The sequence below is a fragment of the Paenibacillus montaniterrae genome (assembly GCF_018403185.1).
Taxonomy (GTDB): Bacteria; Bacillota; Bacilli; order Paenibacillales; family Paenibacillaceae; genus Pristimantibacillus; species Pristimantibacillus montaniterrae.
In genome coordinates, this window is sequence record NZ_BOSE01000008.1 from 57,672 (window position 1) to 115,342 (window position 57,671).

47 protein-coding genes and 1 pseudogene (1 of these 48 only partly in view) are annotated in these 57,671 nt (G+C 48.3%); 15 read left to right on the forward strand and 33 right to left on the reverse strand.

Translation table 11 applies throughout. From position 1 onward, the window contains the following. Window positions 1–601: the 5' portion of an SDR family oxidoreductase gene (locus KJS52_RS19160; protein ID WP_213518409.1), read on the reverse strand. It extends 302 nt beyond the left edge of the window; 601 of the gene's 903 nt are visible here — the first part of the coding sequence; it begins with the start codon at window positions 599–601; the stop codon falls past the left edge of the window. A gap of 164 nt (window positions 602–765) precedes the next feature. Here KJS52_RS19160 and mug point away from each other — a divergent pair, with 164 nt between their 5' ends. Beyond that, window positions 766–1,263 (forward strand): G/U mismatch-specific DNA glycosylase, encoded by a 498-nt coding sequence (gene mug, locus KJS52_RS19165; protein WP_213518879.1) that lies wholly within the window; start codon window positions 766–768, stop codon window positions 1,261–1,263. Window positions 1,264–1,293: 30 nt separating this feature from the next. Here mug and KJS52_RS19170 read toward each other — a convergent pair whose 3' ends face one another. After that, on the reverse strand, window positions 1,294–2,040 hold the full coding sequence (locus tag KJS52_RS19170; RefSeq protein ID WP_213518410.1) for an RNA polymerase sigma factor: 747 nt from the start codon (window positions 2,038–2,040) through the stop codon (window positions 1,294–1,296). Between the two features lie 142 nt (window positions 2,041–2,182). Between KJS52_RS19170 and clpP the strand changes: the two genes are divergently transcribed. Together clpP and KJS52_RS19180 are read left to right on the forward strand one after the other, a co-directional pair. Continuing rightward, window positions 2,183–2,767: an ATP-dependent Clp endopeptidase proteolytic subunit ClpP gene (clpP, locus tag KJS52_RS19175; RefSeq protein WP_213518413.1), complete on the forward strand. Its 585-nt coding sequence runs from the start codon at window positions 2,183–2,185 to the stop codon at window positions 2,765–2,767. 127 nt (window positions 2,768–2,894) lie between these two features. Next, a complete protein-coding gene (locus tag KJS52_RS19180) occupies window positions 2,895–3,968 on the forward strand; it encodes an NAD(P)H-dependent flavin oxidoreductase (protein WP_213518414.1) in 1,074 nt (357 codons plus the stop codon). 118 nt (window positions 3,969–4,086) lie between these two features. On the opposite strand, the gene KJS52_RS19185 is transcribed toward KJS52_RS19180, so the two are convergent. The 7 genes from KJS52_RS19185 to KJS52_RS19215 all read right to left on the reverse strand — a co-directional run bounded on the left by KJS52_RS19185 (window position 4,087) and on the right by KJS52_RS19215 (window position 11,870). After that, complete coding sequence (locus tag KJS52_RS19185; protein WP_213518416.1) at window positions 4,087–6,948, reverse strand: glycosyl hydrolase 115 family protein; 2,862 nt, start codon at window positions 6,946–6,948, stop codon at window positions 4,087–4,089. Between the two features lie 187 nt (window positions 6,949–7,135). Continuing rightward, window positions 7,136–7,975 (reverse strand): MetQ/NlpA family ABC transporter substrate-binding protein, encoded by an 840-nt coding sequence (locus KJS52_RS19190; RefSeq protein ID WP_213518423.1) that lies wholly within the window; start codon window positions 7,973–7,975, stop codon window positions 7,136–7,138. A 19-nt stretch (window positions 7,976–7,994) separates the two neighbouring features. Further along, window positions 7,995–8,657, reverse strand: a complete 663-nt coding sequence (locus KJS52_RS19195) for a methionine ABC transporter permease (protein ID WP_213518881.1) — start codon at window positions 8,655–8,657, stop codon at window positions 7,995–7,997. After that, window positions 8,657–9,397, reverse strand: a complete 741-nt coding sequence (locus KJS52_RS19200; RefSeq protein ID WP_213518425.1) for a methionine ABC transporter ATP-binding protein — start codon at window positions 9,395–9,397, stop codon at window positions 8,657–8,659. The genes KJS52_RS19195 and KJS52_RS19200 overlap by 1 nt, the downstream gene beginning before the upstream one ends. Continuing rightward, window positions 9,394–9,942, reverse strand: coding sequence for a DUF1697 domain-containing protein (locus KJS52_RS19205; protein WP_213518426.1), 549 nt, complete (start codon window positions 9,940–9,942; stop codon window positions 9,394–9,396). Before KJS52_RS19205 ends, KJS52_RS19200 begins: the two co-directional genes overlap by 4 nt. Before the next feature lie 133 nt (window positions 9,943–10,075). Then, the gene (gene fabF / locus KJS52_RS19210) at window positions 10,076–11,302 is read right to left on the reverse strand and encodes a beta-ketoacyl-ACP synthase II (protein WP_213518428.1); all 1,227 of its coding nucleotides are present in this window, start codon (window positions 11,300–11,302) and stop codon (window positions 10,076–10,078) included. 1 nt (window position 11,303) lies between these two features. Further along, window positions 11,304–11,870: a TetR/AcrR family transcriptional regulator gene (locus tag KJS52_RS19215; RefSeq protein ID WP_213518430.1), complete on the reverse strand. Its 567-nt coding sequence runs from the start codon at window positions 11,868–11,870 to the stop codon at window positions 11,304–11,306. 212 nt (window positions 11,871–12,082) lie between these two features. Between KJS52_RS19215 and KJS52_RS19220 the strand changes: the two genes are divergently transcribed. From KJS52_RS19220 to KJS52_RS19235, 4 genes are read left to right on the forward strand one after another with little or no spacing between them, the layout of a single operon-like run. Continuing rightward, window positions 12,083–12,685 (forward strand): glycosyltransferase family 2 protein, encoded by a 603-nt coding sequence (locus tag KJS52_RS19220; RefSeq protein ID WP_213518432.1) that lies wholly within the window; start codon window positions 12,083–12,085, stop codon window positions 12,683–12,685. Window positions 12,686–12,713: 28 nt separating this feature from the next. Then, window positions 12,714–13,313, forward strand: coding sequence for a glycosyltransferase family 2 protein (locus KJS52_RS19225; RefSeq protein ID WP_213518434.1), 600 nt, complete (start codon window positions 12,714–12,716; stop codon window positions 13,311–13,313). Between the two features lie 52 nt (window positions 13,314–13,365). After that, window positions 13,366–14,394 carry a polysaccharide biosynthesis protein gene (locus tag KJS52_RS19230; protein WP_213518436.1) on the forward strand — a complete coding sequence of 343 codons (1,029 nt, stop codon included), beginning with the start codon at window positions 13,366–13,368 and terminating at the stop codon, window positions 14,392–14,394. Then, a complete protein-coding gene (locus tag KJS52_RS19235; RefSeq protein WP_213518437.1) occupies window positions 14,391–15,251 on the forward strand; it encodes an SDR family oxidoreductase in 861 nt (286 codons plus the stop codon). Before KJS52_RS19230 ends, KJS52_RS19235 begins: the two co-directional genes overlap by 4 nt. Window positions 15,252–15,314: 63 nt before the next feature. On the opposite strand, the gene KJS52_RS19240 is transcribed toward KJS52_RS19235, so the two are convergent. Beyond that, window positions 15,315–15,596: a hypothetical protein gene (locus KJS52_RS19240; RefSeq protein WP_213518439.1), complete on the reverse strand. Its 282-nt coding sequence runs from the start codon at window positions 15,594–15,596 to the stop codon at window positions 15,315–15,317. 151 nt (window positions 15,597–15,747) lie between these two features. Between KJS52_RS19240 and KJS52_RS19245 the strand changes: the two genes are divergently transcribed. Then, a complete protein-coding gene (locus KJS52_RS19245) occupies window positions 15,748–16,116 on the forward strand; it encodes a hypothetical protein (protein WP_213518441.1) in 369 nt (122 codons plus the stop codon). 13 nt (window positions 16,117–16,129) lie between these two features. Here KJS52_RS19245 and KJS52_RS19250 read toward each other — a convergent pair whose 3' ends face one another. Continuing rightward, on the reverse strand, window positions 16,130–18,877 hold the full coding sequence (locus KJS52_RS19250) for a glycoside hydrolase family 2 protein (protein WP_213518449.1): 2,748 nt from the start codon (window positions 18,875–18,877) through the stop codon (window positions 16,130–16,132). A gap of 146 nt (window positions 18,878–19,023) precedes the next feature. Here KJS52_RS19250 and KJS52_RS19255 point away from each other — a divergent pair, with 146 nt between their 5' ends. Continuing rightward, window positions 19,024–19,965 carry an ArsR/SmtB family transcription factor gene (locus tag KJS52_RS19255; RefSeq protein WP_213518451.1) on the forward strand — a complete coding sequence of 314 codons (942 nt, stop codon included), beginning with the start codon at window positions 19,024–19,026 and terminating at the stop codon, window positions 19,963–19,965. A gap of 93 nt (window positions 19,966–20,058) precedes the next feature. Here KJS52_RS19255 and KJS52_RS19260 read toward each other — a convergent pair whose 3' ends face one another. The 8 genes from KJS52_RS19260 to KJS52_RS19295 all read right to left on the reverse strand — a co-directional run bounded on the left by KJS52_RS19260 (window position 20,059) and on the right by KJS52_RS19295 (window position 31,851). Continuing rightward, complete coding sequence (locus KJS52_RS19260) at window positions 20,059–21,675, reverse strand: response regulator (RefSeq protein ID WP_213518453.1); 1,617 nt, start codon at window positions 21,673–21,675, stop codon at window positions 20,059–20,061. Window positions 21,676–21,699: 24 nt separating this feature from the next. After that, entirely contained in the window at window positions 21,700–23,496 is a 1,797-nt protein-coding gene (locus KJS52_RS19265; protein WP_213518455.1) for a cache domain-containing sensor histidine kinase, read from the reverse strand. 4 nt (window positions 23,497–23,500) lie between these two features. Continuing rightward, the gene (locus KJS52_RS19270; RefSeq protein ID WP_213518457.1) at window positions 23,501–24,802 is read right to left on the reverse strand and encodes an ABC transporter substrate-binding protein; all 1,302 of its coding nucleotides are present in this window, start codon (window positions 24,800–24,802) and stop codon (window positions 23,501–23,503) included. 68 nt (window positions 24,803–24,870) lie between these two features. After that, window positions 24,871–26,607, reverse strand: coding sequence for a family 43 glycosylhydrolase (locus tag KJS52_RS19275; protein ID WP_246563757.1), 1,737 nt, complete (start codon window positions 26,605–26,607; stop codon window positions 24,871–24,873). A gap of 33 nt (window positions 26,608–26,640) precedes the next feature. Then, on the reverse strand, window positions 26,641–27,474 hold the full coding sequence (locus KJS52_RS19280) for a carbohydrate ABC transporter permease (protein ID WP_213518459.1): 834 nt from the start codon (window positions 27,472–27,474) through the stop codon (window positions 26,641–26,643). 1 nt (window position 27,475) lies between these two features. Then, window positions 27,476–28,372 (reverse strand): carbohydrate ABC transporter permease, encoded by an 897-nt coding sequence (locus tag KJS52_RS19285; protein WP_246563759.1) that lies wholly within the window; start codon window positions 28,370–28,372, stop codon window positions 27,476–27,478. 83 nt (window positions 28,373–28,455) lie between these two features. Next, window positions 28,456–29,754: an ABC transporter substrate-binding protein gene (locus KJS52_RS19290; RefSeq protein WP_213518461.1), complete on the reverse strand. Its 1,299-nt coding sequence runs from the start codon at window positions 29,752–29,754 to the stop codon at window positions 28,456–28,458. A 117-nt stretch (window positions 29,755–29,871) separates the two neighbouring features. Next, a complete protein-coding gene (locus tag KJS52_RS19295) occupies window positions 29,872–31,851 on the reverse strand; it encodes a glycoside hydrolase family 43 protein (RefSeq protein WP_213518463.1) in 1,980 nt (659 codons plus the stop codon). Between the two features lie 275 nt (window positions 31,852–32,126). On the opposite strand from KJS52_RS19295, the pseudogene KJS52_RS19300 reads away from it, so the two are divergent. Both KJS52_RS19300 and KJS52_RS27525 read left to right on the forward strand, forming a co-directional pair. Continuing rightward, window positions 32,127–33,533: pseudogene (locus tag KJS52_RS19300) on the forward strand (family 43 glycosylhydrolase); the annotation flags it as partial. Further along, window positions 33,525–33,977 carry an RICIN domain-containing protein gene (locus tag KJS52_RS27525; protein ID WP_246563803.1) on the forward strand — a complete coding sequence of 151 codons (453 nt, stop codon included), beginning with the start codon at window positions 33,525–33,527 and terminating at the stop codon, window positions 33,975–33,977. The pseudogene KJS52_RS19300 and the gene KJS52_RS27525, both read left to right, overlap by 9 nt. A 96-nt stretch (window positions 33,978–34,073) precedes the next feature. Here KJS52_RS27525 and KJS52_RS19305 read toward each other — a convergent pair whose 3' ends face one another. The 3 genes from KJS52_RS19305 to KJS52_RS19315 all read right to left on the reverse strand — a co-directional run bounded on the left by KJS52_RS19305 (window position 34,074) and on the right by KJS52_RS19315 (window position 37,818). Further along, a complete protein-coding gene (locus KJS52_RS19305) occupies window positions 34,074–35,834 on the reverse strand; it encodes an extracellular solute-binding protein (protein WP_246563761.1) in 1,761 nt (586 codons plus the stop codon). A 110-nt stretch (window positions 35,835–35,944) separates the two neighbouring features. Further along, on the reverse strand, window positions 35,945–36,835 hold the full coding sequence (locus tag KJS52_RS19310; protein WP_213518467.1) for a carbohydrate ABC transporter permease: 891 nt from the start codon (window positions 36,833–36,835) through the stop codon (window positions 35,945–35,947). A 26-nt stretch (window positions 36,836–36,861) separates the two neighbouring features. Further along, complete coding sequence (locus tag KJS52_RS19315) at window positions 36,862–37,818, reverse strand: ABC transporter permease (RefSeq protein ID WP_246563763.1); 957 nt, start codon at window positions 37,816–37,818, stop codon at window positions 36,862–36,864. Window positions 37,819–37,976: 158 nt separating this feature from the next. Between KJS52_RS19315 and KJS52_RS19320 the strand changes: the two genes are divergently transcribed. Both KJS52_RS19320 and KJS52_RS19325 read left to right on the forward strand, forming a co-directional pair. Continuing rightward, window positions 37,977–38,882, forward strand: coding sequence for a helix-turn-helix domain-containing protein (locus KJS52_RS19320; protein ID WP_213518469.1), 906 nt, complete (start codon window positions 37,977–37,979; stop codon window positions 38,880–38,882). A gap of 87 nt (window positions 38,883–38,969) precedes the next feature. Continuing rightward, the gene (locus KJS52_RS19325) at window positions 38,970–40,634 is read left to right on the forward strand and encodes a rhamnogalacturonan lyase B N-terminal domain-containing protein (protein WP_246563765.1); all 1,665 of its coding nucleotides are present in this window, start codon (window positions 38,970–38,972) and stop codon (window positions 40,632–40,634) included. A gap of 82 nt (window positions 40,635–40,716) precedes the next feature. Here the strand turns inward: KJS52_RS19325 and KJS52_RS19330 are convergent, their stop codons facing one another. The 10 genes from KJS52_RS19330 to KJS52_RS19375 all read right to left on the reverse strand — a co-directional run bounded on the left by KJS52_RS19330 (window position 40,717) and on the right by KJS52_RS19375 (window position 53,596). Next, the gene (locus tag KJS52_RS19330) at window positions 40,717–41,571 is read right to left on the reverse strand and encodes a manganese catalase family protein (protein WP_213518471.1); all 855 of its coding nucleotides are present in this window, start codon (window positions 41,569–41,571) and stop codon (window positions 40,717–40,719) included. 203 nt (window positions 41,572–41,774) lie between these two features. After that, a complete protein-coding gene (trpB, locus tag KJS52_RS19335) occupies window positions 41,775–42,938 on the reverse strand; it encodes a tryptophan synthase subunit beta (protein WP_213518473.1) in 1,164 nt (387 codons plus the stop codon). Between the two features lie 160 nt (window positions 42,939–43,098). After that, window positions 43,099–44,595 (reverse strand): malate:quinone oxidoreductase, encoded by a 1,497-nt coding sequence (locus KJS52_RS19340; RefSeq protein ID WP_213518481.1) that lies wholly within the window; start codon window positions 44,593–44,595, stop codon window positions 43,099–43,101. Between the two features lie 971 nt (window positions 44,596–45,566). Beyond that, window positions 45,567–46,100 carry a GNAT family N-acetyltransferase gene (locus KJS52_RS19345; RefSeq protein WP_213518483.1) on the reverse strand — a complete coding sequence of 178 codons (534 nt, stop codon included), beginning with the start codon at window positions 46,098–46,100 and terminating at the stop codon, window positions 45,567–45,569. A gap of 197 nt (window positions 46,101–46,297) precedes the next feature. Continuing rightward, on the reverse strand, window positions 46,298–47,401 hold the full coding sequence (locus KJS52_RS19350; RefSeq protein ID WP_213518485.1) for a glycoside hydrolase family 88/105 protein: 1,104 nt from the start codon (window positions 47,399–47,401) through the stop codon (window positions 46,298–46,300). 727 nt (window positions 47,402–48,128) lie between these two features. Further along, window positions 48,129–49,004, reverse strand: a complete 876-nt coding sequence (locus tag KJS52_RS19355) for a carbohydrate ABC transporter permease (protein ID WP_213518487.1) — start codon at window positions 49,002–49,004, stop codon at window positions 48,129–48,131. A gap of 21 nt (window positions 49,005–49,025) precedes the next feature. Continuing rightward, on the reverse strand, window positions 49,026–49,973 hold the full coding sequence (locus tag KJS52_RS19360) for an ABC transporter permease (protein ID WP_213518489.1): 948 nt from the start codon (window positions 49,971–49,973) through the stop codon (window positions 49,026–49,028). A gap of 195 nt (window positions 49,974–50,168) precedes the next feature. Continuing rightward, complete coding sequence (locus KJS52_RS19365) at window positions 50,169–51,722, reverse strand: extracellular solute-binding protein (RefSeq protein WP_213518491.1); 1,554 nt, start codon at window positions 51,720–51,722, stop codon at window positions 50,169–50,171. 179 nt (window positions 51,723–51,901) lie between these two features. Further along, a complete protein-coding gene (locus KJS52_RS19370) occupies window positions 51,902–52,075 on the reverse strand; it encodes a hypothetical protein (protein ID WP_213518493.1) in 174 nt (57 codons plus the stop codon). A gap of 12 nt (window positions 52,076–52,087) precedes the next feature. Then, window positions 52,088–53,596 carry an extracellular solute-binding protein gene (locus KJS52_RS19375; RefSeq protein WP_246563767.1) on the reverse strand — a complete coding sequence of 503 codons (1,509 nt, stop codon included), beginning with the start codon at window positions 53,594–53,596 and terminating at the stop codon, window positions 52,088–52,090. Window positions 53,597–53,747: 151 nt separating this feature from the next. Here KJS52_RS19375 and KJS52_RS19380 point away from each other — a divergent pair, with 151 nt between their 5' ends. Further along, the gene (locus KJS52_RS19380; protein ID WP_213518495.1) at window positions 53,748–56,066 is read left to right on the forward strand and encodes a helix-turn-helix domain-containing protein; all 2,319 of its coding nucleotides are present in this window, start codon (window positions 53,748–53,750) and stop codon (window positions 56,064–56,066) included. Window positions 56,067–56,174: 108 nt separating this feature from the next. Here the strand turns inward: KJS52_RS19380 and KJS52_RS19385 are convergent, their stop codons facing one another. Continuing rightward, complete coding sequence (locus KJS52_RS19385) at window positions 56,175–56,777, reverse strand: TetR/AcrR family transcriptional regulator (protein WP_213518498.1); 603 nt, start codon at window positions 56,775–56,777, stop codon at window positions 56,175–56,177. 175 nt (window positions 56,778–56,952) lie between these two features. On the opposite strand from KJS52_RS19385, the gene KJS52_RS19390 reads away from it, so the two are divergent. After that, window positions 56,953–57,507 (forward strand): hypothetical protein, encoded by a 555-nt coding sequence (locus KJS52_RS19390; RefSeq protein ID WP_213518500.1) that lies wholly within the window; start codon window positions 56,953–56,955, stop codon window positions 57,505–57,507. Window positions 57,508–57,671 lie beyond the last annotated feature (164 nt).

The window sequence follows — 57,671 nt, forward strand, 5'->3', positions numbered from 1 at the left end:
GCGGTTCGCCAGCGTAAGCGGTAACTGAGGCCGTGCTAATAATTGTGCTTCCCTTCTTCATATGTGGCAGAGCAGCCTGCGTCATATAGAAAAAGGACAGGATATTCGTTCGGTAGGTTTGCTCCAGCTGCTCATCGGATATATCCATAATGCTTGTTTGCGGGTATTGCACCCCGTGGTTCAAAATAAGCACATCGAGCTTGCCAAAGCTCTCTAATGTTTTTTGCACGACCTGATGGGAAAAGCTGCGCTGCCTTAAATCGCCTGCGATCAGCAGGCAGTGGCTGCCATATGCCTCCACCATTTGCTTAGTATTTTCCGCATCGATTTGTTCGTGCGGCATATACGTAATGACCATATTGGCGCCTTCCTTGGCAAAGCCTATCGCAACCGCTCTGCCTATGCCGCTGTCGCCACCTGTAATGATCGCCACCTTGCCCTTCAGCTTGCCGCTTCCAACATATTCGGGATTGTCTGAAATCGGCACTGGCACCATCAAATATTCCAGGCCAGGCTGAACCTCCTGATGCTGAGGAGGAAATGTAATTGGCCTTTGCTTGCATTCTGTTTCGAATCCGTAATAGGGATATTCAGGAATCATCACATGCTGTCTCCTTTACGTTGGTTCTCTATGCAGGATATTCGCCCAACTTGAATTGGTGACAAAATACAAGCTTCTGTTCTGTAATGCCGCGATGTCCGGTGGCCTGCTGTTGTATAATAAACTTGCATTTAATCATCCAAGAGGAGTTGTCATGCTCTATGCTGACCAGCATTCCCGATCATTTAGCTGAGAATATGAATATTTTATTTGTTGGCTTTAACCCTAGTCTGCGCTCAGGTGAGACGGGGCATCACTATGCCAATCCGCACAACCGCTTCTGGAAAATCCTTCACGAAGCCGGCTTGACCGAGCGTCGATATAATGCTGCTGAGGGTAGCAAGCTGCTCGCAGACTATGGGTATGGCTTTACGAATATTGTGGCCCGCCCTACGCGTACGGCCGCCGAAATTACAAAGGAGGAGTACCGTGAAGGTGCGGCTCTTCTTAAGGAGAAGCTGAAACGCTATCGGCCGAAGGTCGTCTGCTATGTTGGCAAAGGCGTCTATGAGCAGCTGTCGGATCAACGCGATATTCCGTGGGGCAAGCAGGAGCAGTCGATCGTGCCGGGTGTGATCGACTTTGTTGCTCCATCCTCAAGCGGTCTCGTACGCATGCCGCTGCAAGAAATAATCGAGATCTATCGGCAAATCCCGATCTAGGACATGCTTGAAAGCTCCGAATGCCGGTTGCTAAGAAACCAGACGCATTTCCATCCCCTGATATGCTCCATAAGGGACATTGCTTCCAGTAAAGCTCCCAATGCGCTGAGGAGAAACTGCCATCACAATCATGTAAGCTTCTTCCTCGGTTCTGCCTGCCAATTGCAGCAGCCGTTCAATATCGCCCAGTACATAGGCCTCCACCATTTCGTCTATGTCAGCGGCCTGGCTGTCGGCAGGATGCTCGATATCCCACTGCCAATCGTCTACTCCAGCCGATCTGGCTGGCTCAAGCGCCCGCCGCGCCCGGTGCAGCAGCGACTTGACCGCACCCTCTGTCGTATCCAAATAAGCTGCGCACTCCGCTGCAGAGTAGTCAAATACGTCCCGCATTAGCAATACGATGCGCTGCAGCGGTGATAAATCGCGCATTAGCACATGAAATGCAGCAGCCATCCGTTCCTTGCTTTTATCTTCCTCGTCCTGAAGCTGCCGCTCGCAGTGCTTAGATTGCTGCTGCATAATTTCCCGATACAGCGTGGACCGTCGCAGGCTGTCTATCCAACTGTTTTTGGCTATCCGCAGCAGCAGCGCCTCCGGATTGGCATGATCGCCGCGCCGCTGCCTTCTGGCCTCTGCCTTCAGCATTGTCTCCTGCAATAGATCCTCCGCATCCTGCTCTGAGCGCGTAAGCGACAAACAATAGCGGTACAAACGAGCTCGCAGCTCAGGCTCAAATATGCTGTCAGACGTTTTTGCCGTTTGCTTTACTTTCATGATCTTCCACTCCTTTCACAGACAGAGATAGGTATATGAGGTAAACGAATGAACCTTGCCAAAAGATACGCAAATTGGGCGTATCTTTTACAATTTTTAATTCGATTACATATTGAAAACTTCACTATGGAGGCGATTTTCTATGAATGTTGTACCTTATGTTGTGGAACAAACCGGGCGCGGAGAGCGCATGTATGACATCTATTCCCGACTTCTGAAAGACCGCATCATTTTCGTCGGTGCGGCAATCGACGACACGCTAGCCAACAGCATCGTTGCCCAGCTGCTGTTCTTGCAAGCCGAGGACCCTGAAAAGGATATCCACATGTACATCAACAGCCCAGGAGGCTCGACCTCTGCTGGCTTTGCCATCTTCGATACGATGCAGCACATCAAGCCGCAAGTCGTTACCATTTGCACAGGCTTTGCCGCTTCCTTCGCTTCTCTGCTGCTGCTTGCTGGCGCCAAAGGCAAACGGTTTGCGCTGCCAAATAGCGAAATTATGATCCATCAGCCGCATGGCGGCGCTCAAGGCCAAGCCAGCGATATTGCGATCAGCGCCAGACGCATTCTGCAAATTAGAGAGAAGATCGTGCAAATTTCGGCCGAGCGAACCGGACAGCCAGCTGACAAAATCGAAAAGGATATGGACCGCGACTACTTTATGTCAGCCGAAGAAGCGCTCGCTTATGGCATCATCGACAAGGTAATCACAATGGTGCCTTAATTTTAATTAACTTGCTTTTTTAACAGGGAGACTTTATGTTCATTTTACATGACATCGATCAGGAGATAAAATGGTTTTAGCGACATTCTAGCGCGTATTTAACCATGCTGACAGGAGGTATTCGACGATGTTTGAAACGGAGTTAACGCGCATGCTGAAAATTCGTTACCCGCTATTTCAAGCACCGATGGCAGGAGGTCCGACAACACCGGCCTTAGTAGCAGCCGTTTCAAATGCCGGAGGCTTGGGCAATCTGGGGGCAGGCTACTTGGCGCCGGAACAACTTCGCGACGAGATCCGCAAGATTAGGGAGCTAACAGACCAGCCTTTCGGAGTAAACTTGTTTGTGCCTGAGCGTGAGGAAGAGTTAGAGGAAACAGCCGTTCAGATGACGGATTATCTTAATCAATACCGCATCCAACTTGGCATACCTCAAAGCCCATCCATATTGAAGTCTTCAGAATCGTTTGAGGAGCAAGTGCAAGTATTGCTTGAAGAGAAAATCCCGGTATTTAGCTTTACCTTTGGGGTAGCGCCACATGACGTCATTCAAGCGATGAAACAGCGTGGTACAGTCGTAATCGGCACTGCAACAACCGTTGCAGAAGCTGAGCATTTGCAAGTAGCCGGTGTCGATGCAATCGTAGCACAGGGATATGAAGCAGGAGGTCATCGAGGTACATTTTTGAATAAGGTTGCACAGTCTTTGATTGGTACCATGGCTCTTGTTCCGCAAATTGTAGATTATGTGTCGATTCCGGTCATTGCATCGGGCGGGATCATGGATGGGAGAGGACTTGTAGCCAGCCTCGCATTAGGCGCAGCTGCTGTGCAGATGGGCACGGCGTTTCTGGCATGTTCGGAGAGCGGCGCCCATGAAGTGTACAAACAGAAGATTGTTACAGCCAATGAGGACTCTACCGACATTACTTGCGCATATTCAGGCAAAGCGGCAAGAGGTATTCGAACAACATTTATGAATGACATGCAGCAGTATTCAGGAGCAATCCCTCCTTACCCTATCCAAAACGCTATGACGCGAGACATTCGACAAGCAGCTGCAAAAGCGAATAACCCTGAATTTATGTCGCTTTGGGCGGGTCAGGGTTTAAGATTAGCCAAAAACAGAACCGCAGCTGAAATCGTCCAGCAAACGATGGAGCAAGCAAATAGCCTTGTTAGAAAAAGCTTCCTTAATTAAAGCGGAGTTGCCTGAAAAGGGAAAGACGTAAAGCTGAATATACAACGTCTTAATGGGCGGAATGCACTGTAATTGAAGCAGTGTTCCGCCCATTCACGTTACCCGGATTCTCTAGCCCTTACTGACGGTAGCTTTCCAACGGTCCAAAGAAAGAGTAGGCAAGCGGCTTACGCGACAGCACCAGCCTTTGCAGCGCCAAGCCCGCTTCAAGCTGGTAAATGCGCAGCGTATGCGCTCCCTTGCCCAAATGATGCACGGTTGTTGTCTGATGCGCATTGTTTAATACGCCCTGCTCCCAATCCTTTGATTCTCCAGCAGTAAAGCGGTCGCTCAATGCAGCCGTTATTACAGGCTCGGATTGATCAAAGGCAACTGCATAGCGCAAGCGGCTGCTTCTCGTCAGCGGGTTTGAAGGAGCAATGTACAAAGTCAGCTCATAATCTGCTTCCTCCGTTGTATACAACAAATATTCAATATAAGGCGCCTGCCCAGGCTCTGCAAAATTTGCGGTAGATGGGAACAGCTTGAGCGTAGACAAGGCCTTGCCATAATGTTCAAGCACTTCCCAGCTTGTACCGTCTGTGCTGACTCGCTTATGCGTATGCTCCGCTTCAATTGCAATAATGCCGTCAGCTTCAATGAATGCTCCATCCGGCAACGCAGAGGTATCAATATACTCAGCGGCAAGCTGGATATCGATCCGCTGCCCGGCACCGATTAGCGTCACTACGCCGCTGTCACTGTGCGAAAGCCGCTTCCAATCCACTGTTACCGTAATTTCTGCTCCCTGTTCAATCAGTCCAGAGGAAGGCTGGCAGACCAGCCAGTTTGCATCCGTTACGATTTCAAATTGGAACGGAACGTCCCCTCCGTTGCTAACCGTCAGCTTGCGCGTTTGAGGCTGCAGCTGATTAATGTGCGGTAGCGTGGCTGCTCCGGAAATTATGCCTTCCGCGCTTCCCTCTGCGTGCACAATCATAAGCGACTTGCCTGCTAGTAGCGCTGCCGACTTAACTTGCGGATACTGCCAGCCGTCGGCATTCCAGTTTACGTAGCCAATATGAGGCGAAGACATCATGCCGCGCCACTTGCCTCCAGCAATTTCATGATTATAAAAATGCTCGAGTGCCTGATCGCGCTCAATCGTTGCTTCCACCAGCTTGGCATAGTGATTGGCCAGCTGGCTATGATAAGGCGCTTGACTTAACCAATGGTTGTAGCCCGCATAAATGTTCATCTTCTTCACATTAGCTGATGCAGCAGCCGGGAAATAGACAAGCTGGTCATACGCGTCCTTATGCTGATCAGCGATTCGCAATCTGCATTCCTCGGCCCGCTGCTCCAGCTCTATAGCTTGCTGCAGCACGCGCTCCGCTTCTTTAAATTGCGTAATGCTGTACGTATCCGGGTAGGTGACCTCCGGCTTGCGCGCGCCATTCATCCGTGTATAATCAGCGAGAATTTGCGCAATGTCTGCTACCGTTTGCGAATCGGTTGTATGAGCAAACTGCTGCGCCGTCCATTTTTGCAAAAATTGCTGCGTGCGATTCAGCTTGCCTGTTCCCCAGCCTTCAAAATCATAAGCCAGCTCCATGAAATAAGACAACGGCAGCTCATTCGGCTTTAAGTCGCCAACATTGACTATCCATATGTCGCGAATACCGTAATCATAAGCCATCGTCATCTGCTCCCACACCTTTTCAAGCGGAGTCGTATTTACCCACTCGTAGGAGCGTGGACCGCCGTGATAATCAAAATGATAGTAAATGCCCCAGCCAGCACAGCGAGCCCGATCCTCCTCCAGCGGCAGCGTGCGCATATTACCAAAATTATCATCCGACAGCATAATCGTCACATCGTTCAGCACATCCCAATGCTTCAGGCCTGCCACCTGCTCATTGCCATGCCAAAACTTTTCTACCTCTTTATATACGACCAGCATTTGCGGCGCATCCGCCAAGCCATGCTTCTGCAAAATTTGCTTCTGTGTCAGGATAACATCCTTAAGGCGATCAATGTTCTTTTCCAGCGTTCCGCCCAGCTCGGAATCACGCTCGCCTCGCATGCCAAGCGTAATAATGCTTTCCAGCGACTTGTTGCGAATAACGCCGTCCTCCCAAAACCGTGTAATCGCTTCACGATTGACATCAAAATCCCATTCGTTGCTATCCGAGTAGCGCTTATAAGTCTTTTGCCACTCCTCGCCGGCACGAAACAGCGGCTCATGATGCGAGGTGCCCATCACGATGCCGTATGCATCAGCCAGCTCGGCATTAGCAAGCGGATAGCTTTGTCCATCCTCGCTAAACACAGCACTCCACATCGCAGGCCATAAATAGTTGCCATTCAACCGCAAAATCAATTCAAAAATCGGCTTATACATATGCTCATTGAAGCCGCCGCAATGATTCATCGCCCACGATCCAAGCGAAGGCCACTCATCATTGAGGAAAAAGCCTCTATATTTAATAGACGGCTGCTTCGACACATAGCTTAGCTCGCTCAGCGGAATTTGCAGCTGCTCAGTCTGAGCAGGCTTGACATCGCCCCAGTATACCCATGGGCTGACGCCTATTAACCCCGACAGATGGTAAATGCCGTAAAAGGTGCCGCGCTTATCTGCGCCAGCAATAACAATCGCCCGTCCTATATTGGCAAAGGGCTGTTCAATTACTTCGATCAGAAATGTTTCCCGCTTGCGCTCCCATGCCGCCAGCTTGCCCTGCGCGGCAAGCTGATCAATAAGACGGCTGCTGCCTGCCGTCCCTACAATAATCGCATATTCGCTGGCAAGCGAATGATCCGTCACAATGACTGGCTTGCTGCCGCTTACCAATTCAACATCGCCTGCAAAGGATTGCGCAACCAGCTTCAGCCCTTTCGCATCTGCTCCGCTATCATCCATATAAACAGGAGTAGCCTTGCCATTGCTGACAAGCGTAAAATGTGTATGCTGCTGTTCATTTCGTCCAGTATTCATCCTGTATGTCCTCCATACCAAGTAATTTTGCTTACGCTCTGGAGACTTGATTGCAATAAAGCTGGCCCTTCAAGCTGCCATACTTCAGCATTATAGCGGCTTTCTGCAAAATGTAACCATAGAGGATTAAAGGATTATTTGTAATAATTAAAGATGTTTTGCGAAAATGCTGATTACAGCTTTATACCTAGAATGCTGGAATCGCTGTTTCATCATAATTGTCTTGCAAAAACTGTCGTACTGGCTCACTCGTCATCGCTTTAGCCAGCTTCTGAATCGGCTCGGAATCTACATTATCCTTGCGGGCAACAAGCGTAATTGCGAAATCATTTTCCACGCCTTCAGTTAAAAGCGCGTCATGCTTAGGCGTTAAGCCAAGCGGAGCAGCATAGGCAGGCGTCATCACGACAGCATCCGCATCATCATACATCCGCGCCAGCATGAGCAGATCGATTTCCTCAAATTTATAGTTTTTAGGATTTTCTATTATATCGCCCTGAGTATAGAAGCTTCCTGTTTTCTCCTTCAGCGTTATAACGCCGTGCTGCGCCAACAGTGATAAAGAGCGATCAACGTTGGAAACATCGTTAGCAATCGCAATAACAGCTCCTTCAGGCAGCTCGTCCATCGAGGAATAGTTTTTCGCATAGACCCCATAATTGGCAAAGTAGATCGGCACAACCGACACTAGCTCAGCATCATTGTTGCGGTTGAATTCCTCCATATACGGAACATGCTGAAAGAAGTTGGCATCGACCTCATTGGCCGCAAGCGCAGTATTCGGCTGCACATTATCGCTCAGCACTACGAGCTCCAGCTCGATTCCTTCCTTAGCCAACTCAGGCTTGACCAGCTCCAAAATTTCCGTCATTGGCGGTATTAAAGATGCTACCTTCAACGTAACCGGTTGATTGTTAGCCGAACCCGCTCCATTTTGATTTTGAGATTGATTACTTTCCTTGTCAGCTTGTCCACAAGCTGTTAAAACAACTACACATAGCAGTATGGTATACAGTATTTTTTTCATGCTGTCCTCTCTCCGATCTCTATCTTTTATCTATCTTTCTGGCAACGGTTGTGCCAACAAATTGAAGCAGCTGCACAATAATCACCATAATGATCATAACATAAAGCATCAAATCAGTCTTAAATTGCTGGTAGCCATAGCGAATCGCAAAATCTCCGATACCGCCGCCTCCGACAATGCCCATCACTGTTGAATACGAAATAAAGCTAACCGTCGAGGTCGTAAGCCCAAACACAAGGCCCGAACGCGCCTCTACATAAAGGAATTTGAAAATAACATCCTTTACGGAAGCCCCCATCGCAACGGCTGCCTCCAATACGCCCCTGGGCACATCCAGCATCGACTGCTCAGCCAGCCGAGAATAATGCGCGATCGCGATAATCGCAAGCGGAACGGTAGCAGCTGCAGTGCCAATTGCTGTGCCGATAAGCAATCTGGTGAACGGGATTAAAAAGACAACAAGCAATAAAAAGGGAATTGAGCGAACGATATTGACTAGCGTGTCGAGTATGGAATAGACCCACTTGTTTTCCAGCAAGCTTCCTTTTCTGCACAGAAAAAGAAAGGTTCCAATCGGCAAACCGATCAATACGGCTGCCACGACCGAGACCCCCACCATAACGAACGTTTCTCCCAAGGCTTCTACGATTTCGGACTGATATTGCCGCAATACATCAGGTATCATCCGCCCCCCTCCCCCTTCAGCTGCTCCACAAAGCTTTGAGGGCTTTTTTCCAAATGCTGAACGCCTTGCGGCTCAATCGCCAGCGTATCGTAAATCTCGCCTTCTGCCATAACGGAAACGCGATTGCAGATGCTTTTGATCACTTCCATCTCATGACTGACGATGACAATGGTTACACCCAGCTCTTTATTGATCTTATCTAGCACACTTAATATTTCCGCCGTCGTGCTCGCATCAAGCGAGGAGGTCGGCTCGTCGCATAATAAAACCTGCGGACTGCTTGCTAACGCCCTGGCAATTGCGATCCGCTGCTTTTGCCCGCCGCTTAGCTGCGCCGGATATTTATCTGCTGCATGTCCAAGTCCAACAAAATCAAGGCACTCCATAACACGCGCTTTTCGCTCATGACGAGGAAAATCAACTAGCTGCAATGGAATAAGCACATTTTGATATGCGGTTTTATTGGCTAGCAAATTAAACTGCTGAAAAATCATCCCGATTGCTTTTCGCGCCTGACGAAGCTCAGCCTGGCTTAAGCTCGTTAGCAGCTGGCCATTTACTTCAACCTCGCCCGAATCGGGTGTGTCCAATATGTTCATAAGCCGCAGCAAAGTCGATTTTCCCGCTCCACTGGCGCCAATAATGCCGTAAATTTCGCTGCTATTGATCGTTAACGATACCGACTTGATTGCCTGAAATTGTGCAAAGCTTTTGCTAACATTGGTAAGTTTAATCATTTGCTAGCCGCTTGCTGCATCAGCTCGTAAATTTTACGAGTAGTGTTAATGTTGCGGATCGTCATTTTCTTGTAGAGCTCCGTTCCGATAATTTTGCTTAGCCCGCTTTTCGTAACGTTTTCTTTCGCGATAGACCATACAATCGCACCCTTTACATAGCGCACGGTATCAATTTCAGGCTTAATGGTCAGCTGCTCCAAGGTTGCTTCATGATCGACCTCTTCCCAAAGAAACATCACATCGCATTTCATGAATGCATCATTGGTCCAGTGATCAGGAATATCCTTCATCATCGCCGCGTATTGCTCGATACTGCGAATGACCACTTTAATTTGCAGTCGAAAATCGTTGGCAATCGATTGCTCCAATAAATGGACCAGTTCATGCTGTGACAGCCCGTCCTGTTCAAATATAACATTGCCGGTATTAATATAGGTGACGACGTTGTTCATTCCGGCTTGTTCAAAGCTTTCCTTCAGCTGCTTCATATCGACTTTATTATTTCCGCCTACATTAATTCCTCGCAGTAATGCCACATAAATCATTAAAGCGTCCCCCCTTTATTACAGTATAAGCGATAACCAACCCAACCAAAACAGTTCTGCTCTGTTCGTTAAGCTAGCATGCGAAAAACGGCCAACTCGTTATACTGTACATATGCGCGTTTTGAGTGGAGCGCTAGACCCGTTTAAACAAAATTGAGGCGTTATGTCCGCCAAAGCCAAACCCATTAGATATGGCATAGCTTACATCGCTGTCAATCGCTTGATTCGGCACATAGTCCAGATCACATTCCTCATCCTCCGCCGTTAAATTAATGGTCGGAGGTATTTTTCCTGTTTGCATAGCTTTCAACGTAATAATAGCTTCTATGCCGCCGGCTGCACCAAACAAATGGCCTGTCATCGACTTGGTCGCACTGACTTTTACACGATAAGCATCTGTATGGAACACAGCTTTAATTGCTTTTGTTTCAGACTTATCGCCTTCTGCCGTGCCCGTTGCGTGCGCATTAATATAGTCGATCTGAGCAGGCAATATCCCCGCCATATCAAGCGCAAGCTTCATTGCTTTCGCTGCTCCGTTATAATCAGGACTTGTAATATGAAACGCATCTGTAGTTGCACCGTATCCTACGATCTCACCAAGTATGTGCGCCCCGCGTTGCTGGGCATGCTCCATTTCCTCCAGCAGCAAAATTCCCGCGCCTTCCGACATTACAAAGCCATCTCTCCTCTTATCGAATGGTCGGCTCGCTTGCTGCGGATGCTCATTGTGAGTGGACATAGCCTTCATATTGCTAAAACCAGAAAATGCAAATTCATTTATCGAGGCTTCAGCCCCGCCAGCTATCACTGCATCAGTATATCCGTGCTTTATGCTTAAAAATCCTTCGCCAATTGCTTGGTTCGACGTTGCGCAAGCGGCTACGGGAGAAAAGCTGGGTCCTTTGAAGCCTGTTTTAATCGCGATAATCCCCGCCGCCATGTTGCTGATCATCATCGGCACCATGAACGGAGAAACTCTTTTGCTTCCTTTACTTATAAATTGTTCATGATTTTTCAGTATTGTACCTATACCGCCAATTCCTGAACCTACATAAATACCAACTCTATCCTTTGCAAAGCTGGTTTCTTCTATATTTGCCATATCCAGAGCTTGCTTGGCTGCAGCGTAAGCATACTGCACGAACAAGTCATATTTGTTAAGCTCTTTTACATCAAAGTAATCTGAAGCATTAAAATGCTCTACTGTGCCTGCAATTTGCGAAGGGAGCGCTGCGAAAGCCGGGTCACTGAGCCTTTTAATTCCGCTCTTTCCGTTCAACACATTATTCCACAAGCTTTCAGCATCATTGCCTGACGGAGATATAACACCATATCCTGTAACTACAACTCTTCTCATATTAGTTTTCCACCTTGTCTTCCAAAAAAGTATAGAACTGCTTTTTTACCGCAGCCACCGTCTCCGCAAATAGCGCTTCCCCAACAATTCTGCGATACTGTAATGCTCCTTTTATGCTCATCAGAGTTGACACGACTAGTTCATCGTGTTTACTGGCTGGTGCATATTCTTTTACTAAATCGCCCAGCAGTTCAATTTCATACAAGCTAAGATGCTTAATTTTCGCTTTAAGCTGCTCTGACAAATTTTCGTAATCTGACTGCAAGCTTAATATCGGACATATTTCATCCGTCGCTATTGTATTTACTCTACTTTCTATAAAAGACCACGGATGTCCCTTACCTTCTTTAATAGCATGCAGGCATTGCTCAAAGCTCATAAAAAGCTTCTTTTCTATTAACTCGCAAACTGCAATTCCGAGATCATCCTTCTTCTCAAAATGATAGTGTACAGCAGCCTTGGTCATCTGCATCTCTCTGGCAATATCCGCATAACTAAAAGATGAAAAGCTGCGGCATCTAATTAAACGTAGAGCATAATTTATAATTTCCTCTCTCTTGGCAGCCACGTACTCACCTTCCACATCTAATTACTTACTAGTAGGTAAGTTAGTGCTTATTAAACCATATGGCAAATAAAAAATCAACCATTCCATGCCTCTCTAAAAAACTTTATAGACAGACTTCAATCTTTTCGAACACCTGCCTGACTCTCCGCATATAGTATTCATGAATGTATTTCGGTTTTCGGATATACAACGAAAAGAAATGAGGGATCGATTTGAAATTCAGCTTTTTAAGCCCTGCCTACAACAGCGCTGAGTGGATCATTACTATGCTGGACAGCATCCCGAAGGAATACGCCTATGAAATTATTGTTTGCGAAGACGGATCAACGGACCAAACGTTGGAGTTGTTGCGCAACTATCAAAAAAGCTGTCCGCAGTTGAACATATTAGAAAACGAAACGAATAGAGGGGCAAGTTATTCCTATAATCGCTGTATTGCTGAAGCAAGCGGCGATTACATTGGCATAATTGACAGCGATGATATGTATTTGCCGACAATCCGCGATGTTTTGCGGCAAATTGACGGCACTTATGATATTTATTACTACAACATGCTTACTAAGGATGGCCAGCAATTTGTTATTAATGAGCAAAACCGCTATGGCTGGTGCGGTCAATTCAAAATTATAAGAAGAAGCAAGATTGGCCCGGCCGTCTTTACGTTAAGAAGCGATATGGCTGGCGATTGCGATTTTAACCGCATGCTTTTAAGTCAAAATCCTTCACGCATATATACTGGCATTTTCGCGTACTGGTACAACTATCCACGCGAAAATTCCGAGTACGATTTATTTCGCCGCGGTCTGAAGTCGTAAGCTGACCAGGCAGAAAGGTGTTGAATTTATGAAAATCAGCTTCTTGTCACCAGCCTACAACAGCGCAGACTGGATCAAAACGATGCTCGATAGTATACCAAGAGAATATGCTTATGAAATTATCGTCTGCAACGACGCGTCGACGGATGAGACTGAAAGCATTTTACTCGATTATCAACAGCACTGTCCGCAATTAAAAATTATTAAAAATGAAACCAATATTGGTGCCAGCAAATCCTATAATCGACTGATTGAAGAAGCGACAGGAGATTATATCGCAATTATAGACAGCGATGATTGTTATTTGCCGTCAATAAGAGATGTGCTGGCTCAAGTCAATGGCGACTTTGACATCTACTACTACAACATGATGACAAGGGAAGGAGCAGTACTGAGAAAGCAGCCATCGGATGGATATCTTTGGCCCGGCCAATTCAAAATTATCCGCAGAAGCTTTATTGGCGATGCCCGGTTTGTCACCAGAAAAGAATACGCCGGGGACTGGGATTTTAATAGCGCATTAATTAACAAACGACCTGTTTGCAAATTTACCGATATTATCGCCTACTGGTACAACTACCCTAGAGTGAATTCGGAATCGGATTTGCATCAGCGTGGACTAAAGTAGCGCTCTGTAAAATAGTGCTCAACTATTAGAATGACGGAAAGGTGCCCAATCTATGTTTGAACATAAAACATTGCTCATTACAGGAGGAACGGGGTCGTTTGGCAACGCGGTGCTGAAGCGATTTCTGCAATCCAATTTGCAAGAAATCCGCATCTTTTCCCGCGATGAGAAGAAGCAGGATGATATGCGAAAGCTGTACAAAAATGAAAAGCTAAAATTTTATATAGGCGATGTGCGAGACATGAGCAGCCTGCAGCATGCCGTGACCGGGGTTGACTATATTTTTCATGCGGCGGCGCTCAAGCAGGTGCCTTCCTGCGAGTTCTATCCTTTAGAAGCGGTAAAAACGAATGTGCTGGGCACAGACAATGTACTGACTGCTGCGATTAATGCCGGCGTGCGCAAAGTTATTTGCCTGTCCACGGACAAAGCGGCCTACCCGGTTAATGCAATGGGGATTTCCAAAGCGATGATGGAAAAAACGTTTATCGCCAAATCGCGTATGGTCAGCGCTGATCAGACTCTCATTTGCGGTACGAGATACGGCAATGTGATGGCTTCACGCGGCTCGGTCATTCCGCTCTTCGTCGAGCAGATCAAAAGCGGCAGGCCGCTTACGATTACCGATACGAATATGACTCGCTTTATTATGAGCCTCGATGAAGCGGTGGAATTGGTGCTATATGCGTTCCAGCATGCCGAAAACGGCGACATTATGGTGCAAAAGTCTCCCGCCTCCTATATTGGAGACTTGGCGCAGGCTCTAAAGGAGCTGTTCGATGTCGATAATGAAATTCAAATGATCGGCACACGGCACGGTGAAAAAATATATGAGGTGCTGCTAACTAAGGAAGAAGCGGCAAAAGCGATTGATATGGGCAATTTTTATCGCGTTCCCGCTGACAACCGCGATTTGAACTATGACAAATATTTGGATCAAGGCTCGCCAAAAATTTCGTTAACCGAGGAGTACAATTCCAACAACACTCGAATTCTTAATGTCGAGGAAATTAAAGCGAAGCTTATCAAGCTTCCATTTATTCAAGAAGAGCTGCGGCTGTGGAAAGGAGGAGCTATATGAAGCTACTTGTCCTCGGCGCAAGCGGTATGGCTGGTCATACGATTGCTTTGTACTTTTTGGAAAAGGGCCATAGCGTGACGTCCTTTACGCGCGGGCGATTTCCGATTGGCAGCAATGTACGCGGTGATATAGCGGATCAAGCTCAGCTTAAGAAGCTGTTAACTGAGGAGCAATTCGATGCTGTCATTAATTGTGTCGGCATGCTGAACAGCGCTTGTGACCGTGAGCCTGCAAAGGCAGTTTATGCAAACAGCTATTTTCCGCATATGCTGGCCGAGCTGCTGCAGTCATCCAAGGCTCAGCTCATTCATATGAGCACCGATTGCGTATTTTCGGGTCAGTCCAGTCCTTATCATGAAAGCAGCTTTCCAGACGGAACGACCTTATACGACCGCAGCAAAGCGCTTGGAGAGCTTAACAACGAGCATAGCTTAACGTTTCGCAACTCGATCATTGGACCGGATATGAAGCCTGACGGCATCGGCTTGTTTAACTGGTTTATGAAGCAAAGCGGTACGATTTACGGCTATACCGGGGCAATCTGGACAGGAGTAACGACGCTGACACTGGCCAAGGCGATGGAGCAAGCGATCACAGAGCGTCTAACTGGTCTATACCATCTCGTTTATCCGCAAAGCATTAGCAAGTTCGAGCTGCTAAAGCTGTTCAACAAGCATTTTAAACGCAACAGTCTGATGATCCTGCCATCCAACGCTGTGCAGGCCGATAAAACGTTAATTAATCAACGAAATGATTTTGGCTTCATAGTGCCAGACTATGAGAAGATGATTGTGGAAATGAAAAGCTGGATTATGCAGCATCCTGCTTTGTATCCGCATTATGCTGTTTTAAACTGAAGGGTGTAAAAAACATACGGCAAGTCTATTCCTGAAACAGAAAAGACTTGCCGCTCGTACATACTATTGCTGATCCTCGATAAATGTTTGCGTTTGCTGCAGCTGCTGCTTCATAAGCTCAAGCTGCTCTTGATTTTGCTGCACCATATCCATATGCTCCTCGAACTGAATCGCATTTTCCAGTGCTTGCTCTGCGTGGGTAAGAGATTGCTGCGCCTGCTCCACTAATTGCTCGTCTGGATGCGACATCGCTTGTTTCACTGCACGATTTGCTCTTTGCACCGCATTTCCTAACAGGCTGACTGGATGATCCTGCTTCCAGCTTGTATCCGAATGCTTAGACATACGCATTTCCTCCTTATCATTTCCATTACAGGTTCCGCCATTAGTGTGAGAACATAATTGCAAAAGTATGCAAACAATCAATACAGCACAAAGCCGGAGGAATGTGTTTGTTCGTGTTGAATATATTGTAAGTGAAAAGGAGGCGAACGTAATGAATGCCTGGATTTGGATTGCGATTGCTGTAGTGTTTATTCTAGTCTTGCTCGTTGGAATAATAGCTTCTAAAATGAGTTCGTTTGATAAAAGCAACTATATGGAGGATGAGCACGGCAATATTGTGCTGCTCGATACTTCAGCTATGCGGGCAGGCTCTTCCTCTGCGTATGACAGCACCATTCAAATGGAGCTGCGCGGCCACAAGCTGTCTAATGGCGAAAGCTGGAACGATGCATGGCTGCGTACCATTTCCTCGATCCGCCAAAACACCCAGAATCCCGAGTGGTACATTCAATACATTATTGAGCAGCGTCGTAAAGCCGGGCTGCCCGAGCTTGAAGGACTTGAGCTCGACAAGAAGTAATAATCTGCGTTTTTTATTGATAGTGCAGCAGCAGGTCCAACGGATAGCGGCCAGCATTGCGGCCGTACAGTGCAAGACCTCCTTGCTTCGCTCTCAGCTCGACGCGGCAAACTCTTGCTGCATCCAGCTTGGCGACTACTCGCCCAGGCAAAACGACTCGGCATAGATAGCCGTAGGAGCCCGCATCCTCCAAACGATTTGCAGCCTGCTGATAATGCCAGGATAAGGCACCGCGGCTGTCTGCCGGATCATCTGGCAGCACGATGCTGTCTATCATTTCACCGTCAACCCATACCTCAACTCGCGACTCATGCTTCTCTTCATCCGTCATATAATACGTATTTGGATTCAGCTCAACCTGTGCGTCGGCACCGTGCATCATGCTAATGTCATGATGCAGCAGCTTTGCGCCTTGCGCATCGCGGGCAAGCACGCGCTTGGCGCTCGCTTCAAACAACAGCTCGGCACGGCTAATAAACGGCTGCTCCTTGCGGTCCGGCAGCTGCAGCTCGTATGCAAAGCCCCCTGTTCCAGCGCCATTTTGCTTCGCCTCGCTGAGCGAAGACCAGGCCAGCTCGAATGAACAGGAGCTAAAGTCGGCTATCGGCTTGCTTATAAATTGCCCTGCTGCCTCATAAGCGCCATGCTGCTTGCCGCTTCGCACATCGAAAACAATAAAGTTGCGCGTCACGACTTCATGCTGCTCAGCCACGAGCTTTACAGTGAGTACAGCTGCTGCATCGACTGCAGGCATCGTCAATGCTAATGCTGGAAGCGAGAACGTGCCGTAGCCGCTCCAACGCACAGGCTGCTCGCCTGACTGGGCAATGACGCGCGTGCCCAACTGGTCATGCCACAGCTCCCAGCATAGGGTCAGCGTTTGACCATGATAGCGATCCGAGAAGCTGGAGCCGATTAGCGAAATCGTTTTTTGGCTGCCGGCAGCTACTGTTTCACTTGGCGGCGCATCGATTACGACAAAATCCGCAGCGTGCAAATCGGCCAGTGTCATTCCCGGCACATACGCATCATAGCCAAAATCTTTGTCTGTTCCGTCAAGCCGATAATAGCCGTTAAATTCATTGGTTACATCGCGGAATTCAGTAAAGACGAAGCCGCACAGCTTCTCGTGCTTGCGGAACTCGTTCATCATGTAGCGATAATGCCAGGCCAAGTCGCTGTCTCCAGCACCGCCTTCAATTCCCCATACATTGCCGCATTCGCTGTTCATCAGCGGCGCATCGCTCTGCACATGCTCGCCTATATAGTTAAAGGACGAGCCCGTATACGTTTTGTCTACAACCTCCTGCACATGGTTGCGAACCTGCTCATAGCCATTTATATAAAAATGCCAAGTATTCAAATCTGTTTCAACATGGTCCCAATTGCAAGGCGAGTTGTCCTCCACCAGTCTGGTAGGATCAACGGACTTGGCCCAGCGGTACATAGCACGCACCCATTGCTGCGTTTCAGGCAAATAGCTTTGCTTCGCCTCTCCTCCGCTAGTCAGGCTGTTAGCCATGCCGTTAGTGAATAAGCCCCATGTTTCATTGAACATGACCCATGAAAAAATAGAAGGATGATTCCAGTCGCGCTGAATAACCTCCCAGGCTTCGCGCTCATAGCTGGAGCGTGCACGTTCATCGGGCTCCCCCCAAAAGCACGGCATATCCTCCATTACTAGAATGCCAAGCTTATCGGCCCAATACAGCTTGCGCGGTTCCTCTGGCTTAATATGAATTCTGACAAAGTTCAAGCCGAGTCGCTTCAAAAGAAAAATTTCCTGGCGCATTTCCTCATCGCTCGGATACGTAAAATATCCCGTAGGATGATACGACTGATCAAGCGCGCCATTCAAATAAACCGGCTTGCCATTCAACGTAATCCAGCGGTAGCCGCGATCGCCAAAAGCGGCCGAGCCAATTTCTCGAATGCCGAAATAGGTTTGCACGACATCCTGCCCGAAGCTGCCTGACAAGACAAGCTCGCCTTCATAAAGCTCCGGCTGCTCGGGACTCCACAGCCTTGGTTGATTAACGGTAAAGCTTTCTGTCCATTGATTGAGACCAGCTGTTAATTGCACCTCGCGCTCAACAAGCACATTTCCTTCGTCGAATTTGAAGCTCAGTCTTGCCGGGCCTGCCTGCTTCGCTTCTACCTCCAGCGCAACCGTTACCTCTCCGCTTAAAGCGGTTTCGAATTTGGCATTGCGAATAAATGCGGCAGGTCTTGCTTCCAGCCAAACCGGCTGCCAAATGCCGCGTATCTCGCCGTAGCCCTGCTTGCCTCGCGCCTGCCAGGCATGGTCCTCATCAACAGCTTTCACAACAATGGTGTTGCTGCCTGCTGTATTCCAATGCTCGGTTGCTTCCAGCTCAAAGCTGCCATAGCCGCCACTATGTGAGCCAAGCAGCTGCTCATTCAGCCAAACGCTGCATTCATAATCGACAGCTCCAAAGCGTAAAAAGATGCGCGCATCGGAGGTTTGCGGCTGCCAGTCTGTTGTTCGTTTATACCAGCCAGTGCCTGCGACGTTCTCGCCAATGCCCGATAATGGGCTGGCCCAAGAAAAAGGTACTGTAATTTCTCGATCATAGTGAGCTGGCTCCTGTGAGCTAATCTGATGTTCCGCTTCACCGGACAGCAGCGCAAATTGCCATTGTCCGTTCAAATTTTGCCAGTCTGTACGCTGCCAATCAGGACGCGGGTATTCGGGTCTTGGAATGCTGATTGTCTGCTCTGTCGCAGTTTTAATCTGCATCGGATCACTACCTTTCTACTGAATTTGAAATCATCATATCATCTATATTATATAATTACAATATACATTATGAATTTACAATATAACTCCTCAACATGTACAATGTAGGTAATAAACTGCTATTTCAAAGAGAATGAGGGTCAGCTATGAATGAAATTCCAAAGCAAGAGGTTATTCGGTTTCCTGCCTCGCGCATTATCGACGTAGCCAAAGCTTTGTCTGGCGATGTGCGCATACGTATTTTGGAAGCGCTTGGCGATCAGCCGATGAGTGTAGGTCAGCTTGCGGAGGCGCTCGGTGTCGCACAGCCAACTGTCTCGATCAATGTGCAAATGCTGGAGCAAGCAGAGCTGGTCAGCTCAACACTTGGCGCAAACCGCGAAAAAATATGCTCCGTTAACTGCAGGCAAATTTTGCTCGATCTGCCGACTCGCCCTGGCGACGGCTTGCACCGCATTGAAACGATAGAAATGCCAATTGGACTTTATGCCGATTGCTCCGTGCAGCCAACCTGCGGCATGGCAGCAGCAGACGGCAGCTTGATCGGCTCCGCCGATGATCCGCGCGCCTTCTTCATGCCTGAGCGCATCGAGGCTCAGCTGCTATGGTTTTCCAATGACGGCTGGGTTGAATACTTGTTTGCCAATCCGCTGCCGCCGGGCGCTGAGCTGGCTGAGCTGCGCATTAGCGCCGAGCTTTGCTCGGAAGCCCCTTCCTTTCGCATGAACTGGCTGTCGGATATTACACTGTCCATTAACGGTCATTCCATCGGAACCTGGACAAGTCCGGCAGATTATGGCGATCGCAAGGGCAAGCTGACACCAGAACGCTGGCGCAGCGGCAGCGAGTACGGCCAGCTTATCGAATGGCACATCAGCTCGAGCGGCAGCTTTATTGGCGGCAAGCGCAGTACCGATACGACGCTGGCTCAGCTCGGTCTTTCGTTCAATGAGCCAATTGCCGTTCGCTTTGCCGTCCTGCCTGATGCGATCAATTGCAACGGAATGAATTTGTTCGGCAGCAGCTTCGGCGATCATCCGCAATCGATCAAGCTGAGCTTCGTGCGCCAGGCTCAAGATGAAGAATGAGCGATGAGAGCAGCCAGCACAAATAGACTTGCCTTCAGTTGGAGGGCAGGTCTATTTGATCCTTCTCTTGTTTCATAAGATAGCTTGCTTGCGCTAGCTCTTATGCTGCTGGCGTATTCGCTCGCGATATTTCTTCGGCGTCACGCCGGTTTCATTTTTAAATACGCGATTAAAGTGACGAATATTGGAGAAGCCGGTGGATTCAGCTAATCTCGCAATTTTCTCATCTGTCGAAGCAAGACGCTGCTTGGCATCGGCAATTCGCAGCTCTGTCATATATTCTATAAATGTTTTGCCTAGCCGCTGCTTGAACAATGTACTGAAATAAGCAGCATTCAAATACACTCTGTCCGCGATGTCGGTTAACGTAATAGGCTCCACATAATGCCGCTTCAAATATCGCAGCGCCGTTGAGATTGGATCGTTCTCCAGCTGCTTGCTGCCAGCCGCGATAACCGCAGTCAGGCTGCCAAACAGCTGGCGGCACTGCTCAGTCAGCTCGGCGCGCGAGCTGATCGAGCAAATTTCAATGAGCAAGCCGCGAATGTCTCGCCCGCCAAGCCAAGCCTTGGCGATTCCCAAATCCTCGGACAATTCATAGTAATGGATTAACAGCTTGCAAATTTGCTGATGCACCTGCTCTGGCGTATGTGCATGATCGCATAGCTCGGCAACAACCGAATCAACGAGCTCATTAATGCCCTGCAATCTTCCTTCGTTAATCGCTTGCTCGAGTGCTTCCCAAGACCATTTGCGCCGCTCTGACTTAAAGAACTGCTGCTTTACCGCTTGCTCATACGCAAGCACCTTGTCGCCGCCCACCACAAGCCGATACAGCAGCGCGACCTGCGCCTCGCGAAACGCCGAAAGCATCGACTCAAAGCCTTTTACAGGCCTGCCGATGCCGATCGTTACAGTCAGATTGGACAGCGATTTAATTTGCCTGCGCACGGATTCGGCCATCTCCAGCAAGCGCTGCTCGCCATCCTCTGCATTAGGCAAATTAACGAGCGCCGCTACCTCGGAATCAGAAAATACAAAGCTGAAGCCGCTCATCCGCAAGTCGATTATTTCTTGCACGAACTGTTGAATATATAGCTGAAACAAGGACGGATCTGTTTGCCGATAGCGCTCAAGATCCATGGAATCCTTGTCAAGCTTGATGACCATGCAATTGAAGTAAGGCTCCGTCAGCTCAATCCCGATTTGCGCCAGCAAATCGAGATGATGCTGCTGTACACTGCCGCGCATAATACCGGCAACGAGCTGGTCTGCAGCCTGCTGCAGCAGCTCTTGCCCTTCGAGCGAAGCTTCATGCTGCTGCTCAGAGCGTCTGGCTTGCCAATCCCGCTTTAGCCCCTCCAGCACCTGCAGCAGCTCCTCGCGCTCCACCGGCTTCATCAAATAATCGCGCGCCCCGCTGCGCATCGACTGCTGTGCATACGAGAAATCCTCATAGCCGCTAATGACGACGACCTGCAGCTCGGGAAACCGCTCGCGTGCAATTTTCTGCAGCTGCAAGCCATCCATGCGCGGCATGCGAATGTCGGTCAGTACGACATCAGGCCGATGCTTCTCCAAAAGCTCAAGCGCCTCATAGCCATCGCGCGCATCTGCAACGATAGTCCAATCATCGCCAGCGGCAGCGATCATTGCACGCAGGCCTCTGCGAAAAATAGCTTCATCGTCCACAATCATGATCGTTGGCATGCTGCTGCTCTCCCTTCGCCAAATTCATCGTGCTTCGCTATAACGCTGCGCCGGCAGCGTCATCATGACCTTCAGTCCTTGATAGGGCATGCTTTCTATAGTTAGACCGTAGGCTTCGCCGTAGTGCAGCACAATTCTGCGATGAACATTCAACAAACCGTTGCCTGATTGTCCACCGAGCTCCTTGGAATGCTGCATCCGCTCGCGCAGCGCATCAAGCTCCTCCTTGGCAAGTCCGATGCCATCATCCTCCACCGTAATCGTAAGCGTATTTCCTGCAAGCGCTGCGCTTAGCTGAATATTGCCGCTGCCAATGCCTTTGTCGATCCCATGGTTGATCGCATTTTCCACGATTGGCTGAACAATAAGCGGAATGACCAGCAGTCCTAACGCTTCCTCAGGCACCTGCTCCGTGTAATGCATGCGCTCCTCATAGCGGATCTTTTGAATGCTCATATAACCGCGAACATGAACAAGCTCATCACGCAGCGTAACGTTCTCCTTGCGATTGCTCAAGCTGTAGCGCAGCAGCCTCCCCAAATTGTTGGACATCGTTACAATATCGCGATTGTCCGCCACCTCTGCCAGCATACTAATCGAACCGAGCGTGTTATATAAAAAATGAGGGTTGATTTGGCTTTGCAGCGCAGCAATTTGCGCATCCTTTTCGCGTATTTCCGTTTCGTACAGCAAATATCCGAGCTCGCTAAGCTTGGACACCATCATGTTGAAGGAATGTCCAAGCCGACCAACCTCATCGCCGGAATAAACGGGAAATTGCACAAGCAGCTCGCCCTGCTCTACCTTGCGCATTAACCGGCTCAGCTTGCGCAGCGGCAAGGTAATGCGATAGGCGACGATAACGGATACGGCGATTGCCAAGCCGATGCAGACGAGCATCGCCAAGGCGATCGAATTGCGCACTACGAGAGAGTCCTTCATCAGCTCTCTGACCGGCACCGCGCTTATCGTCGTCCAGCCTGTAATCTCCGAGGTAACGTATGCCACCAGCTGCTTGTCACGCTGGTTGCCGCTGCTGTGCAATACGCCTTGGCCGCTTAATGCGCCAAGCTCCAGCACCGGCTGTGCGTCATCGCGTCTTATGACGACCTGACCTTGAGCGTCGGCAATGTACATGACCTCCTGGGCGCTCGTCTCTGCTTGCTGCAGCAGCTTGCGCACGCTGACAGGATCAATATCAATGACAATATAGCCCAATGTTCGCCCTGTATCGAAGCTGCGCAGCTCGCGAGCAATCGAAAATACCTGATAGCTCATGCCGCTCGTTGAGGAAACCTCATGCGTCGTTATAAACGTCGGCTGTCCAAAACGACTGCGAGCCTGCTTGAGCCAATCGGCGCTTTCATCGAGCTTGTAGGTCGTAATATATTGGCTCTCGGGCAGCACAACATACGAGGCTCCCTTCTCTCCATAAAGCGATACGCCCATAATATCGAGACGACCATTAATAAAAATCGACGAGACAAACCGGTTCAGGCTCTCGATTTCCTCAAGCGACAGCGGCTGGCCCGGCTCCCGCTCGGACGATATAAAATCCATAATCTCCTTGTAGGAGTACGGCGTCAGCGTTAATCGATCAAGCTCATTCATATACGTATCTATGTTGAGCGACACTTGCTTAAGCGTTTGCAATTGATAGCTGCCGACATTTTTCTCCATCGCCTTCTGAAAGCTTGCAAACGTATATACCCCCATCGCCGCCAGTGGAACAAGAATGAGCAAGCAATTAATCCAAATTAGCTTGCGCGCCAGCTCCTGATTTTTGAATGCACGCACAGCTTTACGCAGCAGCTTGATCATAGGCTTATTCCTCCAGCGCCGCATCGACCTTCAGCTGTGCATGTCTCAGCGCCTCTTCCGGTGTCTGCTTATCGTAAATCATCCGTTCAAATTCAGCGATCAATATTTCAATCATCGACCATTGCTTGGGATGGCGCGGCCAATATACGACATAGTCAGCAGCGGCTGCATAATCGTTGCGGTACTCCAAACGATTGAACGCCTCGCTTTCGACAACCTTGGTCATGCTTGGCACATGTCCGGCCTGCGCCCATAGCTCGCCGTGCTCCACCATCCACTTGGAAAAGAGCATCGCCGCGCGTCTTTTCTCATCGGTCATATTGTGCTTTTTCGGAATCGCCAACGAATGGGAGTCGCCCCACTGGGCCGGGCGATCATACAGCACCGGCACCGTTATTACCCCAAGCTCAAGCTCGGGCGATTTTTCAAATGCGCCAGTTCCCCACATGCCGAGAAATAAAACTGCCGCCTTGCCGTCATAAAACAGCTTGAACGAATCGTTAATATTCGCTCCGATCAGACCGTCCTTATACAGCTCGTCAATAAAGGCAAGCGCCCGCAGCGCCTGAGGATTGTTGAATGCCGCTTGGCCTTGCTCATTGTAGAAGATGCCGCCGCCTTCCAGCTGATTGTACAGACTCCACCAGAGCCAGACGGAATCGATTCTCGTGCTTGGCATCGCCATCGGTGCAACATCAGCTGGAATTGCTTGGCGAATTTGCTCTAAAAATTGGCGGAAGCCCTGCTCGCCTGGTTCAATTAGCGGCTTTCCTGTCGCTTCATCAAGCACGCCTGCCTGACGCAAATGCTTTTTGTTGTAATACATAACAAGCGCATGCGTATCAAGCGGCACGGCATAGGATTGCCCGTTGTATTCGGTTGACTCGCGAATGTTCGAGTTCAGCTGGCTCAGATCGAGCCCGACCTGCTCGGCAGCGGCAGTGACATCCTCAATATAGCCGTTTTGCACAAACTGCGGCATGCTGGTCGTATGAATGATTGCAATATCAGGCGCGTTGCCCGACAATATGGCTGTGCGCAGACGAGTATAGTAATCATCAAGCCGCGAATTCGTTTGCACGACGACAATCTCGCTTTGCTCCTTATTGAAGCGCTCCACCATTTCGGTCATAAACTGATTGTCGCCGCCGCTAAACGGCGTCCAGTAATCCAATCGCACCACTTCCTTGCGCGGTTCGGGCTCAGGCTGCTCCTCATTCGCCTTCGTGCAGCCGGTCAATGCAGCAGACAGCAGCAGTGCCGCCACTGCTGCCACAATCCATCTCCTCACCATGTCTCGTGCCATTCTGAATGTCCCCCTCGTCAGGATGCTCCTGCCCCTTCGATCTATCAATATCGTTTCTATTACGCCTTCTATCTTAATATATCGATATAGTCAATCGCGAGAGATTCATTGATTTTGTCGAGTACGATTTCATTAACACCTTTGCTGAGCTTCAGTTCAACGACAACAGCTGTAAATTGCTGACGCTCGCCAGGCGGAAAAGCTGCATCGGCCGCATGCTTGCCATTGAGCTTGATCGCAAGCTGCTGCTCGGTCTCCGCACGGTTTGAAGCGGCGATCCGCAGCTTATACTTGCCGCTCTCCGGCACGCTAATGTTAGTGAGCTTTACCACGCCGCTCCCGTCGCTTGCGCCTGACGCAATTCCCCAGCCAGAGGCAAACGGATTGCTTTCCGTCCAGGCTCCCTTTTCGGCTTGCCCGTTCTCCGCTTCATAACGCGTCAGCTCCAACGCTTCAAGCGTCGTGCCTTCTGTTGGGCGAACCGCTATCGTATTCATTCCTGCAGCAAGCGGCAGGCTGGCCCAGACATAGCCTGTTGCATCAGCCTTGACTTCTGGCAGCTCAAGCTGCCCCCATTGCTCGCCGTTTACCTCCAGTGTAAGATGTGCTCCATTGCCGCCGCCACTGTAATGCAGCAGTAGCGGCATTTCGCCTTCTACACTTGCAGGAATGAGATCAAATAACAGCCTGTCGCCCTCCTGCCTGGCATGCTCGGCACGAAATACGCCTTCACCGGATGGAACTGTAATTGCGGTATTTAGCGACAAAGGCTTGCCGAATACGGGCATGCCCTGTTCATCCCAGCTTACCAGCTGCGCTCGAGCCTTGCGATTGCTCCAGCCATCGTGAATGCCGCTTGTGGCATGATACACTATCCAGGTCTCGCTGCCGTCAGGCGAGCTTGTAAAGGAATTATGTCCGGGCCCGTACACCTCGGCCTCCTCATCCATCGTCATTAACGGCTGCTCCAGCTTGGTCCAATGCTCTGGCTTAAGCGGATCACCGCCTGCCTGCAATTCGAGCAGGCCAATGCTGTAAAACGGTGTCCAGCTTCCCGCTCCTGAGTAAGCGATAAACAAGCGGCCATCCCGCTTCAATATAGCCTGCCCCTCCTGAATATAAGGAGGCCCGCCTGCCTGCTCCCAATCAAGCGTTGGCTCGCTAAGCAGTACGCGCGGCCCGCTGATCGTCAATGGATCGCTCATCGGCGCGATGTAGGTGTTTTGGCTAATGTTGACATCGCCTTCCCAGCCAGACCATACGAAGTAAAGCTCGTTCTCATGCTCCATCACAAGCCCGTCAATAGCCCACTTGTCGCTGCCATCATCTATTTTCCCGCGAAATTCGTATTCGCCAAGCGGATCATCGCCGACAGCCTCAAGCGCATACATGCGATGGTTTTCATTAAGCCCATCATCGGCTGCAAAGTAGATGTACCATTTGCCTTGAATATATTGCAGCTCGGGCGCCCATAAATTAGCCGAATACATCGTGCCAAATGGCGGATACCATACCACCTTGTGCTCGGCCTGGCGGAAATCGAGCGTGCGCGACTTCATCACCATAATATCCGCGCCGTTATGGGTAAAGGTCATATAGTAGTAGCCGTCCTGATAGACAACGCTTGGATCGGGCGTATCCATATCAACCAGAGTATTTTTAAATGTGCCGCCATGACCCGCATAGACCGTCATATCGCCATCTCCCCCATCCTGCTTATTGCCGAAGCCGAGCCATACAAGCAGGGCTATAACGGCAAAGGCAGCTCCCAGAGCCGCCAGTAATGTTGCTGTTTTTTTATTCATGCAATTAATCTCCTCTCTCAGCTGCGACTCCTGCTATTTAACCGCTGACTGAGTGATTGCCTTTACAAAGGAACGCTGACCAGCGATAAAAATAATGAGCACCGGCAAGGTCGCAATTGTAGTCATCGCCATTAGCTTGCCGTAAGCCTGCGTGTAGCTGCCCTGCGACATTAATGCAATCCCCGCGGTAATCGTGCGCATTTCTGGCGAGGTTGTCGCATACAGCGGCCATACAAAATCGTTGTAAATGCCCATAAATGTGAAAATGCCGAGCGTAACCATTATCGAAACAGAAGCCGGCAGCAAAATCCGCGTATAAATTTGCCACTTGTTGGCGCCATCGATTCGCGCCGCCTCTTCAATTTCCTTCGGAAACGAAATAAAAAACTGATAGAGCAGAAACACCCCGAAGGCGCCTGCCGTATAGGGCAGCACAAGTGCGGCATACGTATTGATCAGGCCAAGTCCGTTAAATTCCATATACATAGGCAAGAAAGTTAGCACGCCAGGAATCATTAAGGACGCGATAAACATCGAAAACAGTGTTTTGCGGAACGGCATGTCGCTCAAGCGGGCAAGCGCATAGGCGGCCATCGAGCCGATCAACAATACAATCGCCGTTCCAATTATACCGACCGACAAGGAGTTCGTAATCCAGCGCATAATCGGCACATTCATCAGCTCGCCGTTCAAGCCTTGAATATAGTTTTCTAGCGTCGGTTTTTTCGGAATAAAATTCATTTGTCCGGCAAGCGCCTCAAAATCATTTTTCAAGGAGGTCGACAGCATCCAGATTAGCGGCAGCAAAAACAAGGCTGCCAGCAGTACGGCCAGCACAATTAGCATCGCTTGGCGAAATTTGCTCATCTTAGTTCCCCTCCTTGCGACCATAGGTTAGTCGATATTGCACAATCGAAATAATCATAATAATGAACGCCATAATAATCGCCATCGCCGAAGCGGAGCCAACATCCTTGCGAATAAACGCATGATCGAGCACATTCATCAGCAGCACGCGCGTCGTATCGCCAGGACCGCCGCGCGTCAGCAAAAACGGCTGCGCATAAATGTTGAACGAGGCAATCGTCGACGTAATCATAACAAACAGCATGACAGGTCGGATCGAAGGCAATGTAATATGCTTGAACTTGCTCCACACATTGGCGCCATCAATCGAGGCTGCCTCATAGTAATCTTCCGGCACCTCATTCAAGGCATTAATAAAAATAATCATATTAAAGCCAATCGTCCACCAAAGTGTCGTAGCGATTAGCGAAATCCATACCCATGGCGTATCTGTAAGCCAAGGAATCGACTGAATGCCCAGCTTTTGCAGCATGCTGTTCAGCAAGCCTGCATTCGTATCAAACATCATTAGCCAGATAACTGCCATAACGGATGCCGAAATCGCATACGGCATAAAATAAAAGGTGCGGAACAGGCCTCTAATTTTTCGCGGCAATGCATTTACGAGCAAGGCGATGCCGAGTCCTACAAGAATGAGCAGCGGCACTGAGAACAGCACAAATTGAATCGTCACCCACAATCCGCGAAAAAACAGCGAATTTTCGTAGCTGCCAGACGTAAAGATCGCAATATAATGGCTTAGTCCAACGAACGGATGCTCCTGCGACAGCAATTCAAAATCATGCAAGCTGATATAAATGCCGTAGCCAATCGGAAACAGCATAAACGCCGCAAAGCACAGCGTATACGGCAATGCAAACAGAGAGGAGCTTAAACGGGACTTCCAGGTTGTTTTCACACTTATGACCTCCTACAGCTTCATTAGGCTGAAAAAGGGAAGGGCGGAGCGGCTCCGTCCTATCCCTCATCACAATCTAATCTTTATTCAATCGCTTGCTTCGACTTGGCAGCCGCATCATCCATTGCTTGCTGGGCTGGTTTTTTACCCAGCAGTGCGTTGTTCAGCTCACCCCAGATCGGCTCGGAAATGGTCGGCCAGTTCAACACATTTGGCGCGAACTGCACGTAAGAGAAGCTTTCAGCAATTGTGCTTTGCGGCAGTGCTTTAAATTCCTCGCTTTCCAGCATTGGCTTGGCTGCCAGTGCCTGACCGGATTCAGCCCAATCCAATGAATTGGAGGATACATATTTCAGGAAGTCGCCAATGCCCGCCAATACGTTCTCGTCTGTTACGCCTTGCGGAATCGCAAAGTTATGTGAGCCGCCATAAACAGCCTGCTTCGCCTTGCCGATTTGCGGCACCGGCGCAACGCCATAGTTCAGACCTGCTTCATCGTATTGCGATTTCATCCAAGGACCGTTGAATTGAATCGCATTTTTGCCTTGCAGGAATAAGGTGTTTTCTCCATCCTGCTGAACATTGGCAGGAGAGATGCCTTTGTCGATTAGTCCGCGCATCCATTCAACCATTTCCACTGCTTCAGGCGAGTTGTAGGCTACGTCGCTGCCATTCCACAGCTCTCCGCCATTTTGCCAAACGAGAGTCGGGAATATAAACTGCTGCGGCCAAAGTGTCGGTACAACATAGCCGTACACGCCGGCAGCTTGATCCGTTAACTGCTGAGCAGCAGCCTCGAATTCCTCGCGGTTGGTTGGTGGCGCCGTAATGCCTGCTTTGTCAAACAAATCCTTGTTGTAATACATCACCAGCGGATGAATATCAAGCGGAATGCCGTACCATTTGCCGTCAATCGTCGCATAATCAATCGCCGCTTCCACATAATCGCTTTTGCTCAAGCCTGCATTCGCGGCAATATCGTCAATTGCCTGCAGCTGGCCTTTATTTTGATAGGTCGGAATTTGATCAAGATGCATAATGACCAAATCAGGGCGATCCTTGGCGGCGCTAAGCGCTACGTCAAGCTGCTTGTAATATTCGCCGCTTGGCTGAATAACAAATTTGACACTGTATTGATCCTGTGATGCATTGTATCTGTCTACGATTTGCTTCATAAATGGGCCGTCTGCGCCAGAAAACGGAGACCAGAACAAAAACTCGGTTTTTCCTGCTTTGCTGCCGCCTTCAGAGCCTTGACCGCCAGAATTGCCGTCGTTGCCTCCGTTACCGCTATTGCCGCCGCTGTTGCCGCCGCTACAGCCAGCCGCTACCAGCATGATCGCGAGCATTAGCGTAAGCATAGTTGACCATCTTTTCTTCATCGTGATTTCCCCCTCATGGACGTTCGATTGGAAGCCGTATGTTCTTCCTTGCTTCACATCTTAAGCCCAACCGCCATGCAAAGATATGTCATCTCTTTCGATAAAGTGGACATTTTTTTAGATGCCGAGCGCAGTCCATTCAATCGCTTCCAGCCGCAAGTCATCACTCGCTTTAAGCGCCACGGAGCTAAGCTCGCCTGTCCACGGCTCGCTTATGAGCAGCTCGCGTCCATACCAGAGCTGCAGCTGTCCGTCCTGCTTAAGCAAATGCACCGTGCCGCTGCGTTCGTCTGCCGCAACAGGCAGCACAAGGCTGATCTGCTGCTGTTGCGCCCCAGGCGCTGCTACCGCTGCAAGCTGCAGCGATGCTGCACCCAGCCTGCCCTGCACATCAAAGCGCAGCCTGCAAGCTTCTGCTGCAAATGGATTAAGCAGCTCAATTGCCGTTCCTCCTGCGCGCTTGCTCCCCTGCAGTGCAGCACCTTCTATTCGCCATGCTCCCTCTCGCGCGACGACATAAGCAAGCAGCGGCACAGCCGTATCCTCCGTCAGCGTCATATGGCCAGTCAAGGCCACGCCTGCAAAGGCAGCGGCTGTATAATAGGTGGACAAGCCAAAGCATGGAAAGCATGGCTGCTCACCGCTACCTAGCGCATGCATGGTCGCTTTAAGCGTCAGTACGCCATCAAGATAAACCGCGATATGATTGCCTGTCACAGTCAGCAGCAGCTGGTGATAGGCATCAAAGCGAAAGCCCGCCGGCACGCTAACCGTTTGCGGCTCCAGCTGCATGCCAGCAAACACCTCATACAGGCCGATTGTGCCTTTGCCGACATCAAGCAGCACTTCAGCATACTGCTGCTCATTGCGGTATGCAACAACCGCGCCATACAGCCCGCCCATATGATGGGGCTGCCAGCGCATGTTCACTTCAAATGTTGCAGCGACGTAGCCTCGCTCCAGCAGCAATCTTCCTGTTCCTACAACACTTTGCTGCAACAGCTGCCGATTCCCTATATGCCACTGCCCGCTCTCAGCGCGCCAATCTGCACCAGGCGCTGCTCCATGTTGCCCAGCGAATAAATCGCGGAAGCCCGGCAGCGCCGGGGCTGTGCGCTCCTCATTGCTTGGACCGGGAACCCACATCTGCTCGCCAAGCCAAAACAGCGGATCAATCCGCATTTGCCGGCGTTCTCCTTCAGCTTCGGATTTCTCACGCCCATGGTAAACGACCCAGTCGTCCACATTGTTCGGTGCTTTCACTACACTGTTGTGACCAACACCTTCCACAAGGTCATCTTGGCGAAGCAGCGGCTGGTACGTCTGCTCATCAGGGTGCTTGGTCCATTTCAACTCAGCGATGGAAACTCCCTCCTCATGCTGCGCGGTGCTGTAGCCAATATAATAGTGCGGCTTCGTAAACGCATTGCCGCTGTACATCACATAGTGAACGCCGCGCCGCTGCAGGTAGAAGGCGCCCTCAATCGTATGCCAGTCTCGCCCATCGCCAAAGCGGTTGCGCTCGTAAATTTCTTCATCAAGCGTAGGCTTGACGATTAACCTTGGCTTGCCCTCCGGCGTAAATGGATCAAGCAAGCGATCCGCCAGTATAACGGTGCCCGGCCGCTCACGGTCTATGCCGAGCGTTTCGTTAGTGGAATAGAGCAGCAGCAGTCCGCCGTCGACATCCCGCACAACATGGGCGTCGATGGAAAAGGTATTGAACAATTGACGGCGGAATTGGAAGGGGCCCTCAGGCTGCTCTGAAACCGCTGCCTGCAAATATTCAACATGCACATCCTCCTCCCCACACGGGCGAGACGATACATATAAGTAAAACAAGCCGTTATCGTAAAAAACCGCCGGCGCCCAATAATCGAACTGCCCTTGCTGCTGGTAGGCATATCCGAGATGGGTCCAGCTCACTAAATCTGTCGAGTGAAGCACGCTAACCCCACCGCCTGAGGTTGCGTAAGCGTAGTATTCACCATTGAATTTCAGCACGAACGGGTCCGGGTTGACCATAGGATTCAGCTCGCTGCAGGCCTGAGCTGCAGCGCTCGCCATAATAGGTACGGGGTTTGTATATTTGCTCATCGATATTCCTCCAAGTCTATTAGCTGCAAATTTGCGAGAGGAGGCTCACAGCCCAGCCTCTTTCTTCTCTTCGCTAAAGTATAGCGAGCGGCATACAGGTCAGGACAGCTCGCATCTTTGGAGGTTATGGACGTATTTTTGGAAATGCTGCTTTATTGCAAACAATATGTCCAGAGCTTACAAAAAATCGACCTGTTTTCATTGGCTGGAACATGATTGACTGAAAGCAGATGCGCGAATTGAAAGCGCATACTTTAAGGAAGGGGTTGAAGCGAATGAAGCTGGATTACCGCTCCTGGAGCAAGCTCAGCAGCCGAGCGCTGGCGGCGCTGCTGTTTATCGCATTGCTGCTGCCGGCAGGAGGCGCTGAGGCAGCAACGCAGCAGAGCAATTTTTACAATGTTATTATGCAGGATGGAGCCGACCCTTGGGTTTACCGACATACAGATGGATATTACTACTTCACTAAAACAACCGGAAACAACGTAACGATTTGGAAAAGCGCCAGCTTGACTGGCATTGACGCAGCTGCGACGCGCGTCATTGAAACAGGCTGCTGCAGCATATGGGCGCCAGAGATCCATTACATTAATGGGGCATGGTACATTTATTACGCCAAGGACGACGGCGACAATGTCAATCATCGCATGTATGTAATGGAAAACACCTCAGCCGATCCGATGCAGGGTACCTGGGTCAATAAAGGACAAATTACCGATCCGACTAATAAATGGGCAATTGACGGCACAGTGCTGCAGGTTGGGAGCCAGTTGTACTTCATATGGTCGGGCTGGGAGGGTGATGTCAATGTACGGCAAAACCTATACATTGCTGCAATGAGCAATCCGTGGACGATCAGCTCCAATCGGGTTGAAATCGCTCGCCCGACCTACAGCTGGGAAACGAATCATTCGCCTCATGTCAACGAAGGGCCGCAAGTAATTGTGCGCAACGGCGTCATCAATCTTGTCTATTCCGCCAGCGGCAGCTGGACCAACGATTATTGCCTCGGGCTCATTACTGCAAGCACAAGCAGCAATTTGCTGTCCGCTTCCTCCTGGACAAAACGCAGCCAGCCTATTTTCTCCTCAGCTAACGGCCTGTATGGTCCAGGCCATCATTCGTTCACCGTGTCGCCCGACGGCAAGGAGGATTGGATCATTTATCATGTGGCCAAATATAACAATGCTGGCTGGAATCGGGAAATTCGCGCTCAGCGCTTTACGTGGAACCCCGACAATACGCCTAATTTAGGTACGCCTCTGCCGCCAAATACACCGATTGCTCTGCCTTCAGGCGAATCACAGCGCGTACGCTATGAAGCTGAGGAAGGAACATTCGGCGGCGGTGCCTATGCTTCGCCTGGACCGGGCAGCTCAGGAGGCAGCAAAGCCGGGCATATTGATACAGCGGCCAGCTTTGTAGAATTCTCAGTCTATGCAGCAGCGGCCGGCGAATACATCCTGTCGGCGCGCACGGGAAATGGTACTGCAGGCGGCGGCTGGTCGAATTTAAATATTGCGATCAACGGCACGACCTCGCCGTTTCATGTGACGAACAAGGGCTGGGACAATTGGGGACTGTCTACAATTCGTACCCAGCTGCATGCAGGCTGGAATACGGTGCGATTTACGAAAGGAAACGGCTATGCGGAAATTGACTTCTTTGACCTTATGCCCGCCGAGCCTGCCGCATTGACCGGCTCTGTCTACAAGCTGATTAATCCAAACAGCGGCAAGGCGCTGGATGTTGCTGGAGGCGGCACGGCCAACGGCACGAATGTGCAAATTTGGGAGGATAACAACAGCACCGCGCAGGAATGGCGCATCACGAGCCTTGGCGACGGCGCATATACGTTGATCAATACGAATAGCGGCAAAGCGCTGGATGTCGCAGGCACAGGCACTGCTGATGGCACCAATGTTCATATTTGGCAGGACTATGGCGGCAACGCGGCACAGCGCTGGGCATTGATTCGCAGCAACAATGGCTGGAAGCTGATCAATCCGAACAGCGGCAAGGCGCTGGATGTTGCAGGCAGTGGAAGTGCCAATGGCACAAACGTTCACATTTGGAGCGACTACGGCAATGCTGCGCAGACATGGCAGTTGCAGCGGAAATATTAAGCAGCGCTCTCTTATACTGGTTAAAAAGGCACAAGCTTACGAAATTAGTAGGCTTGTGCCTCTTAACCTTCTATTACTATGGTCTTTACAGCTCTCTTATTTATATATCGTAAAGACGGTGTTGGTCGTTTGCTCAGCTTGCCAGTTGATGACTTCATCATAGCCCAAGCCCTTTGCTTTCTCGAGCATCTCCTGCTTCAAGCTGTCGAACTCTGCCTCGTCCTTGGCGAACATCATCTTCCATGAATATTCCTTGATCACTTTGCCGACCTGGCTTCGTTTAAGCTTAATATCCGACGGCTCCTCCACTGGCGCCTGACCGTTAAAGAACGATTTTGAGACCGCTACCTGATTGTTTTTAACGAACAATTCCTTGTCGGTTAGTACACCCATAGTGTCTTGCCAGCTCTTTTTCACTGGATCAGGGTCGCGCGTCAGCTCGGATGTCCATAGCTTGTAATCATACGGCTCTCCAGTGTTCGGATTGATCTGTGACAAGGCGAGGGTAGTATTGTTCAGCTTTCCGAAGTTGCCGGCACCGTCGCTCCATATACCGCCGCCATACTCTTCTGGTACAGGTGTATCGCCGTTGTACATCGCCTGTAATCCGTATTCGGTCAATACAGGTTTTCCGTTATCATCCAAATCCCAGGCAAGTCCCTTAGGCCCCCAGAAGCCTTCCATGATTCCATCGGGCGAGAACATCCAATCGAGCAATGCCATGACGCGTTCCGGATGCTTTGTCTTCGCTCCAATTGACCAAAGCCAGTTGCCGCCATAAGGATTAAATCCAGATGAGTAAATATTCTGCTCCTCGAAGGGAACGAGAGCAAAGCCTTTGCCTGCTGCTGTATTCTCCGGTGTATTATAGGCAGGCGTCAACCAAGGAAACTGTGCGAACAGCACTTGACCATCCTTGAATTTGTTGGAGACATCTCCGAATGTTTGAGTCAGCGAATCAGGATCAAGCAGCCCCATCTGATTGGCATCGAAATAGAACTTTAAGCCCTTCATATAATAGCTTTCATCGTCCAGAATCGGCTGATAATCTGGTTCGTCGGCCTTGACGAGAATCAAGGCGCCCGGATTGAACCCGTCACTTTCTGAATAGCCATGGAATTGCGCAGTCACCTTGGCTAATGTGGAGAATTCCCCATCCCAATCCGACCACAATGAGAAGCCGTATGTCTTCTTGCCGGAATCCGACTTCGGCTGCAGCTCCTGCATCTGCTTCAGCAGCGGTAAATAATCATCGAGCGTCTTGATCGTCGGACTGCCCAGTTGTTGGTATAGGTCCCAACGAAGATAAGGTCCGAACGTCATCTCCGCTCCTTCACTTGGGCCATCGCCACTTCCGATACTATGGCCGATGCCGTAAATGGCCGTTCCGTCCCCATATTGCTGGCGATTGGCTTCCAATGCCTCGGGTGCAAAGTTCATAATATTTTTACCGTATGTTTCAAGCAGATCATCCTTTGTCCAGTCCAGCAGCAGTCCGCCCTTGATCGCATCAGTGTAGTCTTTGCCGCCCATGCCAACAATAAGATCTCCAAGATCGCCCGAAGCCATTTGCGTGGCGACTCTCCCTTCTACTCCACCCTGGATAATATTCAGATTAATATTAAATTTATCCTTGACCAGCTTGGCGAACCATCCAGGCTGCGGACCAGCATAGTTAGCAAGGACGGAGAACACATTTAGCGTAACCTCTGGTTCTTGCGACCAGTCAACCTCACCGTTTTCTCCAATGCTTGCTGGATTATTTGATGTTTGATTACTTTTGCTGCAAGCGGTCACGAAGATCAGTACAAGACACACCAAGATGATAAAAGTGGGCCATTTCTTTTTTATTAACATGCTTATTCCAACTCCCCTATAATTTTAATGATAATGATGCTCCGCTGTTTTGCCCGATTGCCTTGCCGCTCACCCCCCTTCAATCCCATAAAGATGCATCATGTAGGTAACTAACCTTTGACTGCTCCGATCATGATGCCTTTGACGAAGAAACGCTGGAAGAAAGGATAGACAAGCAAGATCGGAACTACGACAATCATCGTAACTGTAGTCCGTATAGATGTAGCTGTCGGCATCATGGACAGATCCAAGCGCGTCGATCCTCCAGTCTGTCTCATAATCTCAGCCACCGACGTCGCTTCGTTCAAGTAGCGCCACAAAATAAACTGCAGCGTGTACAGTCTCTGATCGGTTACCAGAAACAGCGTGTCATAAAATTGGTTCCACTGCCCGACTGCGGAGAAAATCGCGATCGTAGCGAGGATCGGTGTAATCAGCGGCATGATGATTTTCCAGAAGACCGTAAAATAACCGGCACCGTCTATTTGAGCCGACTCCTGAAGGGAAATCGGCGTTGATTCCACATACGTCTTGACCAGAATGATGTAAAATGGTGATACGATCGCTGGCAAGAGATACGCTAAAAAATTGTTAAGCAAGCCGAGATTGCGCATAATCAAATACCAAGGAATTAGACCAGCGTTAAAATACATCGTAATGACAAGGAAGCGATACCAGAATCGACGTCCCCACATCTCTTGTTTCGTAAATAGATAGCCAAGAAAGCCTGAGGCCGCAACGGTCAACAGCGTGCCGATAACCGTTCGTCCTAATGACACCAGCGCAGCCTGTCCAAACCCGGGAATTTGAAATACTTGGGCATAATTGGATAAATGAATTTCTATCGGGTAAAACATCACCAGTCCTCTACTGCTCAAGTCGTTGTTGCTAATCGTATTGATGAACAAGTAATAGAAGGGGAAGAAGCAGGTTAAGGTAAACAAAGCCAGTACAGTATAGTTAATAATGTCGAAAAAGCTGATCTTACTTCTAATCGCCATAAGAGAATTCTCCTTTCTTTGCCCTTCTAAATAATCGTTTCACCGCGCACTGCTTTCGACAAACCATTGGCTAAAAACAGAAGAAACAGGCTAACGAAAGATTTCATAATGCTGACGGCTGTCGCGAAACCAAAATTGGACCCTGTTATTCCAACGTTGTATACATAGAGATCCAGCACCTCGATATTGCTCATGTTCATCGCGTTAGCAAATATAAAATATTGCTCCATCCCATTGTTGATGAAGTTCGCTATCGACAGCACGAGCAGGACAAAGAACGTAGGCATAATGCCTGGTATCGTCACATGCCAAATCTGGCGGAAGCGGCTTGCTCCATCAACTTTGGCCGCTTCATATAACTCCTGGTCAATTCCGGTAATAGCTGCAATATACATAATTGCTCCCCAGCCAAGTCCCTTCCAGACTCCCCATAATGTCATCGCTAACCAGGTGTGCTGGTTGGAAGCAAGGATGTTTGTCGGCTCCTCGATCCAACCGAGGCTCATCAGAACGTTGTTAAGAAAACCGCCATCGACCGAGAACAACATGAAGGCAAACGAGTACACCAATACCCAGCTAATAAAATTAGGCAGCGTCGTAAACGTTTGCACGATTTTCTTGAACGATGCATTTCTGACTTCTGTTAACATAATGGCAAAGATAACTGGCAATACCGATGTCAATATGCCAAGTGAGCTGATCGCAAATGTATTGCGCAGCACACGAACCATCTCCGATCGCTGTACCTCATTGGAAAACATCGCTGTGAACCAGTGGAAACCAACAAAATCGCTTTTGGAGAGCGGAATCCCTGGTCGATAATCATAGAATGCATAGATCCAACCGCCTAATGGCAAGTAAGAGAAAATAAACACCAGCACTAGAAAAGGACACGCCATCAAAAAAAGCCAATGCTTGCTTTTAATTTGAAAACGCTCTCTAATTGGTGTTGAGGTGGACGCTTGGCTCGGACCAACTTGCATAGTACTCCTCCTTAAACTGAGTCATCTGTAAAAGTGTTTTTTTCAACACGGTCAAGTAAGTATCATTCTAGCGTACTTTCTATCGACAAAACCTTGAAAATATAGACAAAAAGTAGCATTATATAGATATAATGGTGTATAAGAGGGAGAGGGTATTAATGCAGGATTTTTATTTGCAGTGGTTTACTAATGATGAGCAGTTTCCTTTCTTTATCCAGTATGGCGGTCATGATGAAGATATGTACCTGCATAAGCATTACGACTTCTCCGAGCTTGTCATCGTCTTAAAGGGCAATGCTGTACATGTTGTCAACAGTCACTCTTATTTTGTCAAGAAAGGAGATGTATTCGTCATTAATGGCGATACGCTCCACGCTTACAAGGATCCTCATCAGTTCAGAATTTGCAACATCATGTATCGGCCAGAGATGTTAACCTATGCAGGCTCTGATCTGAAAAGTATTAATGGATACCAGGCTCTGTTCATTCTGGGACCGCATTATCGCAACATCCATCACTATGAGAGCAGGTTAAGCCTGCCGATCCCTAACCTGGAATATGTTTCATCATTGATTGACATTATGATTAGAGAATATGAAGGGAAACCGCAAGCCTATCAAACCATGCTGGCCTCGTTGTTTACAGAAATGGTCGTATACTTATCCAGACAATACGACAGTCAAGAGGTTGGCATGCACAGCCATATCATGCGTCTGGCCAATGCCATCTCCTTCATGGAGGATCATTATCTCGAACCGATCTCTCTTGAAGATATTGCACGCCACTCTGATATATCAGTCAGACATCTGAATCGAATCTTTCGCACCTATTACCAGACAACGCCGATTTCCTATCTGCTTCATCTGCGTCTGGAGCATGCCTGCATGCTGCTGAAAAATACACATCTTTCTATTACAGAAGTCTCTTATAAAAGCGGATTTAATGACAGCAATTATTTCACCAGGCTATTTCGCAAAGCATACGGCATATCTCCAAAATTATTTCGAAACCAAAAAATTGAATGTACGGGGAGTCAATTTCCGCTGAAAACTCTATTTTTATGAATAAATTAACATAAAGGCTAATAATATCATGATGAACAACAGCGCAGGTGTATTTTTACTACTGCATAATGTAAGCGCTGTACTGGCATGGTTCATCATTTTATTGAGGAAAATGGAGGGATTGGCTTAATGGTGGAAACGATATCGCGCAGGTCTATAAGCATGGTTCTTGTGTTTGCATTGTTGTTAACAACGCTGTTCATTCCTACATCTACTGTACAGGCAGCCACGGTCTATGTAACGGATACGGGATCGACCATTGTCGTTAATACGGGTACTGGATTGGAATACACGATCAACAAATCGAACGGGGACATGATTTCCTGCAAGCTGAATGGGATTGAACTGAATGGGCAAAGCAAGCCTTCTCATATCGGCTCTGGTCTGGGTTCTGCAACTGTCAGCTGGAGCAAATCGCCATCAGGCTCAACTGTGCTGATTACCGTTGCTACCCCAACACTGACTCACTATTACTCTTCTCGCGGCGGGGAAAATATTATTTACATGGCAACCTATATTACCGCTCAGCCAGCTGTAGGGGAGCTGCGTTATATTTTCCGTGGAAATGGCAGCGTTCTTACTAATGTGCCCGCGAACTCCAATATCCGCAACAACAGTGGAGCTGTTGAAAGCTCGGATGTATTTCGTTTAGCCAACGGTCAAACAGTCTCCAAATATTACGGCAATGATCAGGCTAAAGATCTGACCATTCGTGGGGTAACCGGTTCTGGCGTAGGTGTGTTTATGGCCTACGGCAACCGCGAAAAGAGCTCCGGCGGACCATTTTTTCGCGACATCCAGTTCCAAAGCGGCAGCGATACCGAGGTTTATAACTATATGAACTCAGGCCATGCCCAGACTGAGGGCTGGCGCATGGGGCTTCATGGCCCTTATGCCCTCGTATTTACTACCGGATCAACACCTGCTGTGCCGGATTTCAGCTGGATGTCTGGACTTGGACTGACTGGCTGGGTATCGAGCCGCGGCAATGTTGTGCTTAACGGGTTATTTGGCATGGACAGCGGCTACACCTATACGGTTGGCTTTGCCAACAGCAATGCCCAATATTGGACAGCTGCGAGCTCCAGCGGCTCTGCCGTAAAGCAGGGCATGATTCCCGGCAACTATACGATGACAGTTTATAAAGGTGAGCTTGCTGTCTACACCGAATCCGTAACGGTTCAAGCAGGCTCGACTACTACCTTGAATTCCCGCTCGATAAACAATGATCCAAGCACAGCTCCAGCAATTTGGCGAATCGGCAATTGGGACGGCACGCCGAGGGAGCTGTTAAATGGCCAGACCATCCCGATTCGTCATCCTTCTGACAGCCGCAATCCGAGCTGGGGACCGGTGAACTATGCTGTTGGCAGCGCTACCAATAAGTTTCCAGCCATTCAGTTTCGTGGCCAAAACTCGCCAACCACCATTACGTTCAATCTTAGCGCTTCACAAGCATCAACCTCTCATGTGTTAAGAATTGGTATTACGACAGCCTACAATAATGGCAGACCAAGTGTAACGGTAAATGGCAACAGCTTAAGCAACCCGAGCGCTTCATCGCAGCCCAACAGTCGCAGCTTTACAATTGGAACCTATCGCGGTAATAATCATACCTTCACTTGGACGATACCCGCTGCCTACTTTAATAACGGTGCCAATACCATTACGATTACACCGATTAGCGGCTCCAGTGATCTCGGCCCATGGCTAAGCGCCGGCTGGGTCTATGATAGCGTAGATTTGCTTTGATTGTTGCGAAATAAAAAAAGCTCCTCTTGAAGCAGACCGCTGAAGGATCACGGCTGTCTGCCTCCTGAGGAGCATTTCTTTTTTATGCGTTCAAATCGTACAGACCTGGACTATGCTCATTCGGCAATTCAGGCAGAATTGGCACAGGATGTCCTGGTGGTGGCGGAACTACCTGCAGCTCTCCTCCGTTGCGGATTGGCGTTTGTCCGCTGAAAATTTCCCCTATGCGAGTATCATCCAGTCTGAAGTTGAACTGGGCATTGTGGAAGCCCATATCAACATATTTGCGGCATTCCGGGTATTTGTTAATATCATAGTTCGGCACCGGGAACAGCTTGCCCCAGCTAACGCCAAGTGTTTCGAGCGCCTTGGCAAACGCATTCTGGTGAGCATTATCCCGCACGATCAGGAAAGCGAGCGTTTCACGGAAAGCTTTGTTGCTGCTCATTTCGTAGATCCGTGATTTTTGCAGCACTCCTGTTGACTCCAACACTAAATTGTCCAGCAAATCAGCGACCAAATTTCCATGGGCGTATACATAGTTGCCCATCCACGGATTGCCTGCAGCATCAACAGGAATTGAGCTTTGCGCGCCCATAATAAAATGATGCGGATTGGCATGCTTGACTGCTTCATCAAGCGGTGCTCCATCTACTCCCGCATCACCCGGAAGCTCTGCGCCAGAGCCTGTCAGCAGCTGATTAATCGTATGCTGTACAAGCTCGACGTGGCTAAGCTCCTCCAAAAATACGCCGCGAATCAAGTCGCGATATTGCAAAGCGTTTCCACGAAAATTGTTGCTTTGGAAGAAGAACTGCATCATCGTCCGCATTTCTCCAAATCTTCCGCCAAGTGCTTCCTGCAGCACCTTTGCCGCTTCCGGATCGGGCTTATCCGGTACGATCATATTGATCAAATCCTCTTTGTAAAAATACAAATTGTAAAACCTCCTACCGTTTATTTTTTCGCATTTAGTTTGAACATTAAGCGGAAAATTATTCTAACAGACGGAAATAGCACAGCAGCGAAATAGCATATAGGAAAGCAAAAGGGGGAAAGTGAAAAAAGCTGCAGCCTTCAACTGAAGATTGCAGCTTAATATATGGACCGATTTATGGATAGCTGATGATGTGCACGGGCTTAGCCTTTAAGCATATGGTAAACTTGCTCTACGTCCTTATCACCGCGACCCGATAGGTTGACGATGATGATTTGCTCCTTGCTCATCGTTGGCGCCAGCTTTTTCGCATGTGCGATCGCGTGGGCGCTTTCCAGAGCCGGAATAATGCCTTCTGTCGCAGACAGCTCTTGAAACGCTGCCAGCACTTCTTCATTGCTGATCGTTACATATTCCGCTCTGCCGCTAACTTTTAAATAGCTGTGCTCCGGACCGATTCCCGGATAATCCAGGCCTGCAGCAATGGAGTAGGTCGGCTTGGGATTGCCTTCCTCATCAAGCAGCACCAAGCATTTGAAGCCGTGAAGAATGCTCGGAACCCCTTGCGTCAAGGATGGGGCAAGCTCAGGCTCGACGCCGATCAAGCGAACGCCTGGCTCGTCCAAATAATGCGCGAATGCGCCTATCGCATTGCTGCCGCCGCCCGCACACGCGATTACAGCATCCGGCAGGCGTCCTTCCTTCTCCACAATTTGGCGCTTCGACTCCTCGCTAATAACGGACTGGAAGTGCTTGACGATTGTAGGGAACGGATGCGGACCTACCGCGGAGCCCAGCAAATAAAAGGTCGTCTTATAATTTTCGATCAGATCATTAAGCGCTGCATCGACGGCATCCTTCAGGCGGCCTTGTCCACTTGTAACAGGTACTACCTTTGCTCCGAGCAGCTCCATGCGGAATACATTTAGCGCCTGGCGGCGAGTGTCCTCTGCCCCCATATAAATGATGCATTCCATATCGAACATCGCACAAGCAGTTGCAGTAGCAACGCCGTGCTGTCCCGCTCCGGTTTCGGCGATGACGCGCTTGGCGCCCATGCGCTTCGCCAGCAAAATTTGACCGACCACATTGTTAATTTTATGAGCGCCAGTATGATTAAGATCCTCGCGCTTTAAATATATTTTAGCTCCACCCCAAGCCTCTGTAAGTCTTGCTGCATAGGTGAGCGGATTTTCTCTGCCAACATATTCCTTCAAATAATAATTCAGTTCTTCATTAAACTGAGGCTCGTCCTTGAACTTGAGAAACTGCTCATATAAATAGTCCAGCACCTCCTGCAGCTCGGGCGGCACATAGCTTCCGCCAAATTCACCAAAAAAACCTGCTGATTGTGTTGCATCACTCATCTCATGTACACCTCCAAATAATGAACTACCCGTTTGAATCAAATTATACACGCACTCCGCTGTAAAAAACTACTATTAGTTTCGCATAAAAAAGGAAGCGATTGTTTGCCTCAGCAAAATCGCTTCCTTGTATATAAATAATGATTTATAAGTTCATAAGCTATACATACTGCTTTTCAGTCGATAAACCAAGCGACTGAGAGGTTGTTTCGTCTACTTTGCGCAAAAGCTCTGGATTATCGAGCAATGAAACCCCATAGGAAGGAATCATTTGCTTAAGCTTCGGCTCCCACGCTTTTATATGCTGCGGGAAGCATTTATTAATAACCTCGAGCATGACATGAACCGCAGTAGAAGCACCTGGCGAAGCGCCAAGCAAGGCTGCGATTGATCCGTCAGCAGCGCTAACTACTTCAGTACCAAACTGAAGCGTGCCTTTGCCGCCAGCTTCAGTATCCTTGATGACCTGAACACGTTGGCCTGCAATTACAATATCCCAATCCTCGCTTTTCGCATTCGGGATAAACTCGCGCAGCTCTTCCATCCGTTTCTCATTGGACAGCATGACTTGCTGAATCAAATATTTCGTCAGCGCCATCTCTTTAACACCAGCAGCCAGCATCGTCACGACGTTATGCGGCTTGACAGAGGTCAACAAATCGAACATGGAGCCTGTTTTAAGAAACTTCGGCGAGAAGCCGGCAAATGGTCCGAACAGTAGTGACTTTTGGTTATCGATATATCTTGTATCGAGATGCGGGACTGACATTGGAGGGGCGCCCACTTTAGCTTTGCCGTATACCTTAGCATGATGCTTGGCAACCACCTCTGGATTTTTGCACACCATAAACAAACCGCTGACCGGGAAGCCGCCAATATGCTTTCCTTCCGGAATTCCGGATTTTTGCAGCAGATGCAAGCTTCCGCCTCCGCCCCCGATAAAGACGAATTTTGCTGTATGACGCTCTACGGTGCCATTTGTCAGATTGCGTACCTTCAGCTCCCATAAGCCATTTGTCCGCTTAATATCAGCAACGCTATGGTTGTAGTTCATTTCAACATTTTTATTTTGCAAATGCTTGAACAGCATACGAGTCAATGAGCCAAAGTTAACATCCGTTCCAGTGTCAATTTTAGTTGCTGCGATCGGTTCATTCGTCGTACGACCTTCCATAATTAACGGGATCCATTGCTTCAATTGCTCTGGGTCATCAGAATATTCCATTCCGCGAAACAGAGGATTTTTTGACAGCGCTTCAAAACGCTTTTTTAAGAACGCAACATTTTTTTCACCTTGTACCATACTCATATGCGGCAGCGGCATAATAAAATCTTGCGGATTGCTAATCAGCTTGCTGTCTACGAGATAAGACCAAAATTGCTTGGAAATTTGAAACTGCTCATTGATTTTGATCGCTTTGCTTACATCAATCGATCCATCCGGCTTTTCCGTCGTATAGTTAAGCTCGCATAACGCAGCATGCCCTGTCCCTGCATTATTCCATTCGTTCGAGCTTTCCTCTCCCGGCTTGGCAAGCTTCTCAAACACTTTAATTTCCCAGCTTGGCATTAACTCTTTTAGCAATGATCCTAATGTCGCACTCATAATTCCGGCACCAATTAAAATAACATCTGTTTGGTTTTCTCTGTTACTCATTTTAACCGTCCTTATATTCTAAGATTAGATTCAATATATGATAATCACAGTGCAGCACTATGATTTACACATTCACATAATTACTATTATATGATAGTTACTTGACAGTTGAAAGACGGAAAATTTCGTATATATGCTATAACTTGGGTTAAAACGATAGAACTTTTTTATACAGATTCAAATTTTTTCTATTAGAACGCTCCCGAGCAAAGCATCCTCCAGTCGCTTTTTAAATCAGCGCTACGGAGCAAAGCATCCTCCAGCCGCTTTTTAAATCAGCGCTACGGAGCAAAGCATCCTCCAGCCGCTTTTTAAATCGTAATGCTTTCTTATTTTAAGGTGGCATTACGATGTTAAAGGCGGCACACTGCGTTTTTCGGATGCTTTGCTCCTCCGCTGGAGCTTTTTTGAGTGCAGGACCAAGAAGATTGAACGATACTAGAAAGCGAGGAGCGCAGCGTAGAGCAAAAGCTACGTGAGCACCGCAGCGCATCTAGAGCGTGACATATTCGACGTCGTATACGCTACAACGCAACTGCAGCGTCATCAAAGTCGAGTATTTTGAACATCATCTTCCAATAAGAGTTTAAAAATTGGGCTTTCAGGACCAAGAAGCTTGAACGCTAGTTAGAAAACGAGGAGCGCAGCATAGAGCAAAAGCTACGTAAGCACCTTCAATGTTTCCACAGGAAACATACTTCGGAAGCATTAGCCTTTCGCTAGCGTTCAAGATTCGCCGCCGACTATGCTACAGAGAAGTTACATCGTCATCAAAGTCGAGTATTTTGAACATCATCTTCCAATAAGAGTTTAAAAATTGGGCTTTCAGGACCAAGAAGATGGCACGATACTAGAAAGCGAGGAGCGCAGCGTAGAGCAAAAGCTACGTGAGCACCGCAGCTTTCGGTAGCGTGACATATTCGCCGTCGAATACGCTACAAAGAAACTGCAGCGTCATCAAAGTCCGATTTTTAAACCTCATCTCGCAGTAAGCCATAGCACTTTACATCCTCATACTGCCCCTCCTTACACAAATGCTCGCGCAAAATGCCTTCAAACTTCATGCCGATTTTCTCCATAACTCTGGAGGAGGCCGGGTTGCGGGTCAAGGCTGCAGCGAATACCTTATTCAGCTTTAACTGCTCGAAGGCATACTGCACAACGCGTGCTGCCGCCTCGGTGCAGTAGCCCTGACCCCAATAGGCTCTGCCTATCCAGTAACCTAAATCGGCTTTATTGTTCCGCTTGTCGATATTAAGCCCGACAATCCCGAGAAATGTTCCACCTTCTGTAAGCGTCACAGCAAAGGAATAGCCATCGCCGTGCATGGCCGCTTCATGTCTCGACTGAATAAATCCTGCTGCAGAGCCTAGCGGATACGGGTGTGGAATGTTCATCGTCGTATCCGCTACCTCTTTTTCACTAGCTAACCGCTCAATTGCTTCGGCGTCACCAAGCTCAAGCAGTCGCAAAGTTAACCGTTCTGTTACAAGCATCATTGACATTCGATAACTCCTCCTCTGATATCACGAGCCATTCGGGATCAGCTGGCTGTTCAGATCCCAACTAACGGATGAGATAGAAATAAAACAAGCAAACATGCATATCAATATGCATGTCGGCTTGTTTTATAATTCTGCCATTTTCTTCGTATATATCATTTTATTGAATAGCTACACGATATATTACACTGAATATTCTGTCAATATGCTAATTTGTGTGCAGCTTGAGCAACGGCTACTGAGGCAAGGATAAACGCGCCAACGCCGTGCAGATCATTTTCGCTTACTGGCCGCGTTACATAGTTTTCATAATCGCCAGCTGAGGTGCCGATACAAATGTTTGGCAAAACGAAGCTATCCTGCTGCGGAATCATATTCAGCAATCCCTGATAGGCCCGCTCTGCTGCCGCAAACTCAGCTTCACCTACAAGCCCCCGCGCATAAGCTTTAGCTATTGCGTAAATAAACAGACTTGTGCCCGAGGTTTCCAGCCAGTTATCGTTGCGATCTCCCTTGTCAACAACCTGATACCATAGGCCAGTTGCTTGATCCTGATGCGGCAAAAGTGCATGCACAAATTGAACCAGCGCCTCTTCAAGCTGCTTAAGCTGCGGCTCCTCTGCAGGCAGCTCATCAAGAAATTGGCTAAGCGCCAAGCCATACCAGCCTAAAGAGCGCGCCCAAAATTCCGGAGAGCAGCCCGTCGTTGGATCCGCCCACGGCATTTGCCTGCTTTCATCCCAAGCATGATACAGCAGGCCAGTGCGCTCGTCGCGCATATGCTGACGCATAAGCCGCTCCTGCAGCAGCACGAGTTCTCTAAGCTCAGGCTCCTCGAAGGCATTGGCATACTTTAAGGCAAATACTCCTCCCATATATAAGCCATCCAGCCACATATTGTACGGATATTTATCTTTATGCCAGAAGCCGCCTTCGCTAGTTCGATTTAATGTATCGAATAAACAGCGCAGCTTGCGTGCCGCCTTGGCATAACGCAAATCCTCCGGATATTGCTGATCTAAGCGAAACAAAAGCAACCCAGGCTGGATCGCATCCAGCTCATCTCTGGCAAAATATAAGTTGCCCTGAGGATCAATAAGCTTATCGACATAGCGCTTTAAATACTCATTATAGCGCTGATCGCCTGTGCAGTGCAGAACCTGCTCCATGCCGCACAAAAATACACCCTGATGATAATGCCATCGTCCGGCTGGTGGCAGCTCTTCAGGTAAATATCGCTCCATTAAAGCTTGGCAAGCCGCTTCCGCCCAATCGAGCGGAGTCCATTCATTTCGTCTGTTCATCATATCCTCCTTAATCAGCGCTCCGGAGCAAAGATTCCTACAGTCGCTTTTTAAACCCTAATGCTTTCTTATTTTAATTTTAAGGTGGCATTACGATGTTAAAGGCGGCACACTGCGTTTTTCGGATGCTTTGCTCCTCCGCTGGTGCTTTTTGAGTACTGGACCAAGAAGCTTGGACGCTAGTAGAAAGCGAGAAGCGCCAGCGTAGAGCAAAAAGCTACGTGAGCACCTTCAATGTTTCCGCAGGAAACATACTTCGGAAGCATTAGCCTTTCGCTAGCGTTCAAGATTCGCCGCCGAATAAGCTACAACGCATAACATCGTCATCAAAGTCCGATTTTTAAACCTCCCCTTCAAATCGAAGTTCAAAATCTCGGCTTTCAGGACCAAGAAGATGGCACGATACTAGAAAGCGAGGAGCGCAGCGTAGGCATTAGCTACGTGAGCACCGCAGCTTTCGGTAGCGTGACATATTCGCCGCCGACTATGCTACAACGCATAACATCGTCATCAAAGTCGTGCATTTTGAACATCATCTTCCAATAAAAGTTTTAAAATCGGGCTTTCAGGACCAAGAAGCTTGGACGCTAGTAGAAAACGAGGAGCACAGCGTAGGCAAAAAGCTACGTGAGCACCGCAGTTTTCGCTAGCGTTCAAGATTCGCCGCCGAATAAGCTACAACGCATAACATCGTCATCAAAGTCCGATTTTTAAACCACCACTAAACTTAGCCTTTGATTGATCCTAGCATTGCTCCTTTCGCAAAATGCTTCTGCAAGAACGGATATACGCACAGAATCGGCAAGGTCGCAACTACGATTACTGCCATTTTGACGGTTTGCTCTGGCGGCGGCACTGTTGCATCCAGATCAGAGCTGAATTCCATTCCGCTTGCCAATACGACAATTTGGCGAAGCAGCACTTGAATCGGCCACATCTTGCTGTCGTTTAAATACATAATGGCGTTCAAGTAGGTGTTCCAGTAGGTTACGGCATAGAACAGCGATAATGTGGCAATTGCAGGCATCGATAGCGGCAAGACAATTCGGAATAAAATACCGAAGTCGCTGCTGCCGTCAATTTTGGCTGATTCCTCCAGACCTTCAGGAATGTTTTGAAAAAAGTTTTTCAATATAATTAAATTAAAAGCGCTGATTGTGGACGGAATAATTAACGCCAAGTAGCTGTCGATCAAGCCCATCTCTTTAACGACGAGAAAGCTTGGAATTAAGCCTCCGCTAAACAGCATTGTAAATACGACGAGAAACATAATATATTTGCGGCCGTCAAGATCGCGGCGCGCCAAGCCGTAGGCCATAAGCGATGTTATCAGCATACTGAACAGCGTACCAAACAGCGTAACACCGACCGAAACGCCCATTGCTTTAAAGATCGTATTGGTTGAGAATATGAAACGGTAAGCATCAAAGCTCCATTCAGTAGGGATCAGAATAAAGCGTTTGGCTGCCAGTTCAGCACTCGTTGTAAACGAGCCTGCCACTACATGCACGAAAGGCAGCACGGTTATCAGCGCGATAATCGTTAATAGAAAGTAATTGACTAAAGCAAATATGCGTCCTTTGAAAGTACGATCCTCAATCATCGTCTCCCCTCCTCGTTGTAATTAATAAACGCCTTCCTCACCCATTTTTTTCGCCAAATAGTTTGCGAACATGACCAGAATTAGACCGACAAGCGATTTGAAGAAGCCGATCGCCGTACTATAGCTGAACTGACCTTGACGCAAGCCGGCGGTATAGACATACGTATCAATAATTTCAGCTACCTCGCGATTCATGGAGTTCAACAGCAAGTACACATGCTCAAAGCCCAGCTCCAGCACATCGCCAATTTTTAGAATCAGCAGTACGATAATGACGCTGCGGATAGCCGGCAGTGTAATATGCCAAACTTGTCTCATGCGGGAAGCGCCATCCATTCGGGCTGCTTCATATAGCTGCGGATCGATTGAGGCAATCGCCGCCAAATATATAATCGTTCCCCACCCCGCTTCACGCCATATGACCTGAATAATGTAAATCGGTCGAAACCAGGCGTTGCTCAGCAGGAAATTGACTTTTTCAAAACCAAAGTAGACGAGCAATTCATTAATGATGCCGCCATCCATCGTAAGCATAACGAAGCTGATCGAAACGATAATGACCCAGGATAGAAAATGCGGCAAGTAAACAAGCGATTGAAACAGTCGTTTGAAAAAATTGATCCTTACCTCATTCAGCATTAGAGCCAAAATAATCGGTATCGGAAAATAAAAGAACAGGTTCATCGCAAATAAAATTAACGTATTGGATAATATGTTTAAAAAATCCGGCTCAGTAAATAAGCGTTCAAAATGCTTGAATCCTACCCACTCGCTGCCTGTAAAGCCAAAAAAGGGCTTAAAGTCTTGAAATGCAATGACAAGGCCAAACATCGGAATATACTTGAAAATAATAAAATACAAAATACCTGGCGCAATCATGATATACAGCCACTTGTTGCGCCATATTCGCCTGGACAGCTCGCTTTTTAGCCTGCTTGCTGGAGCTTGTTTTGCTAGCGCTTCCTGCATGTCCTTCTCCCCTTCCCGTGTTGAATATCCAAATAACATAATGCTGTGTACAGAGCTATTTCATTTCATAGCTTCATATTTGTAATAGAGCAGACCGTTTTACTGACCAGATGCAGAGGAAGAGAAGGGCATAAGCCTGAAGCTTGCCCCTCTACTTCTTCCTTCATGCTAAAGCAGCGCGGTTCGCCTGCCTGTTTATTGCTTGTAAGCAGCGTTGAACTCCTCAATAATTTGCTGACCGCCACGAGACTTCCAATCCTCAACTGCTGCCTCAAAGCCAGCGCGGTCGATTGTACCGTACATATATTTATAGGTTGCATCAGTAATCAGCTCTTGCAGCTGAGTGCCTTTTTCTGCAAAGGTTACAGAATCCAGTGAAGCGGTTGGATCATGAATGGCTATTTTCTCGTTTTCAACGATGAGCTGCTCGGCAAGAATACGAGCTTCAAGATCATGGAAAGGCTCAAGCATGCCGTTGGTTTCAGCTTCGCCAATTACACTGTCCTTGTAGCCTTTAACCTCGCGTTCTGTCAGCTCCTTATCATCAGATGCCTTAGCTTTGCCATCCTCTACTGTATAGTGAACGTTTTCAATGCCCCAGAACATCAAATTCGCTACTTCAGGCGTCATCATTTTGTCGAAGAAAGCGAGAATGCTCTTAAGCTGAGCCTCGTCTTTGATCGCTGTTTTCGGGAACAGCACGACGTTGTTGTAGCCAGGAATTGCCCATGTCGTTACATTTCCGTTAGGACCTTCAATTAACGCATGTACGCTTGTTACAGCACTAGGTACGTTTTTCACCAGGTCTTTATCCAAGGTGTTGACATCCTGCATCGCACCAATGTAGATGCCCGCTTTGCCGCTTGTGAACAACGCTACCTGATCAGTTTTGCTCGTGCCGGCAAAGTCAACGTTCATTAGGCCGTTATCGCGGAATTTTTTCATATAATCCATCGCGGCGAAATACTCGTCAAACATAAACTCTGGCAGCAGCTGTCCATCCTTTTCGCCCCAGTTAGTTGGTACGTTAAACCAGGAAGCAATCGTTTTAAATGCGCCATAGATCAGATCGTTGCGGTCAGCCAAGCCAATTGTATCGTCAACATTGTTGCCGTCCGGATCTTCCTTCGTAAATTTCTCTGCCATCACATATAAATCATCAACTGTTTTAGGCGCTTCCAAACCTAGCTTGTCGGCCCAATCCTTACGATAAATAATGCCTTGACGCGCTAGCGGACGTCCAATATAGAGCGAATACAGCTTGCCGTCTACCTTCGTATTGTTCAAAATTTCAGGCTTTAATTTGTTCAGATTAGGGAACTCCTCCAGGTAAGGTCCGATCTCCCAAAACTGTCCTTCGCGAATCGCTTCTTTCATTTGTAAAAATGTGCTTTGGTTTTTCAAGTAAACAACCTCTGGCAGGCTGCTCGTTGCAAATGAAGCGTTCAATTTCTCCTCATATGAGTCTGCAGGGAAGAATTGATAAGTAAGCTTCGTATTTGTTAGCTTTTCAACCTCAGTTTTAATCGTATCTGGCGGTGTTTCAGCCACATTCAGCGGCAGCATAATTGTAAATTCTGTTGGTTCTGCTGGTTGCTCTGGTGTACTGCCGGAATTCGAATCTGTGTCTGTCGTCGATGTTGGTGTCGGTGTTGCATTGGAGTTGTTGTTCTTGCCTCCACAGGCGCTAAGCACCAAAGAAAGCGCTAACAAAATAGACAATAAACTAAATGCTTGCTTCTTCCTCATACTCCGTGACCTCCGTTTTCTTTTCATTTAAATTTACTTTCGACTCGACTGTGCCTTTCTAGCTGAACTCGCAATCAAGCTGTTTATTGCTTGCTTCCTCAAGATAGCACCCACAGCCTTGGTGCCGAAACAATCATTTGCTCATGCTGAAGCCTTTTGCAGAGCATGTGAGGTAATGATTATTGAGCGAGTTTATGATACTCGCCGCCGCGCCACCAGAACGCGTCTGAAAATTTTGAGGACACTGAACGGATTTTCAGGCACGCTCCTGTGCTGGCATAAAAAAACTGCGGCAGGCAAGCGCTGAAATGCGCTGCTCTGCCGCAGTCTGTTAAAATGCTCAAAATGCTCATCGGGGTACATGCCTACTGATTGTATGCTGCTGAATACTCAGCAATAATTTGGTTGCCGCCGTTTTTGCGCCATAGCTCCACTTGCTGGGCAAAGCCCTGCTCGTCGATTGCGCCTAAAATATAATTGTACGTAGCATCGGATATGATTTTGAAGAGCTCGCTGCCCCGTTCATCATAGGTTGCAGACTCCAGCCCGATCGTCGGGTCCGCTACTATAAATTTATTGTTATCCTCCACCAGCTGCTCGGCATAGCTCCATAAATGATGCTGCTGCGCGACCTCCATTACATTGGGATTACTCAGATCAGCAATCATAAGCGAGAACAGCGCATCAACCTCCTGTGTACGCAAAGCGGCCAGCTCCTCAGGCAAAATCGCCTTGCCGTCCTTCACATAATAATGCTTATCCTCGATGCCAAAGTGAAGCAGATTGGCAACATCAGCGTCCATTGTACGGTCAAAAAAGGCCAGCACCTTCAGCAGCTCCTCTTCTGTAGCAATTGCCTTTTTGGAAAACAGATACAAGCCGTTGAAATTAGGGATCGACCATATGCGATAGCCTGACGGACCTTCTATGCGGTTAATTACGGTAAACTCCACGCTTTCATTAAATTGCTTGGCCTCCTCATACAGTCGCTTCACATCCGTCATAGCGCCGATATATACGCCCGCGACCCCACGGATCAACAGCTCACGCTGCATTTCCTTGCTTGTTACGGGAAAATCAACATTAATCAGCTTTTCCTCATACAGCGTTTTCATAAAGTTCATCGTGTTCATATACGCTTCGGTTTCGAACTCCGGTATGAAGCCTTGCTCTGTCAGCTCCCAGTTGTTCGGAGTACCAAAATAGGAGCTTAACGTTTTGAATGCACCGTATATCAGATCGTTGCGATCGGTTAAGCCAATCGTATCATCAACCCCGTTGTCATCCGGGTCCTGATACGTAAAGGCATGCAGAACATCATACAATTGCTCAATCGTGGACGGCTCTTTCAGCCCCAAATTTTCAAGCCAGTCCTTGCGCACAATAATACCTTGACGCGAAGATGGACGCTCGGTATATAAGCCGTAAATTTTCCCGTCGACTGCAGTTTGCCTGAAAATATCCTCGCTCAAATGCTTTAAGTTAGGAAAATCCTTCAGGTAAGGACCGATTTCCCAAAATGCGCCTGTACGAATCGCATTTTTGACAGAAAGATAGTCTGTATATTTTACAAAGGTCACCTTTTTGTAGGAGCTTGTCGTTAGTGCAGTGTTCATTTTATCAGAGTAGATTCCATCCGGCACCCAGCTTATGTCGAGCCGAGTATTTGTCAGCTGCTGCAGCAGGTCGAGTGTTTCATCACTTGGAGAATGAGGAAAATGCAACGGCACCATTATCGAAATTTCGGTTGGCTTCGTCTCCTCGACTGTTGTCATGCCCACAGAAGCAGCGCAGCCACATAAATATGCAATCATCATTACAGGCACGCAAAATCGAATGAAATTGAGCATGCAGGAGCGTTTATACCGCTTCATTCTAGATCCCCCTCTAGGATTTTATGGTATTTCATGGTAAAACTGAGATGATGATTATTGCCACGCTAGATGATTATTGTCTATAATGTATGCGTTTACTAAAATAAAGCTAATGACTATCTTCATAACTCATAATAAGGTGTTGAGGGCTATGCGTTCTTTGAACTATCTAACCAAGCTGATTATTTTCGGCTGCCTGCTGAGTACAATTCCCGTTATTTTTATCGGAATCTTCGCTTATGTGACAGCATCAAATGAAATACAAAAAAATGTTAACGAAGGAAAAATGCAGTTGATCATGCAGATCAATTCAAATGTAGAACAGAAACTAACGACTGTCAACCACACGATGAATCAGGTGCTTGCCTCAACTGTACTTAAGCGGGCCATGTCGCAAACGCTAAATGCCGCCGATTTTATGCTTTATGATGATCTGCGCAACGAAATTCGCCATATGCAATCCTTTGACACCCGACTTGAGGATGTTATTTTGCTCAACCAGCGCCATAATTGGCTCATTAAAAATTCTGGGCTGTACGAGTTGAGCGAATATGAATATGCCGAGCAGCTGTCAGAGCTGATTCATGTTCCTGAGCATTCTTCCTGGGTGCTGACGCCGTCTTATTTGTTCTATAGCGAGGAATTTTCAAGAAATACAGCGCTGTGCCCATACAATATTACGCTCGTCAAGCAGCTTCCAGCCAATAGCCTGGACACATACGGCCTTGCCCTGGCTACGATCCCGACCTGCACATTGCAGGAAATGGTCGAGCAAAACATCGATTCCAGCTCCAAGGTCATTATTTTTGACGAGCAGCACAATATTTTGGTTCATACGGATCAGTCGCTTATCGGACAGAAAATAGACGAAGCTGGCATTGATCTGGCTGCCTTGAATGAAATGAGCGGTCAGTACAATACGCAAATTAATCAAATTTCGTCGGCTGTCACCTATTACAAATCGTCGCTCACCGGCTGGACGTATATGTCCATTTCATCAATCGAGGCTTTGACAAGCGAATCGAAAAAAATCGGCCAGTACACGCTATATATTTGCATCGGGCTGATTGTGCTTTGCTTTCTGTTTGTATGGCTGGGTACCAAGCAGTTTTATAGTCCGGTGCGCCGTTTGCTGCTGCAAATTAGCGGCAGCGATCAGCAAGCGGAGGACCAGCAGCTGGAGCGAAGCACGAATGAATTTCAGCTTATTAGCGAGCGCGTGCATGAGCTGTTCCAGTCGAAATCCGAGCTGGAGCATCAGGTCAAGCAGCATATTCATCAGGTGCGCACGCTGTTTTTCATGAAGGCCTATCAAGGGCAAATTAAAGCTGGAGAAATGCGCACTCAGCTGCAGCAATTTGGCTATGGCAAGCAGCTCGAGCAGTGGCATACGATGGCCGGCATGACGATTCAAATTGATTTTCATGCCGCGAGCAGCCATACGATTCAAGATATCGACCTGCTGCTGTTTGCACTGCACAATGTCGTAGAGGAGTGGATTCCTGCTGAGCAACGGCTCGCTCCGATCATTTTGGATCAAAGCGTCGTCGTTATTATCGGCTCGGCTGAACAGGAAGCAGACGTGTTCCACTCGATGCAGTACAGCTTAACGGAATCGCTGCAGCGGCAGGTGCAGCAGCTGTTGAATTTGCAAATTAGTATCGGGATCAGTGCGCCGTTTTACGAGCTTGGCGGCATAGGCAGCGCTTATCGGGAAGGACTGGATGCACTGAAGCATCGCATGATTCTCGGGGCAGGAATTATTATTCAATATGATCAAATGAATGAGCATCGTCATGTGCTGCAGCTTAGCTATCCGCAGCAGCTCGAGCACGAATTGCTGGATGCGATCAAGGTGGCCGAGGAGGAGCGCGCCAAGGAGCTGCTGACTCAGCTGCTTCATAGCGTATTCCAGTCCGACCGCTCGCCGCATGAGTTTCAGTTCCCGCTGACGAGACTGCTTAATAATTTGATCATCTCGATGCAGGAATCGGGCATTACGCTTAAGCAGCTCAAGCATCAGCAGGGCTCTCTGCTGGAGCAGCTGCTGAAAATCCAGCATAAGCAGGAAATCGAACGCTGGTTCTGGAAAACGGTCATCCAGCCGCTTGTTGTTATTTATCGCGATAGGCAAGAGGAACAATATCATAAGCTGTCTGAAAAGATTATTGATCTGGTGCAGCAATATTACGATACCGACTTGACGCTGGAGGAGTGCGCTGCGCGTCTGCATTACAACGCGAATTATTTAAGCAGCGTGTTCCGCAAGGAGACCAGTGTTTCATTTAGCGACTATTTGACGATGTATCGCTTTAAAATGGCTAAGAAATGGCTGGCCGAATCGGATATTGCGATCAAGGATATTGCTGCCAAGCTGCGCTATAACAACCCGCAAAACTTTATTCGCTCCTTCCGCAAGCATGAAGGGATGACGCCTGGACAGTATCGCGACAGGTTTAAAAGCGCTTGATGAAAGGTTCTTGCATTATAGAATGATCGAAGACGCTTCCTGCTCGGCAGCAAATGCTGGCAGGAAGCGTCTTCTGTCTTTTGACAGCGCTAGGAGCGGCATCAAGCTCTAGCTCCGCTCTTTTGCTCCTACCAGTCCATAAAAAAACAGCTCAAGCATTTGATCAATTTGCTGATTGGCCGCTGGTTCCTGGTTGGCCTCCCGCCAATAGCTGCTAAGCTCACGTTGAAACATCATAAAGTAGCGCATTGTCACGGCTTCGGCTTGAGCCTGATTGATATAGCCCTCTTGCTTCCCCAACGCAACAAATTTTCTAAAAAAATGTGCGATTTTCTGCTCCGTGTAGCTTTCCATCTTTTGCATCATTCCACTTAGCTCATGAGATGAAAGCTGTGGCAGCTCATCGGATAGCTTCCTTAAATTTTTGGCTTCCAGCAGCATAATTTCCTTTGTTTTTTCTGGAAATGTCAGCTCAGAATTGAGAATTTGCTCGTATTGATGCAGCTGTTGGTCCATCCAATAAAAGAGCGTATCCGTGTAAAGCTGCTCCTTCGTGCCAAAATAGTTATAGATTGTTGCAGCCGACACTCTCGCTTGATAGGCAATATCGTTTACACTAATCTTTTGATAGCCGAATTTGAAAAACAGATCTGCTGCTGCATTGAATATTTGTGCAGCTTTTTTTTGCTTTCTTCGTTCGAAACCGTCCACGAAACTCACCTCATTTGTAGTGTAACGAAGGTTTTGGAGTATTTCAATCAATCGAGTATAAAACATTGTAAGAGAGCGTATTATTATTTATAATAGTTTTATAGTATTTTTACTATTTCACTATAAAACTATAAAACTAAAGCTTCGTAAGTTGAAATGATGGGAGTGTATGGAAATGAAGCAGCTTCAAATTCCTTCTTATTTGCATGAACTATTCGGTGAAAGGCAATCGCGTGGCGTTATTGCTATCATTTTGCTATTTGGCGGCGTGCTGACGGCGCTGCTGTATTTCGTTTTTCCCGAGATGACAGCAGCCTTGCCATTATGGCGCTGTGCGTTGGCTTTGCTGCTTATGTTTGATGTTTTTTGCGGCTGTATTGCAAATTTCACTGCATCAACAAGCCATTATTATGCAGCGAGAAAGCGGCATCGTATCCTTTTTATCTCCGTTCATGTCCATCTCATCCTAATCGCGCTGCTGCTTTCCAGCGATATCGTCAATGCGCTGATCATATGGGCGTACACGATCGCTGCCGCTTTTATCGTTAATGCCTTGAACGGCAAGCAGTTGCAGTTAGTAACAGCTGGCCTGCTATTGGCGTTTGGTCTTGGCTGCATGCCGATGCTGCCTGCGATCCAGCCATATATGCTGGCAATTGGATCGTTGTTCATGCTGAAGGTAATGTTCAGCTTCGCTGTTGACCATTACAGTGCCCTGTCTTCCCAATGAATATGCCAGCCATAGTCCTTTCTTATTAATCCTTACAGCTATTTAGCTATAAAGCAAAAAGTGGCTTCCCTTTTACAGAAGCCACTTTTTTATGTGTGCTAATTTTCTATTCGTATAGGTTAGCATTTAGCTAAAGCCCGCACCCTGCAAAGGCTGCTCAATTT

Coding starts and splice junctions, on each gene's coding strand:
- KJS52_RS19345 (WP_213518483.1), bottom strand. CDS start 46,100: ATGTCAATGATGCTTGTAACAGAACGGTTAACTTTGCGACTGCTTGAG.
- KJS52_RS19350 (WP_213518485.1), bottom strand. CDS start 47,401: ATGAACAGACGAAATGAATGGACTCCGCTCGATTGGGCGGAAGCGGCT.
- KJS52_RS19290 (WP_213518461.1), bottom strand. CDS start 29,754: ATGAAGAAAAGATGGTCAACTATGCTTACGCTAATGCTCGCGATCATG.
- KJS52_RS19170 (WP_213518410.1), bottom strand. CDS start 2,040: ATGAAAGTAAAGCAAACGGCAAAAACGTCTGACAGCATATTTGAGCCT.
- KJS52_RS19230 (WP_213518436.1), top strand. CDS start 13,366: ATGTTTGAACATAAAACATTGCTCATTACAGGAGGAACGGGGTCGTTT.
- KJS52_RS19235 (WP_213518437.1), top strand. CDS start 14,391: ATGAAGCTACTTGTCCTCGGCGCAAGCGGTATGGCTGGTCATACGATT.
- clpP (WP_213518413.1), top strand. CDS start 2,183: ATGAATGTTGTACCTTATGTTGTGGAACAAACCGGGCGCGGAGAGCGC.
- KJS52_RS19375 (WP_246563767.1), bottom strand. CDS start 53,596: ATGAAGCGGTATAAACGCTCCTGCATGCTCAATTTCATTCGATTTTGC.
- KJS52_RS19295 (WP_213518463.1), bottom strand. CDS start 31,851: ATGAGCAAATATACAAACCCCGTACCTATTATGGCGAGCGCTGCAGCT.
- KJS52_RS19255 (WP_213518451.1), top strand. CDS start 19,024: ATGAATGAAATTCCAAAGCAAGAGGTTATTCGGTTTCCTGCCTCGCGC.
- KJS52_RS19205 (WP_213518426.1), bottom strand. CDS start 9,942: ATGATTTATGTGGCATTACTGCGAGGAATTAATGTAGGCGGAAATAAT.
- KJS52_RS19340 (WP_213518481.1), bottom strand. CDS start 44,595: ATGAGTAACAGAGAAAACCAAACAGATGTTATTTTAATTGGTGCCGGA.
- KJS52_RS19355 (WP_213518487.1), bottom strand. CDS start 49,004: ATGATTGAGGATCGTACTTTCAAAGGACGCATATTTGCTTTAGTCAAT.
- KJS52_RS19390 (WP_213518500.1), top strand. CDS start 56,953: ATGAAGCAGCTTCAAATTCCTTCTTATTTGCATGAACTATTCGGTGAA.
- KJS52_RS19380 (WP_213518495.1), top strand. CDS start 53,748: ATGCGTTCTTTGAACTATCTAACCAAGCTGATTATTTTCGGCTGCCTG.
- KJS52_RS19250 (WP_213518449.1), bottom strand. CDS start 18,877: ATGCAGATTAAAACTGCGACAGAGCAGACAATCAGCATTCCAAGACCC.
- KJS52_RS19365 (WP_213518491.1), bottom strand. CDS start 51,722: ATGAGGAAGAAGCAAGCATTTAGTTTATTGTCTATTTTGTTAGCGCTT.
- KJS52_RS19260 (WP_213518453.1), bottom strand. CDS start 21,675: ATGCCAACGATCATGATTGTGGACGATGAAGCTATTTTTCGCAGAGGC.
- KJS52_RS19360 (WP_213518489.1), bottom strand. CDS start 49,973: ATGCAGGAAGCGCTAGCAAAACAAGCTCCAGCAAGCAGGCTAAAAAGC.
- KJS52_RS19200 (WP_213518425.1), bottom strand. CDS start 9,397: ATGATTAAACTTACCAATGTTAGCAAAAGCTTTGCACAATTTCAGGCA.
- KJS52_RS19180 (WP_213518414.1), top strand. CDS start 2,895: ATGTTTGAAACGGAGTTAACGCGCATGCTGAAAATTCGTTACCCGCTA.
- KJS52_RS19280 (WP_213518459.1), bottom strand. CDS start 27,474: ATGAGCAAATTTCGCCAAGCGATGCTAATTGTGCTGGCCGTACTGCTG.
- trpB (WP_213518473.1), bottom strand. CDS start 42,938: ATGAGTGATGCAACACAATCAGCAGGTTTTTTTGGTGAATTTGGCGGA.
- KJS52_RS19190 (WP_213518423.1), bottom strand. CDS start 7,975: ATGAAAAAAATACTGTATACCATACTGCTATGTGTAGTTGTTTTAACA.
- fabF (WP_213518428.1), bottom strand. CDS start 11,302: ATGAGAAGAGTTGTAGTTACAGGATATGGTGTTATATCTCCGTCAGGC.
- KJS52_RS27525 (WP_246563803.1), top strand. CDS start 33,525: ATGCCCGCCGAGCCTGCCGCATTGACCGGCTCTGTCTACAAGCTGATT.
- KJS52_RS19315 (WP_246563763.1), bottom strand. CDS start 37,818: ATGCAAGTTGGTCCGAGCCAAGCGTCCACCTCAACACCAATTAGAGAG.
- KJS52_RS19240 (WP_213518439.1), bottom strand. CDS start 15,596: ATGTCTAAGCATTCGGATACAAGCTGGAAGCAGGATCATCCAGTCAGC.
- KJS52_RS19225 (WP_213518434.1), top strand. CDS start 12,714: ATGAAAATCAGCTTCTTGTCACCAGCCTACAACAGCGCAGACTGGATC.
- KJS52_RS19320 (WP_213518469.1), top strand. CDS start 37,977: ATGCAGGATTTTTATTTGCAGTGGTTTACTAATGATGAGCAGTTTCCT.
- KJS52_RS19185 (WP_213518416.1), bottom strand. CDS start 6,948: ATGAATACTGGACGAAATGAACAGCAGCATACACATTTTACGCTTGTC.
- KJS52_RS19275 (WP_246563757.1), bottom strand. CDS start 26,607: ATGAATAAAAAAACAGCAACATTACTGGCGGCTCTGGGAGCTGCCTTT.
- KJS52_RS19265 (WP_213518455.1), bottom strand. CDS start 23,496: ATGATCAAGCTGCTGCGTAAAGCTGTGCGTGCATTCAAAAATCAGGAG.
- KJS52_RS19310 (WP_213518467.1), bottom strand. CDS start 36,835: ATGGCGATTAGAAGTAAGATCAGCTTTTTCGACATTATTAACTATACT.
- KJS52_RS19305 (WP_246563761.1), bottom strand. CDS start 35,834: ATGTTAATAAAAAAGAAATGGCCCACTTTTATCATCTTGGTGTGTCTT.
- KJS52_RS19370 (WP_213518493.1), bottom strand. CDS start 52,075: ATGAGCATTTTGAGCATTTTAACAGACTGCGGCAGAGCAGCGCATTTC.
- KJS52_RS19245 (WP_213518441.1), top strand. CDS start 15,748: ATGAATGCCTGGATTTGGATTGCGATTGCTGTAGTGTTTATTCTAGTC.
- KJS52_RS19325 (WP_246563765.1), top strand. CDS start 38,970: ATGGTTCATCATTTTATTGAGGAAAATGGAGGGATTGGCTTAATGGTG.
- KJS52_RS19270 (WP_213518457.1), bottom strand. CDS start 24,802: ATGGCACGAGACATGGTGAGGAGATGGATTGTGGCAGCAGTGGCGGCA.